36 protein-coding genes are annotated in these 47384 nt (G+C 61.9%); 21 read left to right on the forward strand and 15 right to left on the reverse strand.

Translation table 11 applies throughout. From position 1 onward, the window contains the following. Positions 1-146: 146 nt before the first annotated feature. Positions 147-593, reverse strand: coding sequence for a hypothetical protein (locus ABD819_RS19010; protein ID WP_345126944.1), 447 nt, complete (start codon positions 591-593; stop codon positions 147-149). A gap of 113 nt (positions 594-706) precedes the next feature. Further along, positions 707-1405 carry a uracil phosphoribosyltransferase gene (upp, locus tag ABD819_RS19015; protein WP_345126946.1) on the reverse strand — a complete coding sequence of 233 codons (699 nt, stop codon included), beginning with the start codon at positions 1403-1405 and terminating at the stop codon, positions 707-709. A 275-nt stretch (positions 1406-1680) separates the two neighbouring features. Between upp and ABD819_RS19020 the strand changes: the two genes are divergently transcribed. The 10 genes from ABD819_RS19020 to ABD819_RS19065 all read left to right on the forward strand — a co-directional run bounded on the left by ABD819_RS19020 (position 1681) and on the right by ABD819_RS19065 (position 10905). After that, positions 1681-3552 carry a capsule assembly Wzi family protein gene (locus ABD819_RS19020; protein ID WP_345126948.1) on the forward strand — a complete coding sequence of 624 codons (1872 nt, stop codon included), beginning with the start codon at positions 1681-1683 and terminating at the stop codon, positions 3550-3552. 42 nt (positions 3553-3594) lie between these two features. Further along, positions 3595-3966, forward strand: a complete 372-nt coding sequence (locus tag ABD819_RS19025; RefSeq protein ID WP_345126950.1) for a four helix bundle protein — start codon at positions 3595-3597, stop codon at positions 3964-3966. A 57-nt stretch (positions 3967-4023) separates the two neighbouring features. Further along, entirely contained in the window at positions 4024-5868 is a 1845-nt protein-coding gene (locus tag ABD819_RS19030) for an ABC transporter ATP-binding protein (protein WP_345126953.1), read from the forward strand. Between the two features lie 33 nt (positions 5869-5901). Beyond that, a complete protein-coding gene (locus tag ABD819_RS19035; protein WP_345126955.1) occupies positions 5902-6159 on the forward strand; it encodes a hypothetical protein in 258 nt (85 codons plus the stop codon). 90 nt (positions 6160-6249) lie between these two features. Then, positions 6250-6720: a hypothetical protein gene (locus tag ABD819_RS19040; RefSeq protein WP_345126958.1), complete on the forward strand. Its 471-nt coding sequence runs from the start codon at positions 6250-6252 to the stop codon at positions 6718-6720. Positions 6721-6858: 138 nt separating this feature from the next. Further along, a complete protein-coding gene (lpcA, locus tag ABD819_RS19045; RefSeq protein ID WP_345126961.1) occupies positions 6859-7449 on the forward strand; it encodes a D-sedoheptulose 7-phosphate isomerase in 591 nt (196 codons plus the stop codon). A gap of 202 nt (positions 7450-7651) precedes the next feature. Beyond that, positions 7652-9187: a YifB family Mg chelatase-like AAA ATPase gene (locus ABD819_RS19050; protein WP_345126964.1), complete on the forward strand. Its 1536-nt coding sequence runs from the start codon at positions 7652-7654 to the stop codon at positions 9185-9187. 18 nt (positions 9188-9205) lie between these two features. Continuing rightward, positions 9206-9514 carry a nucleotidyltransferase family protein gene (locus tag ABD819_RS19055; RefSeq protein ID WP_345126967.1) on the forward strand — a complete coding sequence of 103 codons (309 nt, stop codon included), beginning with the start codon at positions 9206-9208 and terminating at the stop codon, positions 9512-9514. Continuing rightward, complete coding sequence (locus ABD819_RS19060; RefSeq protein WP_345126970.1) at positions 9498-9875, forward strand: HepT-like ribonuclease domain-containing protein; 378 nt, start codon at positions 9498-9500, stop codon at positions 9873-9875. Before ABD819_RS19055 ends, ABD819_RS19060 begins: the two co-directional genes overlap by 17 nt. Beyond that, on the forward strand, positions 9868-10905 hold the full coding sequence (locus ABD819_RS19065) for a quinone-dependent dihydroorotate dehydrogenase (RefSeq protein ID WP_345126972.1): 1038 nt from the start codon (positions 9868-9870) through the stop codon (positions 10903-10905). Before ABD819_RS19060 ends, ABD819_RS19065 begins: the two co-directional genes overlap by 8 nt. Before the next feature lie 17 nt (positions 10906-10922). Here the strand turns inward: ABD819_RS19065 and ABD819_RS19070 are convergent, their stop codons facing one another. Next, a complete protein-coding gene (locus tag ABD819_RS19070) occupies positions 10923-11567 on the reverse strand; it encodes a DUF2306 domain-containing protein (RefSeq protein ID WP_345126975.1) in 645 nt (214 codons plus the stop codon). A gap of 140 nt (positions 11568-11707) precedes the next feature. Beyond that, a complete protein-coding gene (locus ABD819_RS19075) occupies positions 11708-12754 on the reverse strand; it encodes an acyloxyacyl hydrolase (RefSeq protein ID WP_345126977.1) in 1047 nt (348 codons plus the stop codon). Between the two features lie 317 nt (positions 12755-13071). On the opposite strand from ABD819_RS19075, the gene ABD819_RS19080 reads away from it, so the two are divergent. The 3 genes from ABD819_RS19080 to ABD819_RS19090 all read left to right on the forward strand — a co-directional run bounded on the left by ABD819_RS19080 (position 13072) and on the right by ABD819_RS19090 (position 15156). Beyond that, complete coding sequence (locus ABD819_RS19080; RefSeq protein WP_345126980.1) at positions 13072-13668, forward strand: porin family protein; 597 nt, start codon at positions 13072-13074, stop codon at positions 13666-13668. 167 nt (positions 13669-13835) lie between these two features. Then, entirely contained in the window at positions 13836-14417 is a 582-nt protein-coding gene (locus tag ABD819_RS19085; protein WP_345126983.1) for a porin family protein, read from the forward strand. A gap of 127 nt (positions 14418-14544) precedes the next feature. Beyond that, a complete protein-coding gene (locus ABD819_RS19090) occupies positions 14545-15156 on the forward strand; it encodes a porin family protein (RefSeq protein ID WP_345126986.1) in 612 nt (203 codons plus the stop codon). An 84-nt stretch (positions 15157-15240) separates the two neighbouring features. On the opposite strand, the gene ABD819_RS19095 is transcribed toward ABD819_RS19090, so the two are convergent. From ABD819_RS19095 to ABD819_RS19110, 4 genes are all read right to left on the reverse strand, one after another. Beyond that, positions 15241-16605, reverse strand: a complete 1365-nt coding sequence (locus ABD819_RS19095; RefSeq protein WP_345126989.1) for a dipeptidase — start codon at positions 16603-16605, stop codon at positions 15241-15243. Positions 16606-16719: 114 nt separating this feature from the next. Continuing rightward, on the reverse strand, positions 16720-17286 hold the full coding sequence (locus ABD819_RS19100; protein WP_345126991.1) for a hypothetical protein: 567 nt from the start codon (positions 17284-17286) through the stop codon (positions 16720-16722). A 24-nt stretch (positions 17287-17310) separates the two neighbouring features. Further along, the gene (gene plsY, locus ABD819_RS19105; RefSeq protein WP_345126993.1) at positions 17311-17949 is read right to left on the reverse strand and encodes a glycerol-3-phosphate 1-O-acyltransferase PlsY; all 639 of its coding nucleotides are present in this window, start codon (positions 17947-17949) and stop codon (positions 17311-17313) included. Positions 17950-18159: 210 nt separating this feature from the next. Further along, entirely contained in the window at positions 18160-23691 is a 5532-nt protein-coding gene (locus tag ABD819_RS19110; RefSeq protein WP_345126995.1) for a hypothetical protein, read from the reverse strand. Between the two features lie 420 nt (positions 23692-24111). Here ABD819_RS19110 and ABD819_RS19115 point away from each other — a divergent pair, with 420 nt between their 5' ends. Continuing rightward, positions 24112-25143, forward strand: a complete 1032-nt coding sequence (locus ABD819_RS19115; protein WP_345126997.1) for a Gfo/Idh/MocA family protein — start codon at positions 24112-24114, stop codon at positions 25141-25143. 242 nt (positions 25144-25385) lie between these two features. Here the strand turns inward: ABD819_RS19115 and ABD819_RS19120 are convergent, their stop codons facing one another. The 7 genes from ABD819_RS19120 to uvrA all read right to left on the reverse strand — a co-directional run bounded on the left by ABD819_RS19120 (position 25386) and on the right by uvrA (position 37073). After that, a complete protein-coding gene (locus tag ABD819_RS19120) occupies positions 25386-27908 on the reverse strand; it encodes a TonB-dependent receptor plug domain-containing protein (RefSeq protein ID WP_345126999.1) in 2523 nt (840 codons plus the stop codon). A 192-nt stretch (positions 27909-28100) separates the two neighbouring features. Next, the gene (gene prmA, locus ABD819_RS19125; protein ID WP_345127001.1) at positions 28101-28931 is read right to left on the reverse strand and encodes a 50S ribosomal protein L11 methyltransferase; all 831 of its coding nucleotides are present in this window, start codon (positions 28929-28931) and stop codon (positions 28101-28103) included. 270 nt (positions 28932-29201) lie between these two features. Continuing rightward, positions 29202-29552 carry a 7(1) septoil knot domain-containing protein gene (locus tag ABD819_RS19130; RefSeq protein ID WP_345127003.1) on the reverse strand — a complete coding sequence of 117 codons (351 nt, stop codon included), beginning with the start codon at positions 29550-29552 and terminating at the stop codon, positions 29202-29204. A gap of 102 nt (positions 29553-29654) precedes the next feature. Next, on the reverse strand, positions 29655-30422 hold the full coding sequence (tpiA, locus tag ABD819_RS19135; RefSeq protein WP_345127005.1) for a triose-phosphate isomerase: 768 nt from the start codon (positions 30420-30422) through the stop codon (positions 29655-29657). An 80-nt stretch (positions 30423-30502) separates the two neighbouring features. Next, the gene (locus tag ABD819_RS19140) at positions 30503-33046 is read right to left on the reverse strand and encodes an erythromycin esterase family protein (protein WP_345127007.1); all 2544 of its coding nucleotides are present in this window, start codon (positions 33044-33046) and stop codon (positions 30503-30505) included. A gap of 103 nt (positions 33047-33149) precedes the next feature. Further along, positions 33150-34028, reverse strand: a complete 879-nt coding sequence (locus ABD819_RS19145) for a hypothetical protein (RefSeq protein WP_345127009.1) — start codon at positions 34026-34028, stop codon at positions 33150-33152. A 153-nt stretch (positions 34029-34181) separates the two neighbouring features. Further along, the gene (gene uvrA / locus ABD819_RS19150) at positions 34182-37073 is read right to left on the reverse strand and encodes an excinuclease ABC subunit UvrA (RefSeq protein WP_345127011.1); all 2892 of its coding nucleotides are present in this window, start codon (positions 37071-37073) and stop codon (positions 34182-34184) included. Between the two features lie 150 nt (positions 37074-37223). On the opposite strand from uvrA, the gene ABD819_RS19155 reads away from it, so the two are divergent. The 7 genes from ABD819_RS19155 (at position 37224) to ABD819_RS19185 (ending at position 47247) form a co-directional block, all read left to right on the forward strand. Then, complete coding sequence (locus tag ABD819_RS19155; RefSeq protein WP_345127013.1) at positions 37224-38216, forward strand: hypothetical protein; 993 nt, start codon at positions 37224-37226, stop codon at positions 38214-38216. A 57-nt stretch (positions 38217-38273) separates the two neighbouring features. Continuing rightward, positions 38274-39680 carry an alpha/beta fold hydrolase gene (locus ABD819_RS19160; RefSeq protein WP_345127015.1) on the forward strand — a complete coding sequence of 469 codons (1407 nt, stop codon included), beginning with the start codon at positions 38274-38276 and terminating at the stop codon, positions 39678-39680. Positions 39681-39838: 158 nt separating this feature from the next. Beyond that, positions 39839-41317 carry an alpha/beta hydrolase gene (locus ABD819_RS19165; RefSeq protein WP_345127018.1) on the forward strand — a complete coding sequence of 493 codons (1479 nt, stop codon included), beginning with the start codon at positions 39839-39841 and terminating at the stop codon, positions 41315-41317. Positions 41318-41584: 267 nt separating this feature from the next. After that, the gene (locus ABD819_RS19170) at positions 41585-42637 is read left to right on the forward strand and encodes a helix-hairpin-helix domain-containing protein (RefSeq protein ID WP_345127020.1); all 1053 of its coding nucleotides are present in this window, start codon (positions 41585-41587) and stop codon (positions 42635-42637) included. A 327-nt stretch (positions 42638-42964) separates the two neighbouring features. Next, entirely contained in the window at positions 42965-43606 is a 642-nt protein-coding gene (locus ABD819_RS19175) for a (2Fe-2S)-binding protein (protein WP_345127022.1), read from the forward strand. A gap of 144 nt (positions 43607-43750) precedes the next feature. Further along, positions 43751-44734 (forward strand): FAD binding domain-containing protein, encoded by a 984-nt coding sequence (locus ABD819_RS19180; protein ID WP_345127024.1) that lies wholly within the window; start codon positions 43751-43753, stop codon positions 44732-44734. A gap of 179 nt (positions 44735-44913) precedes the next feature. Further along, positions 44914-47247, forward strand: coding sequence for a xanthine dehydrogenase family protein molybdopterin-binding subunit (locus ABD819_RS19185; RefSeq protein WP_345127026.1), 2334 nt, complete (start codon positions 44914-44916; stop codon positions 47245-47247). Positions 47248-47384 lie beyond the last annotated feature (137 nt).

Consider the following 47384-nt stretch of genomic DNA (forward strand, 5'->3'; position numbering starts at 1 on the left):
AAGAACGTCATGCCTATCTGGCGTCCGCGCAGTCGAAGCATCTCTACCGCTTCAGCAGGGCCGTTCAGCGAAGCGGTAGAGATGCTTCGACGGGCTCAGCATGACGTGCTGATAAATCAAACTAATTTCCACGACCTACTTATCTGCTAATGCTTCAGCATATGCCCGAAATGCATGCTGGCGAATGTGAGGGTTACTCCCCAAAAAAGCGCGCTCCAAAGCATGTGCAGCATGATGCGCTGCTGCGGCACGCCCAGCAGCGTGGCGATGACCGTGCCGCCAATAGGTGATAGCAGGATGGGCGTGAGAAAGGCAATGCCGCCCATCCCAAACTTGCGGAACACCTTGATAATGTTGCGCGAGCGTTTCGTGAAGATGGGCTCGCGGCGCAGGCGGCGCTGCTTTTGGCGGTGCTGCATCCAAGCCCGGCCCACTCCTGAGAAGATGAATACGCTGGTCATCATGCCGCCCACGGTGAGGGCCAGGGTGGTCCAGAAATGCAGGCCCATGGAAGTGCCGGCCAACGGGCCACCCAAAAACTTGACCGTGCTCAGGAGGAACACGGACGCGTATTTAAGGGCGGGATGGAGCACAGCGGGGTAAAAAGGCAAGCGGAGAATAATGGCAACCCACGCCGAATGGCGCACCGCAAAGATACCCCGTTTAGCGAGGCAGGGTTCCATTACCGTCACCCATAAATGGGGTACTACAGCTTGCTGCCGTAGGAGAGGTCGCCGGCATCGCCCAGGCCGGGGATGATGTAGGCGTGCTCGTTGAGCTTTTCATCGATAGCAGCTACCCAGAGGTTGGCTTCGGGGATTTCGCGGGCCACGTAAGCCAGGCCCTCGGGCGAGGCGATGACGGCGGCAATGTGCACCTGGCGCGGCGTGCCGAAGCGCAGCATGGCCCGGTAAGTCTGCACGAGGCTTTTGCCGGAGGCCAGCATGGGGTCGGCCAGAATCAGGACCCGCTCATCGAGGCTGGGGGCCGAGAGGTAATCGACCTGCACCTGCACCTGGGCCGTACCCTCGATGCGGTAAGCGGCCACAAAGGCGCTGGGCGACTGGTCGAAATAATTGAGAAAGCCCTGATGAAACGGCAGCCCGGCGCGCAGCACGGTGGCCAGGATGGGGAAGTCGTGGAGCAGCTTGCCGGTGGTTTCGGCCAGCGGCGTTTGGATGACCTTATCGGTGTAGCTGAGGTGCGAGCTGATGCGGTAGGCGATGATTTCGCCCAGGCGCTGGAGGTTGCGGCGGAAGCGCAGGCTGTCTTTCTGCACTTCTTTGTCGCGCAGCTCGGCCAGGAAATGGTTGGCGATGCTGGGCTCGGCGCATACCACGTGGACGTGGGCCAGGGCATCGGCCAGGGCAGCCGCCGCGGCAGAGGAAATAGGTGGGGTGGCCATGCAAAAAGGGGGAATGGAGTTGGGGCCGGGCAACAGGCCCGGCTGGGGCCCCGAAGTTGGCACAAAAACCGGGGGCGGGCAAGCTATGCGGCGCGAATTCGTGTTGGCTCGACCCGGCCCGGCCGCTAGTCAGAACGGCCCGGCCGGCCGAGTGCCCGGACGCAGCAACTTATCCCCGCCAACGGCTTGCTGCGTAGGTTTGTTAAGAAATTGCCACTCTTAGCTTTTACTCAGTCCGGCTATTCCGATTTTTTATGGCTGCCTATCGAGTTTTTATGAATAAAATTCTGCCCCTGTCCTCTTTACTACTGCTGGCAGGCCCGCTGGCCGCTCAAACGGTACCCGCGCCCGCCGCGGCAACCGCGGAAAAATCGCCGTGGCTGGTGTTCGACCAGCCGCTGGACAGCACGCTGACTGTCCCCGTCGAAGCTCCCAAAACCACGCAGGGCGCTACCTACGTGCCCTACGACTCCGACACGTACCGGCTTATCGACCGCTACGCCATCAAGTTTGGGCCCGACGCCCAGCACGACCCGCACACCAGCGTGCGGCCCTACACCCGCGCCGGCGTGGCCCACCTCGGCGAGCGCATGCTCTCGGCCGACAGTGCCCGGGCCTACACCGGCAGCCTCTCCCGCGCCGACCGATTCAATGCCCAATACCTGCTGAAGGACAACTGGGCCAACTCGCCACAAGGCGAAAAGCTGAACCAGAGCGCCCGGCCATTCCTGAATTATTTCTACCGCGACCAGACCGACTTATACCACGTCAACATCAAGGATTTCACGCTGCGCGTGAACCCAGTGCTGCTGCTGCAAGCCGGCAAAGACAGCAAGACCAGCGACGGCCTGCGCTACGTGAACACGCGCGGCGTGCAAGTGGAAGGCACCATTGATGAGCGGCTGGGCTTCTACACGTTTCTGGCCGACAACCAGCAGGCCGTGCCGCAGTACGTGCAGGACCGGATTCAGCGCGACCAGATAGTGCCGCACGAGGGCTACTGGAAGTATTTTAAGACGGTGGGCGGCAGCCAGTACGACTTCTTCACGGCGCGCGGCGGCATTACCTATGCCGCCGGCAAGCACGTGAACCTGCAGCTGGCGCACGACCGCAACTTCATCGGCAACGGCTACCGCTCGCTCATTCTGTCGGATTACAGCGCGCCGTATTTTTTCCTGAAGGTGAACACCCGCATCTGGAAATTCAACTACCAGAACCTGTTTGCCGAGCTCACGGCCCAGCGCGAAAACGAGGACCAGGTGTACCCCAAAAAGTACATGGCTATGCACCACCTTAGCTTCGATGTGACCCCGAATTTCAACATCGGCGTGTTCGAAAGCGCTATTATGGGCAGTGGCGGCGTCGATTCGGTCACGTCCAATAGAAAAATCACCGTTCAGCAACGGCGTCGTTTCGAGCTGCAATACCTGAACCCGGTGATTTTCTACCGGGCAATCGAGCAAAACGTGGGCTCGGCTGATAATGCCATTCTGGGCCTTGATTTCAAGTGGAATATCCTGCACACCGCGCAGGTTTACGGGCAAGTGGTGCTGGACGAGTTCAAAATCAGCGAGGTGCGGGCCGGCAACGGCTGGTGGGGCAATAAGCAAGCCTTCCAACTGGGCGGCAAGTACATCGACGTGGCGGGCCTGCGCAACCTCGATTTGCAAGTTGAATTCAACTACATCCGGCCCTATACTTACCAGCACGAGGACATTTACACCAACTACCAGCACTACCAGCAGCCCCTGGCCCACCCCATGGGGGCCAACGTGGCCGAGATTCTGGGCGTGCTCAGCTACCAGCCCCTGCCCCGCCTGATGCTGGTGGGCAAGGCTTTCTACTCAGAACAGGGCCTCGACGCTACCCGGCAGGATATCCAGGGCCAGAACAACGGCGGCAACATTCTCAAATCGTATAATACCCGCCCCAATGAATACGGCAACCGCGTGGGCCAGGGCAACAAGAGCCGCCTGCTGCACGGCGACTTCACAGCCACTTACCAGCCGCGCCTCAACCTGTTTGTGGACGCGAAGGTGATTGCGCGCAACCAGACATATTCCCTCACGCCCGCGCTCGATGGCAATGAGGTGTATGCTTCGCTGGCCCTGCGCTGGAACATCGCCCAGCGCCTCCACGAATTTTAAGTCATTTAACAATTATCATTTAACATTTAACAGCTGTTCTGGATGATTGGGGGCAAGGCTAATGTGCTTTACGAAAAGTCTTATGCCTTTGCGGTGCGGGTGGTGAAAGCGTATCAATTTCTTTCGGCAGAAAAGCGCGAGTATGTTTTATCGAAACAATTGTTGCGCTGTGGCACCAGCATCGGAGCCAACGTGACGGAGGCGAATGGTGCGATTTCAGATGCCGACTTTTCCGCCAAAATATCTATTGCTTACAAAGAATGTCTGGAGACTAAATATTGGCTCAATCTCCTCCACGATACTGATTTTATTACACCAAAAATGTTTGAAAGCATGTTTGCTGATGCCGACGAATTAGGCAAAATGCTTTTCACTACCCTTCGCTCTACCCGCCAGCTACGCAATGCCATTTAATCATTTACATCGCTGAAACGACTGTTAAATGATAAATGATAATTGTTAAATGAAAGCATGAAGACCTATCTCCGCATTCTGCAATACGCCCGGCCCTGGGCGCTATTCCTGCCGCAATACCTGCTGTACACGGTGCTGACCATCGTGTTCAGCATCGCCAATTTTACGCTCATCATCCCAATGCTGAGCGTGCTGTTCGACAAGGCCGATAAGGTGAAGGTGCAGGCTCCGGACCATGTGAACGCCTTCCGGCCCACCCTGACCTGGATTACCGATACGTTCCAATACTTCTTTGCCCAGGTGCTGGAGGGCCGGGGCAAGCTGGGGGCGCTGGCCTTCGTGTGCGGCGTGGTGGTGCTCTCAGTGCTGCTTAGCAACGTATTTCGGTACCTGAGTTTGCGGCTGCTGGCCAAGGTGCGCGCCCGCGTCATCCGCAACCTGCGGCGCGATTTGTACCACCGCATCATTGACTTGCAGCTGGGCTTTTTCGCGGGCGAGCGCAAGGGCGATTTGATGTCGCGCTTCACTTCGGACGTGCAGGAGGTGGAGACTTCGGTGGTGAATACGATGACGGCCGTTATCAAGGAGCCGCTCACCATTGTAGCGTATTTTCTGGTGCTGTTTCACATGTCGGTGCCGCTCACGCTGTTTACGCTGGTGCTGCTGCCGATTTCGGGCGGCATCATTGCCACCATTGCCAAGCGGCTGCGCACCCAGGCCAAGCAGAGTCAGAAAACGCTGGGCTCCATGCTTTCGGTGATTGACGAGACGCTGGGCGGCATCCGGGTTATCAAGGCGTTTAATGCGCAGACGTACATCAAGGGCAAGTTTGAGGAGCAGAACGACCAGTATGCCCGCACCTCGCGCACCATTGATAACACCCGCGATTTGGCCTCGCCTTTCTCCGAGTTTGCGGGCGTGACGGTGGTGGCGGGCCTGCTCTATTTCGGCGGCTCACTGATTCTGGGCGGGCAGTCGGACCTGAACGGCGAGACGTTTATCGGCTACGTCATTCTATTTTCCCAGGTGCTCACGCCGGCTAAGGCCCTGTCAAGCTCCTTCGGCAATATCCAGCGCGGGCTGGTAGCCGGCGAGCGGGTGCTGAGCATCATCGACACTGAGCCGGCCATTCGCGACCGGCCCGATGCCACGGTGCTGCCGCCGTTTGAGCGGGAGATTGAATTCCATAACCTCAGCTTCAGCTACGGCGAAACGCCCGTGCTGCACGACATCAACCTGACCATCAAAAAGGGCCAGACGGTGGCGCTGGTGGGCGGCAGCGGCGGCGGCAAAAGCACCCTGGCCGACCTGCTGCCCCGCTTCTACGACCCCAGCGCCGGCCAGATTCTCATCGACGGCCACGACCTGCGCGCCTGCACCCTGCACTCGGCGCGCGACCAGATGGGCATCGTGACCCAGGAAAGCATCCTGTTCAACGATACGATTTTCAACAACATCCGCTTCAATACCCAGGCCACCGAGGCCGAGGTGATGGAAGCCGCCCGCATCGCCAACGCCCACGAGTTCATCGTGGCCAGCCCCGAGGGCTACCAGACGGTGATTGGCGACCGGGGCTCGCGCCTTTCGGGCGGACAGCGGCAGCGCCTGAGCATCGCGCGCGCCATCCTGCGCAACCCGCCCATTCTCATTCTCGACGAAGCCACCTCGGCCCTCGATACGGAGAGCGAAAAGCTGGTGCAGGAAGCCCTGCAACGCCTCATGCAGAACCGCACTTCGCTCGTCATCGCCCACCGCCTGAGCACCGTGCAGCACGCCGACGAAATAGTGGTGCTGCAGCACGGCCGCATCGTGGAGCGCGGCACCCACGATGAGCTGCTGCGGCGCGAGGGCGGCGTGTACCAGCGCCTCAGCTCGATGCAAACCAACGCCGCGCTGGTGTAGTTGTCGCGCCAGGCTGCCCTATTGTGCTGCCCGATGCTTTTTTACTTTTGGTTTGAATTTATGCTTGGCAAGAACCCCTTTCGCACCTTTCTCTACATCGTCGTTTCGATAGTTTTGGCGAAGCTGTGCTATAATCTGGGCTATCGAATAGTCAACAGAAAGTTCGAGTCCGCAACAGAAGCAGCTCGGCCGAAAACCAGGACCAATCGTGAGGCGGCCGGGCTCCGGGGCCTGACCATCGACCCCGCCGACTCGGCGGAAGCTGCTCAGACGGCCACACCGGTCAAATAGCTCGTTTAAATAAGCCCTACTTTGCGGCCGTTTTTTCGGCGCAGCCGTTTCTAGCAGCGGCTGTTGCTTTTCACCTTATTTCTCCCCGTCATGCTCGCCCTCAAACGCATTGTCACCGTCGCCGTAATGATTTACCTGTTGCTGGCGCTGCTGTTCATTCTCGCGCCGGCCGTGCGCTCCACGGTCATGGGCATGGGCTCGGGCCTGTCGGTAATTGAGCAGGAACGGCAGTTTTTCTACACCATGTTCGTGATTGGAGCCGTGATTCTGACCCTGCACCTGCTCACCGAAAACCTCGATAGCGTGATGCTGCGCCGCGCCGTGAGCCAGAATGAGGGCAAAATCAACGAGCTCAAAGCCAGGCTCTACGACACCCAGCAGCGGACCACCGCCCCGACCATCCCCGGCGCTCGCACCATCGATGGTCGCCTCACGGACCCCACGTTCCACCCCAACGCAACCGGCAACCAGACGGCTGAGCAGCCGCCCCGCCCCACTTTCCCGCAAAGCGACCCCAGCCTCAGCAATACCCCGCCGGCCGACCGGCCCCCGCTGGCCTAACGTCTGTCATCCTGAGCCTGCGAAGGACCTTATCCTGCTCGCGCCAAGTGGAAACTGCTGCGTGTCGTTCGAGCTTTATAAGGTCCTTCGCAGGCTCAGGATGACAGACGCTTTATTACGACCGAATACCCACCTGAAGTGCCCAACGACCTGCTTCCCGACTTAATTCGTGCTGAGCTGACCGAAGCCCGCGCCGTGCTCGACCGGTTTCTGGCCGACCCGGCCCACGTAGCCAGCATCGCCGCCGCCGCCGAGCTCATCGCCGCCAGCCTGAAAAAAGGCGGCAAAGTCCTCACCTGCGGCAACGGCGGCAGCCTCTGCGATGCCCAGCATTTCGCCGAGGAGCTCTCCGGCCGCTACCGCCAAAACCGCCGCGCCCTGGCCGCCATCGCCCTCACCGAAGCCTCGCACATGACCTGCGTGGCCAACGATTTCGGTTTCGAGTTCGTGTTCAGCCGCTTCGTGGAAGCCATCGGCCGGCCCGGCGATGTGCTACTGGCCATCAGCACCAGCGGCAACTCGCCCAACATCCTCCGCGCCGCCGAGGCCGCCCGGGAGCTGGGGATGCAAGTCGTGTCGCTCACCGGCAAAGACGGCGGGCAATTGGCGGGCTTCAGCGACGTGGAGATTCGCGCCCCGCATTCGGGGTATGCCGATAGGATTCAGGAAATCCATATCAAGGCCATTCATATTATGATTCTGCTGATTGAAAAGCTGGTTATCGGCTGAAAATCGTCTTAGTGTTTTTTCGCGCAGTGTCCCGCAGGGTTAAAATCGCAGGGTTTCGCAGGGTTTCGCAGGGTAGAACAACACCCCCGAAACCCCGCGGCTTTAACCCTGCGGGACACTGCACGAAAGGCTGTTGAGTTTGCGGTTCTTAGCTTTACAGTTCGTCTGTTTTCGTCCGTATTTCTTTTCACTACCACACATCATGCTCACCAAAACCTTCGGCTCGGCCGTGCAGGGCGTCAATGCCTACACCATCACAATTGAGGTAGTGGTGGGAGCCGGGACGAACTTCTTCGTGGTCGGCCTGCCCGATAACGCCATCAAGGAGAGTCAGCAGCGGATTGAGGCGGCGCTGAAGTTTCGGGGGTACCGCATGCCGCGCACCAAAGTGGTGGTGAACATGGCCCCGGCCGACATCCGCAAGGAGGGCGCGGCCTACGATTTGCCCATTGCGCTGGGCATTCTGCACGCCTCGCAGCAGCTGAACACCGAGCTTTTGTCGGACTACATCATCATGGGTGAGCTGTCGCTCGATGGCGATTTGCGGCCGATAAAGGGCGTGCTGCCCATTGCCATTCAGGCGCGCAAGGAAGGCTTCAAGGGCATCATCCTGCCCAGGGAAAACGCCGAGGAGGCGGCCATCGTGAACAACCTCGACGTGATTGCCGTGGGCAGCATGCAGGAGGCCATTGACTTCTTTGAGGGCCGACTGGAAATCACGCCCACCAAAGTGGATACCCGCGACCTGTTTCAGCACGCGGTGAACAAGTACACGGCTGACTTCGCCGATGTGCAGGGCCAGGAGAACATCAAGCGGGCGCTGGAAATCGCAGCGGCCGGCGGCCACAACGTCATCATGATTGGGCCACCCGGCGCGGGCAAAACCATGCTGGCCAAGCGCCTGCCCAGCATTTTGCCGCCGCTGAGCATGCAGGAGGCCTTGGAAACGACCAAAATTCACTCCGTAGCTGGCAAGCTGGCGGGCGGCGGCTTGCTGAGCAGCCGGCCCTTCCGCGCCCCGCACCACACCATTTCGGACGTGGCGCTGGTGGGTGGCGGCAGCAACCCGCAGCCCGGCGAAATCTCGCTGGCCCACAACGGCGTGCTGTTTCTCGATGAGTTGCCCGAGTTCAAGCGCACGGTGCTGGAGGTGATGCGCCAGCCGCTGGAGGAACGGCGCGTGACCATTGCGCGGGCCAAGCTTAGCATTGAGTTTCCGGCCAACTTCATGCTCATTGCCAGCATGAACCCCTGCCCCTGCGGCTACTACAACCACCCCGAAAAGGAGTGCGTGTGCGGCCCCGGCGTGGTGCAGAAGTACCTGAACAAAGTATCGGGCCCGCTGCTCGACCGCATTGATTTGCACGTTGAAGTCACACCCGTAACCTTCGACCAGATGACGGAAACCCGCAAGGCCGAAACCAGCGCCGAGATTCAGCCCCGCGTCGATAAGGCCCGCCAGGTGCAGGAAACGCGGTTCACCGACTACGCCGATATCCATTCCAACGCCATGATGCCGCCGCAGATGGTGAAGGACCTTTGCCAAATCAGCGAAGCCGGCCGCACGCTGCTGAAAACCGCCATGGAGCGCCTCGGCCTGAGCGCCCGCGCCTACGACCGGATTCTGAAAGTGGCCCGCACCATCGCCGACCTGGCCGACAGCGAAGAAATCCAGAATCAACACCTGGCCGAAGCCATTCAGTACCGCAGCCTCGACAGGGAGGGCTGGGCGGGCTGAATTTCCGTACTTTGTGTTATGCAACAGCTCCCGCTTTCGCTCGATTACATTCGGCAGGTCCTGGCCGAGTATTTTGCTGATAAACCGGTGCGGCGGGTCGAAATATTTGGCTCGTATGCGCGGGGTGAGGCCACGGCCGAATCGGATTTGGACGTGTTGCTGAGCCGGACGCCAGACCAACGGCTCACGCTGTTTGACCTGGTTGATTTTCAAGAGGATTTGGAGCGTCGCCTGGGGCTGCACGTAGACTTAGGCACTACGCTTTCCCCTTTTGCCCGCCCTCACATCGAGCCCGACTTATTGACAGTGTATGAGCAAGCAGCTTGATTCGACCCGGCTACAGCACCTGCAATACGCGGCCGAGCGTTTGCTCAAGCGACTGAGCAATAGCACGCTGGTCGAATTCCTGAGCGACGAAGACTTACAGGACATTGCGCTGCGGCAATTTACCGTGATGGGCGAAGCCGCCGCCCATGTGTCCGATGCGCTCAAGCGGCAACACCCCCAAATAGACTGGCGCCGAGCCGCTGGCTTCCGCAATTTTGTAGTACACGAGTATTTCCGGGTTGATTTTACGCTGGTGTGGGACACTGTTGTCAGCGTGTTGCCGCCGCTCGTGGTGGAATTGCCACCCCTCTTGCAGCAAGTAATTGCTGATGAAAAAGCGAAAGCCCAAGGCAATGTATAATTCCCTCGTCAAGCCCCTGCTCTTCAACCTCGACGCCGAGCGCGCCCACCACCTGGTTTTCGATAACCTGCGCCGGGCGGCGCGGGTGCCGGGCACCAAGGCGCTACTGCGGGCGCTCTACGATTATCAGCATCCCAGCCTCGAACGCGAGGTTTTCGGGCTGAAATTTCCGAACCCGGTGGGGCTGGCGGCGGGATTTGATAAGAATGCCGCCCTGACGGATGAGCTGGCCACGCTGGGCTTCGGCTTCGTGGAGATTGGAACGGTGACGCCCCGGCCGCAGCCCGGCAACCCACAGCCGCGCCTGTTTCGGCTGCCGCAAGACGAGGCGCTGGTGAACCGCATGGGTTTCAACAACGACGGGGCGGCCGTGGTGGCGGCCCGGCTGGCCCGGCGGCGCAACCGCCAACTCATCATCGGCGGCAACATCGGCAAGAACAAGGACACGCCCAACGAGCAGGCCGCCGCCGACTACGTGGCCAGCTTCGAGGCCCTGGCCGAGGTGGTCGACTATTTCGTGGTAAATGTGAGCTCGCCCAACACCCCCAACCTACGCCAGCTCCAGGAAAAAAAGCCGCTCATCGACCTGTTGCAGCAGGTGCAGCAGCGTAACCTCAGCCGCGCCCAGCCACGCCCGCTGCTCCTGAAAATCGCGCCCGACCTGACCGACTCGCAGCTCGACGATATTCTGGAAATAGCCCGCGAAACTCAGCTCAGCGGCCTCGTAGCCACCAATACCACCATCAGCCGCGCCGGGCTGAGCACCGACCCGGAGTACGTGGCCAGCCTGGGCGCGGGCGGCCTCAGCGGGCGGCCCCTGCGGGAGCGGGCCACGGAGGTAATCCGCTACCTGCACCGAAAATCCGACGGCGCACTGCCCATCATCGGCTCGGGCGGCATCCATTCGCCGGCCGATGCCCGGGAAAAGATGGATGCGGGGGCTTCGCTCATTCAGCTCTACACCGGCTTTATTTATGAAGGGCCGGGGCTGGTGAAGAGAATCAATGAGCAGTTAGCGGTGAACAGTTAGCAGATTTGTTCTGGTTGCTAACTGTTCACTGCCAGGCGATTGCCCCGCACCCGGCGGTACCACCACACAATAACGGGCACGCCCAGCGCCGTGGGCCACAGGAAATTGTAGGGAAACGGAATGAAGTGCAGGCTGGTGGCCGAAAACGCCGATACGGCCGCGATGTACGAAGCCATAAATCCCGAAATGTGGTTGAGCAGCCATTGGGTTTTGGTCCAGTGGCCGGCGTTGGCGTAGCCGCGCAGCTGGCGGGCGGCCGTCATTGCACCCAGCGCTCCGAACACGCCCACCGGCACATTCCCGGCCTTGAACGCGTAGCCCACCGTTCCCAGAAATACGACCAGCCCCACGCCGGCCACGGTCCAGTCGAAGACCGCCACGCGGGCATCCCAGGCCAGGTGCTTTAAGAAAAGAGAGCGGTAGCCGAAGCCCGCCATGTAGAGGCTGAATACCGCTGTGAGCAGCAAAAACAGGCTATGAATGCGTTGGGCGCCCACCAGCGCCGTGGTGCCGGCCACTACCATGGCCCAGAAAAATACCCGGCCCCAGCGGCGGTGCGCGTCCCCGCCTTTGCGAACGGCCAGCGCCACGGGGGCAACGAAAAAGCCCGTGAAGCCGGCGGCAATGTGTATCCAGCGGTTGATTTCGAAGAACGTTTCCATGCGACGGACGGTGATTGATGACTACCGCCGAAAGATGGCAAATAGTGCTCTTTCACTATCATTTATTCCCCCGAACCGTAGCGAGGGCCCGCCGAAACCGCGAGTTGTGGTTATGAGCGGGGTGCCCGTAACAACGCAAACTAACGCGGCGCGTGGGCGGGCAGTTTGGCCCCAAGCTTAAACTCAATGACATCGGCCGCGCCGCGGTGGATTTTCAGGTCTACGGCCCCGAACAGCAGGTCGGTGAAATGATATTTCAGGCCCAGCCGCTCGTAGTAGACCGTGCTCGATTTGTAGGGCGCGTACACGTAGAAGCCCAGGTGCGACACGAAGGCCAGCCGTCCGAACAGCAGCTCGTGGCCCACGAACACGCCCGCCTTCTTCACGTCGGGCTGCTGGCCGCCGGCGCGGGTGGTGTCCTCCAGTGTGGCCTTCAGGCTGCGGTCGTGGAAGCCTTCGAGGCCCACCAGCAGGTTCGATTTGCGGTTTACGCGCCGGCCCACGGCCAGCGTCACCGAGTTCACGAGATACTTCTGCTTGTCGCCCTCGGTGCGCTGCTTGAAGCCGAGACTGGTGCTGGCATTGATGAAGTTGCGGCCGATATCGGCCGGCAGCCCCCTGTCGGCGTGAAAGGTGGGTGCCGGGCGCAGCTGGTGGTAGTTCAGGCCCAGCACCACTGAGGGCAGGTTCACGCCGAAATTGGGCTTGGTGGTGGCCCCGTTGGAGAAGTGGTTCAGCCCCAGGCCGGCCAGCAGGCCCAGGTGTGGCGTGAGGGCGTAATCGTACTCGAACCGAAACTGCAAGGTCGCATTCAGGGCCGAGCTGGCGATGGTGTTTTTGTGGTTGGTATCCTGGTTGTAGGGCTTGGTGAGGTAGGCCAGGCCCGCGCCCAGCCGGAAGCTGAAATCGTGCTTCGGCCCGCGCGAAAACGTCTTGCTGATGTAGGGACTGGCCGCAAATACGTAGCCCAGCGTCGGATTATGAAAATCGTAGTACGTGAGGGCCACCCCCACTTTCGGAAACTTATACCACGCGTGCCAGGGAGCCGCGCCGGTCGTCTGGCGCTGCAAATTGACCTCGAAACCCGTGGGGTGCGAGGCCACCAGGTGCCGGATGGCGGCGGTGTGCCCCATAATGATGCTGCCCTGCGCGTAGGCGCCCACAATGAGTGGAGCCGGAGAAGCCACTCTGCCCCCCGAAGTATCGACTGCCGGGACTGTGGGGGCTTGGCCATGAGCCGCCAAAGCCAGTCCCCAACCCACCACCAATAAACCCATTCTTAATGAGGAATTAACCCACATACAATACGCACTATATTAACTTATCCGCCGGATGAATCTCAAAATTACCACCCGCCACTCGTTATCGATTACGAAGAAGTTTTAAAGGAAAAATACTTGCTGTTTTATGTAACCCGGCGTGCTTGCCAAGGAGTATAAGCCTTGATTCTGGAGCTCACCACAATAGATTTCTTCAGAATTACCCTTCTTTATTTTTCTCAATCATGAAAAAAACAATCCTATCCCTGGCGCTGCTCGCCGGCCTGACTAGCGTCGCTCACGCACAAAGCGGTGTAAAATTTGGTATCCGTGGCGGCATTTCTGCAAATACACTTAGCGGCGACGACGACAAGTTTGGCAACAAGATTGACAGCTATTCCTACGGACTCGGTGGCTTGGGCGGCGTAACGGCCAACTTTGGCCTTTCCGACCTCATTTCGATTCAGCCCGAACTGCTCTACAACCTCAAGGGCACGCAAGTCAACGACAGCAAGGACCGACTCGACCTGCACTACATCGACCTGCCCATTCTCGTGAAGGTGAATGCCGATGGTCCCTACTTCGAGGCCGGCCCGCAGGTGGGTTACCTGATTTCGGCCAAGCGGGGCGGCGACGACAAGACCCGCATCGAGACCAAAGACCTGCAAGGGCTTTCGCTGGGCTACGTAGCCGGGGTGGGCTACCAGCTCACGAGCGGCCTGAGCCTGGGTGTGCGCTTCAATGGCGGCATCAGCAGCGTGGGCAAAGACGATGACCGGTACGACCAACAGCGTAACCAGTCGTTCAACTTCGTGGTTGGCTACGAGTTCGGCGGCAAATAAGCGACTGCTTGTTTCGCAGAAAAAGGCCCCATTTCCGAACGGAAGTGGGGCCTTTTTCTGCGCCGGTTGATTTCGATGGAGTGCCGCATAATTCCGGGAGCAACCTGGGATTTTCCTTTTAGCTTTGCAGCAAATTTACTCCCTCTCCTTTTTCTCTTTTTCTTGCCATGAAAAAAGTTCTCCTCTCCCTCGGTCTGTTGGTTGGCGTAGCCAGCGCAGCCAATGCTCAAGAAGCCCGCTTCGGTATCAAAGCTGGCGTAAACCTGGCCAACGTTACTAATACTGATGTTGAGGCCAAGAAAAACCTGATTGGTTTTGCTGCCGGCGTGATGGCAGACTTCAGCTTCAGCGACCTTATTTCGCTGCACCCTGAAGTATTATTCTCGCAGAAAGGCGTAAAATTCGAAGACGGTAAAAACACGGCTCAGATTCGCACCAATTATATTGATGTGCCCGTGCTGTTGCGCGTGAAGGCCGATGGCTTGTTTTTCGAGGCCGGCCCACAGGTGGGATTTTTGGCTTCGCAAAAGTTCGAAGCAAATGGCACCACCATTACCACCAGCACTGACGGCACCCGCAAGGTGGACGTGGGCTACATTGCCGGTGTGGGCTACCAGCTGCCGCAGGGCCTGGAGCTGGGCGTGCGCTACAATGGTGGCATCTCCGACCTGAGCGACCCGTCGGCAGGCGAAAAAACCCGTAACTCGGTGTTCCAGTTTCAGGTGGGCTACCTGTTCGGCGGCAAGTAATTGCCCCGCGCTCCTCAGCAAGGCCCGGCTTCCAATGCGGAAGCCGGGCCTTTTTGATTGTTTGGGCTAGCCCGTGCCGCGTGTGTAGCTTTATGAAATTTTAGTTTCTACCCAATTTTAATTTCCCGTGAAAAGAATTCTTCTCTCGTTTTTCGTGCTCATCGGTGGCTTTTGCACGGCCCACGCCCAGTCGGCCCGCTTCGGTATCAAAGCTGGTGGTTCGCTCACCTCAGTTGTAGGCAAAGACGTGAAAGCCACCGCCGCCAGCAAACTTGGCTTCCATGGGGGCGTAGTGGCAAACCTGGGGCTCACAGACCGTTTTTCCGTTCAGCCGGAGCTACTATACTCGATGAAGGGCCTCAGGGATGAGCTCTCATCCGCGACGGGCTACCAAACCCTGCATTACGTGGACGTGCCGGTGCTGCTCAAGGCCAGCTTCAACGCATTCTTCCTTGAAGCCGGGCCACAGCTCGGCGTGCTGATGAGCGCCACGCAATCGATAGAAAGCGGCTCGATGAGTAATAGCGTTTCCAGCAAGGCGGCCTTCAAGGATATTGATTTCGGCTATGCCCTCGGCCTGGGCGTGCAAGCTACGACGGGCCTGATGGCCGGCCTGCGCTACAATGGCGGCCTGAGCAACATTGCCAAGCCGGTGACCCTGGGCGGTCAGACCATTCAGCCGGAAGCACGCAACAGTGCGCTCCAGATTTATGTAGGCTACCTGTTCGGCGTTAAGTAAAGCAGCCAAAAAACAGGGTTTTCTGACACCAAAAAAAAGCCCGGCCTCCTTCGCGGAAGCCGGGCTTTTTACTTTTATAAATCCCTACTGGGCCGCCGCGTAGTTGCGGTAGAAGTGCGGGATGGTTTCGATGCCTTTCAGGAAGTTGAACACCCCGAAATGCTCGTTGGGCGAGTGGATGGCGTCCGAATCGAGCCCGAAGCCGAGCAGTACGGTATCCAGGCCCAGCTCCGACTTGAACATGGCCACGATGGGGATGGAGCCGCCGCCGCGCGTGGGCACCGGGCGCTTGCCGAAAGTGGTTTCCATGGCATCGGCGGCGGCTTTGTAGGCCACCGAGTCGGTGGGTGTCACCACGGGCTCGCCGCCGTGGTGGGGACGTACTTCGACGGTGACGCCGGCCGGGGCGATGCTGGCAAAGTGCTGCTGGAACAGGGCCGTGATTTCGGCCGAAGTCTGGTGCGGCACCAGGCGCATGGAGATTTTGGCGTGGGCCTGCGAGGCGATGACCGTTTTGGCCCCCTCGCCGGTGTAGCCGCCCCAGATGCCGTTCACGTCGAGCGTGGGGCGGATGCTGGTGCGCTCCATGCTGGAGTAGCCTTTTTCGCCGTACGAATCGGGCAGGCCGATGCTCTTTTTGAACTCGTCTTCGGAGAACGGGGCTTTGGCCATTTCGGCGCGCTCGTCGGCGCTCAGCTCGTCCACGTTGTCGTAGAAACCGGGGATGGTGATGTGGCCGTTGGCATCGTGCAGGCTGGCAATCATCTCGCACAGGGCGTTGATGGGGTTTTGCACCGCGCCGCCGTAGAGGCCGGAGTGCAGGTCGCGGTTGGGGCCGGTCACGGTCACTTCGTGGTAGCTCAGGCCGCGCAGGCCCACCTCGATGCTGGGCGCGTCGTTGGCCAGCATGCCGGTGTCGGAGATGAGAATCACGTCGGCCTTCAGCTTCTCCTTGTTCGCTTTCACGAAGATTTCGAGGTTGTTGGAGCCGATTTCCTCCTCGCCTTCGAACATGAATTTGATGTTGCAGGGCACGCCGCCCTGGCCGTCGCGCATCATCATCTCGAAGGCCTTGACGTGCATATACACCTGGCCTTTGTCGTCGCAGGCCCCGCGGGCGTAGATGTTGCCGTCCTTAATCACCGGCTCGAAGGGCGGTGAGGTCCACAGCTCGTAGGGGTCGGCGGGCTGCACGTCGTAGTGGCCGTACACCAGCACGGTGGGCTGGGTGGGGTCGGTGAGGTAGTCGCCGTACACGATGGGATTGCCGGCCGTGGGGCAGATTTCGAGGTTCTGCACGCCGGCTTCGGCGAGGCGGGTTTTCAGGTAATCGGCGGCCTTCAGGATATCGGCGTGAAACTTGGGGTCGGCCGACACGGACGGGATGCGGAGCCAGTCGAGGAGCTCATCGAGGAAGCGGGTTTGGTTATCGGCGAGGTAATTGGCCATGCGAGTTGGAGTGGGAGTTTGGAGCGGTAAAAGTAGCGGATTCTGGGCGGGAAGTTACCGCTGAGTTTCGCAGAGCGGGCGCTGAGGTACGCCGAGCGCGAGCGGCGCTGGCGGTTACTGCCGGGCATCCAGCACCAGCTCGCGCAGCATCACCTCGCCCAGCTTCCAGGCTTCGGCCCAGTCTTTTTCGGGGCTTTCGAAGGTGAGCAGGTAGAGCGTATCGGTTTTGGCGTTGGCCAGGGCCAGCTGATACACCACGCGGGCATCGGCCTCGGGTGGGGCCTCGCGGTAGCGCACCGTCCGCTTGTAGAATGGGCCTTCCACGGATGCTGCTTTTTCCAGCTGCTGCTGGCCGGGCCCGAAGCCGGTGCGCAGCAGCAGCAGCTCGGCGTATTCCGGGGCCGGGCGGCCGGTGCGGGCCTTTGCCTTGCGCACCACTTGCAGCGAGAGCCCCGTTTGGTATTCGCCGCTTTCGCCAATGGCCTCCTGAGTGAGGTAGTAGGTAGGGCTGCCTTTTTCGCCTTCGGCCCGGTACTGCCAGCCTTCGGGCAGCAGCATGGCGGCGCGGCTTTCAGGCAGCGGCTGCCAGGTGTAGCCGGCGGGCGGGGTGGCGAGGGGAACATTGTATTTCTGAGCGGCGACGGGCAGCGTGAAGAGCAACAGCAATAAGAATCGAAGCATAAAATAGCAGGGGGAATGCATCAGTTACTTCCGCCCAAACAGCGGCACCCTACTCTCGGTCCCGCTCCGCAGCCGGCCAATATTGGCCCTGTGCGTGTAGATGAGCAGCGCCGCCAGCACGAAGCCCACGTACACCATGAACGGCTGCGCCGGCCGGAACTGGGGCAGCAATTGCAGCAGCGCGAAGGTGACGCCCGCCGTCATGCTGGCCAGGCTCACGTAGCGGAACAGCAGCAGCATCCCGATAAAGACCAGCAGGCACACGCCCACCGTGGCCGGGGCCACGCCCAGCATCATGCCCAGCACAGTGGCCACGCCCTTGCCGCCCCGAAACTGCGCGAATACCGGGTAGATATGGCCCACGATGGCCAGCACGCCGCAACCCAGCTTGTAGTAGAGCTCATGCTCGGGGGCAATGGCCCCTTGCGCCACCAGCCACGCGGGCAGGCAGTAGGCGGCCACGAAACCCTTCAGCGCATCGATGAGCAGCACGGCCGAGCCGGCCCGGGGGCCCAGCACGCGAAAGGTGTTGGTAGCGCCGGCATTGCCGGAGCCGTGCTCGCGGATATCGGCCAGGCCGAAGAAGCGGCGGCCCACCCACAGCGCCGTGGGAATGGAACCGAGCAGGTAGGCGGCGAGGAGCGCGAGGGTGATGTAGAGCATGGAGTAAAATGAATGAGGAGGCGAACATAACTCCCCTCCTTGCAAAGGAGGGGATATTTTGCTGAAAGCAAAATTGGGGTGGTAAACTCGTTGCACGATGGGCGAACGAAGCTAACGCGAGTCGTTCGGGTGTCGTGCAACGAGTTTACCACCCCCGTTTTCGCTACGCGAAAACTCCCCTCCTTTGCAAGGAGGGGAGTTTCGTTCAGTCTAGCTGTCGCCGAAGGGGTCGTTGGCGGCTTTCTTTTTCTTCTTCTCTTCTTCCTTCTTCTTTTTCTCCTCCTCCTTTTTCAGCTTTTCGGCTTCCCTGGCCTGGCGGTCGGCTTCTTTTTTGGCCAGGGCGGGGTCGGGAGTGTCGGCAGCGGGCGGGGTGTCGGCAGCTTTCTCCTTCACCGTTTCCTTTTTAGCGGGCTCGGTGGCCGGGGCCTCGGTTGGGGCGGGGGTGTCGGCGGCGGTTGCCTTGGCTTTTTCCTTTTTGGCGGGGGCCGGAGCCGGGGCGGGCTCGTCGAGCACGCCATCGCCGAAGGGGTCGTTGGCCTTGGCCTTTTTCTTCTTCCTGGCGGGTTCGGGGGCGGGCTCGGCATCGGCGGTGCCGGGGTCGGCGCTGGGGTCGGTACCGAAGGCGTCATCGGCCTTGCCCTTTTTCTTCTTTTTGCTGCCGGCGTCCTCGGCGGGCTCGGCCGGGGCGGCGGGGGCCACGGTGCGGGTAATCTGCTTGCCGGTTTTGCCCAGGTAGTCCTTCTGGAAATGCACGCGGAAGGCATCCACGTCGGCCAGCGCACCCAGAAACACGCTGTAGGTGGTGGCCGTTTCGTAGTCGTATTTAGCCTTGCTGCTGATTTCGTAGTTAAAGTTGTCGCTGGACGAAGTCGTGAGCATCAGGTTTTTGGCGTACTTGAAGTAGTACCAGCTCTGCGGCTCGGCTTCGAGGTAAATCTCGACCACTTCGGCCCCGTCTTCGCGGCGAATTTCGATGCTGCCCGTCACCAGGGCATTGAGCGACTGCTTGCCCACGCCGGCCAGGCCAATCGGGCCCACCGAGTACCAGGCGTGCCGCTTCTCGTTCCACCGCAGGTTTACCTGGCTCAGCAGCAGGGTGTGGCCCGCCAGCTTGGGCGAGAGCTGCGCGATTGACCCGGCGGCCCCGTTGCGGGCGGCGTAGCTCTGCGTGGCCTTGTCGCCGATGAACTGGGCCAGCTTGTAGAGCTCGTTGGTCGAGCCATTCAGGGCCTCGGGGCCGTTCTTGGTGATTTTGGCCAGCTCGCTGCCCATCACGTCCACGGCCTTGGGGGGCATGGTGAAATCGATGCCCAGCAAGGCATCCACGGCGTAGCGGGCGCTGTCGGGGTTGGCCGTGCCCACGCCGCTGGCAATCATCTTGTAGTCTTTGCCGGGGGCGATGAAGGACAGCGGCCCGCGAAAGGTGATGCGGTTGGTGGAGTCGATGTAACTGAGGGCCGCGCCCTCGTAGGCGTTTATGTCGCTGGGGTCGCTGCGCGAGATGGTATAAATGGCCCTTTTGGCGTCGTAGCGCAGGTCGCCGTCCACCTTGAGCATGGTCAGGTCTTCGGGGGGGGGCGCGAGAGCCCCGTAGAGTGGGTAGAGCTTGCCGCTCTGCTCGGCCCGAAACAGGCCGATAACGAGCGGAGTATTGTCGGGGGCCTTGAGGTCGCGGAGATTGATGCGGACGTTTTTCGGGTCGATGGAGTCCTTCAGCGCCACCCAGGAGGAGTTGGCGTAGCTCTTGCCAAACTGCAGCTGCGCTTCGCCGGTGAAGGCGAAGCCGCGCCGCCGGGAGTTCAGCTGCACGTTGCCCCGGTAGCCGATGCGGTGCAGCAGCTGCACCTTGTTGCTCACGTTCACGGCGGCCGTGGCCACGGTGGCGGGGCCCTGCGCGGTGCCCTCGAAGGCCCCGTCGTTGGTTTTGGCGCGGCGGAAGGGGTTGATGCCGCCGCCGCTCACGTCGGCGCTGGCCAGCAGGAAGGCCGGGTCGGGCTCGAAGTTGTTGAAGCGCAGCGACACCGAGTCGTTGGCGGTTTTGACCACGTAGTCGGCGCTGCCGGTAAAGGCCGCCTTCGACACCACTTCGATGCTGCCCTTGGTGAGGCGGTGGAGCTTGGCCAGCGAGTCGAGCAGCACGACGGAGTTTTTGAGGCGCTGGATTTTGCCGTTCACCCCAATGTTCACGCGGCCCGAGTCGGGCACAATCCAGGCATCGGCGGCGGCAATGTGGGGCACGCCGCTCACCCGCATCTGGTACTTGGCCAGGTCGTAGAGGCCGCTGGTGGCCTTAAACTTCAGGCCGAACTGCACGGGGTTGGTCGAGTAGAAGAACGACTTGGTGGAGTCGGCCCCCTGGGCCATGCGCAGCTGCACCTGCTTCTTCTTGAAGTCCCAGTGCCCTTTGCTGAGCGTGGTGCCGAACGTGGAGTACGGCAGCTCGACGCTGGCCTTGCTGTCCTTCTCGCGGGTAAAGTCGGCCGTGCCCTTCTTCAGGTCATACTCGAAGGCCACGTCGTTGGCGGTGAGGGCGGGCTTGTTGGCTTCGGCCGATTTCACGCTCAGGGTGGCGTGCTTACCGGAGTAGTGGTCGGAATTGAAGGTAAAGTCGTGCGACTTGATGAGCGACTGCGGGCCGTCGAGGCGGCCGTCGCCGCCGGTGCCTTTGGGCGTGAGCAGCGTCGTGCCCGAGAAGTTGTAGCTGGCCACGGTTTTAGCCTTGCGGTCGGCGCTGGCGTAGAGGCGGGCCGTGCCGCCGCCGGCCGGCGTGGCCAGGAACATCGAGTCCTGCTTCACGTTCCAGTGCATGAGGTAGTTGGGCGGCATGCTGATGCGCGGAATATCGACGGCGCCCTCGGTGCGGGCCGCGATAACGCCCGTGCGGCCCACGGCCAGCACCGAGTCGCGGTAGAACACGAAGGCATCGGAGGTAAAAGTGCCTGACTGGTACGTGATGCTGCCATCGGCCTGCAGGCCCCGGCCGTTCACCTTCACCTTGTTGAACACCCGGCCCTTGCCCTTATAGAGCGGGAAACCGTCCTTCGGCACATCATAAACGAAGCCCAGCGAGCCGTCTTCCTGCACCGTGAGCTTGGTTTTGAGGTCGGGCAAAATGCCGCCGCTCCGGAACGTGCCCTCGAAGCCCGAGCTCGATTTGCCGATGCCGTTGAGCGAATCGAGCTTAAAAGGCGGAATATCGAACACCAGCGTCGAGTCGTAGACCCCGCCGAGCACGTCCTGCTTGCCGAAATACACGTTGGCCCCGCTCTGGGAGTCGAAGGCCGGGTACTGGGCTTTTCTCTTGCGGCCCGACTTGTTTTTGGGGTCGTTGAGGAAGAGGCGGCCGGTCGAGACGTTGCCTTTATTGGTGAGGGCAAAGTCGGCGTGCTTGCCGGTGGGCTTGCCCTTGGCATCCTTGGCTTCACTGCGAATCACAATGGAGTCAATCTTGGCCATGTCAATGTAGAAGCCGTCGTAGTTGAAGTTGAATTCGCGGCCCTTGAAGCGCATGGCCGAAGCCACCACCGCGCCGCGAAACTTGATGTCGCGGTTTTTCTGAATGCGGATAATGGCGCTGTCCGGCTTCACGTACACCGTGGCCGAGTCGTCGGAGAAGTTGAAGCGCTCCACGCCGCGCACCAGCAGCTCGTTGGTGTTCAGGTTGAGGGTGGCGTTGCGGCCCGTGCCCGAGAGCGACTTAATGGCGATGTGGTCGTAGTCTTTGCGGTCGCGGGCGGCGGCCACGTAGTGCGCGCCCTTGGGCAGAATGGTCACGTCGCCGGTCTGGGGGTTCCAGGCCACGTAGCCGTCGCGGGCCAGGCCAGCCATATCGGAGCGCATATTGAGCACCGACGTTTTCAGGTCGGTGGCCAGGTTGCTCACGTTCACGGTTTTCACGTTTTCGTGGGCCTGGGCGTAGCCCACCAGCATTTGCAGCGGATGCAGCCGGTTGATGCTTTTGAGCTGCTGGTAGCGGTTGTTGGTAAAAAACTCTTTGCTTTCGAAATCAGCCGACTGCTGGTTTTTCGACGACAGTACCGCGAAGTCGATAGTGGGCTGGCGCAGGTTCCAGGTCAGGGCCTGGGTCCGGATTTCGAGCTGGTGATAAGAGTCGCTGTACGGCGTGTTTTTATACAGGCCTTCTTCCCGCGAAAGCTTGAGCTGCTGCTTGGCTTTCGAATACTTGAGCTGCGTGCCAGGGTGCGTCACCGAGTCCTTGGTTCCCTGGTAGATGGTGATGGCCGCCCGGCTGGCGGTAATGAGCGAGTCGCCGAGCACGTAGGCCCGCGAGGCCGCCTTAAACTTGGGCTTGCCATCGAGGCTCACCGTGAGGTTGGAGAGCGAGCCGTCGAGGGCGGCGCTGAGGATTTTGCCGCCGCTCATCGACAAGCCACCCCGGTACTGGAGGTTGTCGCCGAGGTTTTTGATGCGGGCATCGTTGGTGAGGGAGATGAAGCGCGGGTAGCCGGTATCGGGCGCGCCGGGCTTGCGCCGCACGCTCTTGTAGCTGAGCGCGCCCTTGACGGGCGCTTCCAGCACGGCCGGGTAGGTCAGGGTCACGGGCTGGGCCGTGAACTCGGGCTTGGTCATGTCGAAGTCGAAGCCCGCCATCTCGGCCGTCACCAGGTTGGTTTTCACCGACCACACCAGCTGCCCGCTGGTGGCCAGAAACCGCCCGGTATTGGGCACGGCCGTGCCGCTCACTTTCTTCAGAAACACCGAGTCGCCGGCCGTGGCGATAAACAGGTCGGCGTCCTTCACCACGATGACCGCACCCCGGGCGGGCGGGGCCAGGTACTCATCGTAGGGCAGCGCCGAGGGCGCGAACGAGGCCGTGGGCGCATCAAAATCCGACGACTTGACCGGCGCAGCTTCTTTCGCAGCGGCGGCCGGCGTGGTCCTGGCGGCCGTTTTGGCTACCGGCTTTTTGGCCGGGGCCTTCTTTTTCGCGGGTGCGCCCCAGCCGTCGTCATCGCCCCAGCCGCCGCCGGAGGGCGACGACCACATATCGGCGCTGTCCCAGCCGCTGCTGCTGGCTTTTTTCTTAGCCGCGGGCTTAGCTGGCGCGGCCTTCACCGGGGCTTTGGCCACGGCCGGCTTTTTGGGGGCAGCGGGCAGCGGTTCCTCCTTCTTAGCAGGCTCGGGCGCGCCAAATTCCAGGTTGGAAACCGGCGCGGCAATGGGCGAATAGGCAAACGACACCGTGCCGCCCACGGCCCGCAGCGTGTTGTAGCCCGAGCGGTAGAGGTAGCCACCGGTGAAAAACCGGTTGGTACTGGTGATGAATTTCTCGGTTTCCTGGGGGGCTTCTTTCTCCAGGGTCTGGCCCAGCACGTCGAGGTACTGGTCCATCTGCTGGTCCTTGAGCTTGGCCAGCATCACGCCGTTTGCAATGGCGCTGAACAGGTTTTCGAAGTGCGGACGGGGCCGGAATTTCTTCGCCAGCATGGTTTGCGACAAGGCCACGATGCGGGCCTGCTGCGAGCTGGTGAGGCGGTTGGAAGCCCACAATTCCTTGAGGCGGGCGGCCACCACGCGGGCCCCGGCGTTGTTGGTGCTCGCCATCATGCCCTGCACGTCCACAATATATTGGGCCGGGTCGGTCGAGAGCTTGCCTACCTGATAGCGCGGGGCGGGCGCGGCGGCTCCGGTGGCCGTTGGCGGTTTGGTCTGGGCCCGCGCCGGCCGATAACCGCCCAGTACCAAGCCCAGCAACGCGATAAGAACACCTATTTGCTTCATAGTAGAGTAATGAATCTGAAATACTGGCTTGTCAGGCAAGCCCAGGGCTACCGCCCTGGCAAACCCATTGCTGAGGCAGTCACCCTTTTGCCCCGCGCCGGCATCGACGCGGCCAGGATTTGGGAGGCTGCTTGATTACCGCAAACGCCCAGCCTGGAGGATAGTGCCAGCAGTTGCGCTAAAAAACCCGGTACAAGTTAGTCAGAATCAAAAAAGCAACTACGCAACCACCAGAACGAATGCGCAATACCCTTTGATTATCAATAACTTTCCGGCTAACGTCCTTTTTCAGGTTCCTTTTATTATCCCACTTCCACGCGTGCAATCCGCAGGCCCGGCAATCGGCTCGCCACCACCTACGCTGCCAGGTTCCGGTTGCTGAGCGGTTCATTTGTGCCACGCTTCCTCGCTTTCTCCTCTATGCCCACCGCTCCCATTCGCACCGCCCTGCTGGCCTATGGTATGTCGGGCAAGCTTTTTCAGGCCCCGTTTCTGGCCGCGCACCCGGGGTTCGACCTGCTGGCGGTGGTGGAGCGCACCGAGCGCCGGATGCACCTCGACTACCCCACCATCCGCAGCTATCCGGCTGTGGAGCAGCTGCTGGCCGACCCAACGCTGGAGCTGGTGGTAGTGAACACGCCCAACGACACGCACTTCGACCTCGCCTGCCGGGCCCTGCGCGCCGGCAAGCACGTACTGCTGGAGAAACCGGTAGCCACATCGGTAGCGCAGCTGGAGGAGCTGCTGGCCCTGGCGCGGCAAATGGGCCGCCACCTGCTGGCTTACCAGAACCGGCGTTGGGACAGTGATTTCGGCGCCGTGGCCCGCGTGGTGCAAAGCGGCCAGCTCGGCCAGCTCATCGAAGCCCACCTGCGCTTCGACCGCTACAAGCTTGGCCTGAACGTGAAGAAATTCAAGGAGGAACCCCGGCCCGGCAGTGGCCTGCTCTACGACTTAGGGCCGCACCTCATTGACCAGGCCATCAGCCTGTTTGGGCAGCCGTTGAACGCTCACAAAACGGTGGGCAAGTATCGCCCCGGCACGCAGGTCGACGACTTTTTCTCGCTGCACCTGCGCTACCCGGCCGGCCTGAACGTGTGGGTGAGCAGCAGCCTGCTCGTGGCCGCCCCCGGCCCCGCCTACGTGCTGCACGGCACGCGAGGCAGCTACCAAAAAGCCCGCACCGATAACCAGGAGGCCCAATTACTGCAAGGACTCTCGCCGCTGGCTCCCGGCTACGGCCACGAAAACCTTGGCCAAGAAGGCCGCTTAACGCTGGTTTCCGCCGACGGCAGCCTTGTTACCATTGCTGCCGACCCCGCTGCCCCCGGCAACTACCTGGGCTTGTTCGACGCGGTGTTTCAAACCATTCGTCACAACGCCCCCTACCCCATCAGTGCCAATGAGCTGCGCTGGCAAAACGCGCTGCTGGAGCAGGCTGCTGACGCCTGATGAGCACCGCAGCAAAGAGGCCGGGATAACCTTGTCCTTACCCAAATTTGGGTCGTTGAGCCGGTCTGACCGCTCTAGGCGGTCTGACCGGTCGTCGTGAGGTCGAAATCGTATCAACGACAACCGGTCAGACCGCCTAAGGCGGTCAGACCGGAGCAACGGCCCCAGATTTGGGTAAGCGACAAGAATAACCCGGCCTTTTTGCATCTGAAGCCGCTTGGCAAGCTGTCTATCTGTACGCTCTACTTGCCGCGCACGACCATGGTGCCGCTGCCCTGAGCGGGCTGGCCGCTCAGGCTCACGCCCTCGGCCACGGCCTGGAAAGTGCCACTGCCATCGGCCGTGAAGAAGTGCAGCTCGGCCTGACCCTGGGCATTGGTGCGCACGCTGGGGTTCCAGTAGAGGGTGCTGGTACGCGGGTCGGCGGGCGGATTGGTGAGCAGGGCATTGTAGCGCGGCTGGTAAAACTCGCGGGCCGCGTAGTAGCCCGGCAGCTTTACCGTAGCAATGCCCGGCGCGGCGGGCAGGTCGGCCCCTTTGTAATTGGGGTCGGCCCGCTTCGTATAAATAGCAATTGCGCCCCCCGCAGCCCCAAAAATAGCCGCTTCGGGCCCTTTGAATATCTCGACCGATTCCACGTCGGAAGCAACCAGGGTGCTCACGAAGTCAATGTCGACTTTCTGACCATCCACAATTATCTGCGGCGTGCCCTGCCCCCGAATCTGCACCGTCATATTGGGCGGGTTGCCGGTCACGGTCAGGCCCGCTACGCGCCCTTGCAGCACCTGCAGCACCGACATGCCGGATTGGGCCACGGGGTTGTTGGCGAAGTCAACGACGGTACTGCCGGTGGCCCCATACAGGCGGCGCGGGTCGTCGCGCGGCACGGCCACCCGCTTGGCCGTGACGGCCACATTGCTCAGGATGATGTTGCGAATGGCTTTTTCGGGGTGCAGCTCCAGGTCGGCGGCCTGGGCCTGACGGCTGCGGCGCACGTAGGCCGCCACGCCGGGCGGGGCGGCGGCTACGGGCGGCAGCACGGGCAATACTCCCCGGACTGGTACTGGCCCATTATCGGGCCGGATAATGACGTTGGAACCGCCCTGCGAGCGCCGCGCCTGCAGCGTGATAACCGCCGTGTCGCGCACCGGAAAGCCCGCGAAAGTGAACCGGCCATCGGCGGTGGTGGTGGCGGTGGTCACGTTGCGCGCCGGACTGGTTTGCAGAAAAGTGAGCTGGCTGCCGGGCACCGGCCGGTTGCCGTGCTCGCTCACCACTTGGCCGGTCAGCACGATGTCCTGCTCCGGGGTGAAGGGCGCGGGCGGGGCCTCGCCGGCCAGCACGGCCTTCCACACAAAGCGCCGCCAGCCCTGCGTCAGCAGCAGGTCGTCGAGGGCCTGGGCCGTGGCCGCCGACTGCTCGCGGAAGTAATAACCGGGGTTTTCGACGTAGCCCGCCAGGTCCGAAGTCAGCAGCAGGTTCGAGGCGATGGTTTCGGCGTTGGGGTCGAGGGCGGTGAGCCCGGCGTCGCTCACGGCCAGCGAGAAGTTGGTGGCCACGGGTTGGCCTTCCGAATCGGTCACGCGCACGGTCAGCTGCACCGGCGCGTGGGGGCCGTAGCTGGCCTGGTCGGGCGTCACGCTGATGCGGAGCGCGGCCGGGCCGTTCTGCACGAAAGCCAGCCGCTCGCACTGCGGCCCGCCCTGCGCATCAAATAACGTGAAGTGCACGATGCCGTTGGGATAGTTCTTTTTGGGCATGCGCCAGGCGGCCGGCACGTCGCCCGTGAGCGGACGCGGGCCGGGGTAGGCGGCCGCGCCGCGCACCTGGCTCATCAGCTGCACGGGGCCGGGGGCAGCCGTGCCACTGGCACCACGGTAGCGCGCTTCCACCAAAAAGCTCTCGCTGGTTTCGACGATGCGCAGGGTGTAGCCCGTGGGCTGGGCCACCGGCAGGGGGTAGTCGGCGGTGCTGCCATCGGGCAGCGTGAGGTGGGCGTGGTAGCGCTGGCTGGTACCGGGCACAAAGGCAAAGCGCCCCATGCCCGCATGCCGGCTGCTGAAAGCGGCGACCACCACGGCATTCTGGGCATTCCGAATCTGGCCCCGTACCGCAATACTCCGGCCATTAACGTCGATGGCTTTGCAGGCCACCACGGCGGGCAGGCCCTCCACGAGGGTGCCGCCTTCCGGGAAAAACTGCACGTCGGGCCGGCTGGCCGTGGCCCCGCCCGGGCCGCGCTGCTTGCGGGCTGCCAGGGCCGCCGCCTCAGGGCTTAGCTCCTGCGGGCCGATGGGCGACGCCGGCCAGATGCTCAGGCGGCGGCTATACACGAACCCGTCGCCCGCGTTGCGCATCCAGTTGGTGTAGGCGCGCAGCACGTAGGTGCCGGCCGAAAGCGAGTCGGCAATGTCAAGGTCACCGCTGGCCCGGCCGCCCTGCAGGCGCAGGGTACGGCGCGCCACTACTTTTTGCTGAGCCGAAAGCAAGTCGACGTGCAGCACCTGGCTGAGCGAGTCGAGCTGATGCTGGCCGGCATCCACCACGTAGGCGCTGAACCAGATGGTTTCGCCCGTGGCATACACCGGCCGGTCGAGGTGCAGGTAGGCCTTTTCGCCCCGGGCCACCGCGTAGTATTCCGTCATCTGCCGCGCGATGCGCTGCAAGGGAGTTTCCTCAGCGGGCTGCTGGCGAAAGGCCATTAAGCCAAGCCCACTGGCCAGCACGACGGCCGCTAGTGCTTTCTGCACGCGCACAATTCTCATGGTTGCACTCTGGTCAAAACAGTCGGTTTGATGGAAAACCAACCGCGAGGTTACGCGACCAACATGGCAAGGCCATGAAGCCGAATGGCTGCGGCGGTAACTGAACATGTACCCCGAAGTTTTACTTCGGGCCGGGCGAACATCAATCGGTCAACGACCGAAGTGAAACTTCGGGGTACCCGTTCCGGGCCTTTATTCTTTTTCGAAGATGGCCGACACCCAGCTGCGCAGCGTGCGATGGCGCTGGTAGCGCAGACCGTGCTTGCTTGCCTCGGCGGTGATTTTGGGGAGGTCTTCCTCGTAGAAACCGCTGAACAGGATGGGCCGGCCGCTGGGCAGCAGGCGGGCATATTCGTGCATATCTTCGAGCAGCACGTTGCGGTTGATGTTGGCCAGAATCAGGTCGAAAGGCTCCTCGTCGGCCAGCGTCTCCACCCCGCCCAGGCGGCACTCGATGGTGTGGCACTGGTTTTCGGCGGCATTGTCGCGGGCGTTTTCCACGGTCCAGGGCTCGGTGTCCACGGCCAGCACCTGGCGGGCTCCCAGCATTTCGGCCATGATGGCCAGGATGCCGGTGCCGGTGCCCATGTCGAGCACACGCAGTCCTCTGTGGCTCACGTCGAGCTGGTTTTCAATCATCAGCGCCGTGGTTTCGTGGTGGCCCGTGCCGAACGACATGCGCGGCATAATCACGATGTCGTAGTCCACGCCCGCCGGCTGTGGGTGGAACGGCGCGCGCACCGAAACCCGCTCGGCAATGATGAGGGGCTGGAAATTCTTCTCCCACTCGGCGTTCCAGTTCTGACGGGTAATCACGCGGTGCGAGTGGCTCAGCTCGCCCTGGCCCTCGTAGCGGCTCATGATTTCGGCCACCGCGTCGGGGTTGAACACCTCTTCGGTGGTGTAGGCGCAAAAGCCCGCGTCGGTGTCCTCAAAAGTGTCGAAGCCTACTTCGGCCAGCTCGGCCACCAGAATATCGGCCAGCTCGCGCGGGGCTTCAACGGTCAGTTCAATAAAATCCACTTGGTTGAATTATGAGTTAAGAGTCAAGAATTGTGAGTTATGAGTTATAAATTGAAGCCGTATGGAAACTTCGTTCGCGACTCATAATTCACAACTCATAAGTAGGTCGGGTAAATTACTTTGCAATAAAAAAGAACGTCATGCTGAGCGCAGTCGAAGCATCTCTACCGCTTCAGCAGGGCCGTTCAGCGAAGCGGTAGAGATGCTTCGACGGGCTCAGCATGACGTGCTGATAAATCAAACTAATTTCCACGACCTACTTAATTTTCTTTAATTGGTCTTGCAGCCGGCGAACGAGCGCACCGTCGTGTAGTGAATCGAGAAGTCGGCCTTGCTGCGGTCGGGGGTCACAAACAGCACGTAGTCGGCAAAATCGCGGGCGGGAGCATCGGCCCACAAACCTACTTTATCAGCAAATAGCTTATTAGTTTCCTTGAAAACAATGAGGTCGGCGAAAGCCTCCTGGGGCTCCACATACACCGTACCGAAGCAGTAGGACCGGCGGGCCGGGTCGGTTTCGAGATACACCGAGCCGTAGATTTTGCAGGGCTCCAGCGAAACGGCGGCCGGGGCTTTGGCGGGCATCAGGGCCAGCAGGAGCGTGAGCAGGAAGGAGAGCATTCGGGGGAAGGGGTAAGTTTTGAGGGCTGAGGGTTGAATGCAGAATGCAAAAGGTGGGGTTGTCGTTCAACGCAACATTCAACCCTCAAAACTCAACCCTGCTTAAAACGACTGAATAATCGTCGTGAAGTCGGCTGCCTTCAGCGAAGCGCCGCCGATGAGGCCGCCGTCCACGTCGGGCTGCGAGAACAGCTCCCGCGCATTCTGCGCGTTGGCCGAGCCGCCGTAGAGAATGGTGGTGTCGAGGGCGGCCTGCGCGTCGTAGGCCCGGGCCACCCGCTCGCGGATGAAGGCGTGGACTTCCTGCGCCTGGGCGCTGGTAGCGGTGCGGCCCGTGCCAATGGCCCAGATGGGCTCGTAGGCAATGGTAACCTGCGCAAATTCCTCGTTGCTGAGGTGAAACAGGCCATCGGTGAGCTGCTTGCCGATGTAGGCAAACGTCTCGTCGGCTTCGCGGGTGTCCAGCGACTCGCCCACGCAGAAGATGGGCTTGAGACCGGCAGCCAGCGCGGCTTTCAGCTTCTGGCTGAGCAGCGCATCGTCTTCGCCAAAATACTGGCGGCGCTCCGAGTGGCCCAGAATCACGTACTCGCAGCCCACCGAAGCCAGCATGGCGGCCGATACTTCGCCGGTGAAGGCCCCGCTTTCTTTCTGGTGGCAGTTCTGCGCGCCCAGGTGGAAATTCGACGACTGGGGCAGCTGCTGCCCCACGCCGTGCAGCAATGGGAAAGGCGGGCAGATAACGACTTGCGGGGCATTGGCGGCCGGGGCGGCCTCGCCGGCCAGGCGGGTTATTTCGGCTACCAGGGCCAGGGCCTCGGGGTAGGTCAGGTTCATTTTCCAGTTGCCGGCAACGAGGTTTTGGCGCATGTGCTAAGGAGGCTAAAGCGAGAAACTATTTACACCGCAAAGCTAACGGCAAACGCCCCCAACGCAGACTACTGCCAGAATCACTGCTTGCTGGCCTTGAGCTGGTCGGCCCCCACCACTGCGGAAGGCCGCTGGTGCGTGCGCCAGAATTCCTCGTGCAAGGGCTTATCCTTCAGCAGCATGCTGGCTACGGGCGGGCGCTCGGGCAACACCGCTACGCCAGCGGTGCGAATGTTGGTGAATTGCAGGCTCAGCACCGACAGTTTCTCCATGTGCTGGCCCGTGGCCAGGTTTTTATGCTTCTCAATCCACTCCTGAGCCGTGGTATTCACGAAGTAATGCCCGTCGGGCTGCTGCTGGTAGGTTATGGTCTGGCGAATGCGGTAATCCCGGTGGATGCTATGCCAGCTCGTGGCAGCAGCACCACTGCGAGCGAAATACTTGCGGGTAAGCTGATTGAGCCGCACCGTGTCGCGGGCCCATTCCACCTCGCAGCGGGTCACGGCGTAGTCGGCGTGGTTGATGTAGAGCTTGCCGGTGTAGCCCTGGTCAAAATAGTCGCCCGTCGTGCGGCGGGTTTTCTTCCGGGCTACAAACTCGACAACCAGGGTTTCGCGCCCTTCATACTCGATGATGGGGCCGAGCGAATACGTGTACTTACCCAGCGTGCGGGCCTGAAACAGCGGATTTTCATCGACCAAATCGGCAAAATGCGCGAAATACCCACTGTGGCCGTAGTGGTAATCTTCCCACCCGGTGCCTTTGGCGGGCAGCTGGTTCCACTTTACTTCTTCGAGCCGCGAGGCGGCGGCGCCCACCGAGCGGTAGCCCTGCGCATCGTAGTACGTGCTGAAATACTCTACGTCGTAGAGCAGCGAATCGTAGTTGGTCGAGGAGGCGCGGGCGTACACATCGGCGTTATAATCCTGCTGGAGGTAGTTTTTGGGCAGGTTTTTAATAACCCGCTCCATTATTTTGCGCGGGTTCAGGCTTTCGCCGCTCACCTGCACCCCGGCCAGCGCGTAGGCCTGGGGCGGCAGCAGCAGCGTGAGTCCGGTGGCCGTTTGGGACCCCACCGACACCGCCCGCGCCCCGAAGCCCAGGCAGGTGGCTACCAGCGTATCGGCCGCAGCCGGGCGCGGCAGCTCAAACTCCCCCTTGATGTTGGTGACCAGCCCCAAGCCCTGCTTTTTGAGGTACACGCTGGCAAAAGGCACGGCCGCCCGGGTTTTCTCATTAAGCACCCGGCCGGATAGCCCAACGGCACCTGCGGCCCCACCAGCCCGCACCGTGACGCGGCGCTTGGCCGCCGCCGGCGGGCCGCCGCTGGTTTTGCTCAGCCGCACCGAGTCGCGCAGCGTGAGCGGAGCCTCGGTCGTGGCTTCGGTGGGCGGGTGCACGGTTTTCAGAAACAGTAGCCCATCGACCACCGCCGTCCAGTTGCCGGCCACGGGCGTGTATTCGAACAGGCTGGCCGTGGTGGCGGCCAAGGCGGGCTGCTGCATGCGCACGAACAGGTACTCCGGCCCCAGCGCATCGAGCTGGCTTTCGAGGCTGCCGGGGGCGGGGGCGGGCACGGGCTTGCGCGGGCCATACACGTTGCCATACACGCCGTGGGCCGTGGCGGTGCCCAGCACGTACACCTGGCCCGGCAGGGCGGCTTTTAGCAAGAAGCCCATGGGCCGGTAGGCTTGCAGTTCGGCACTTTGCAGGCCGGCCAGGCTGCCGGCAAAGTGCGGGGTAGCGCCCCAGCAGATAACTTTTTCGGCCGGATGCTGGCGCAGGTACCAGAGCAGGTTTTCGGCCATCAGCCGGTCGCGCACGTTGCTGTCCTTCGCTTTGAAACCGGTTTCGCCCTTGGCCCCCGGGTCGTTGTGCGCATAGTCGCGGGCCAGGGTATTCACACTGCCCAGGCACTGAAGCCAGAATTCGGCCCTGGCTTTGCGGGCGGGGCTGGTAGCGGCCACGCGCTGCAACAGCTTGGTGGCCTTGCCAATGCCCAGGTTGAACAAGCTGTACTCGTGCGCCGGCGAAAACGTGTAATGTTGCCCCATCACGGCCATCACCTCCTCCAGGTAGTCATAGGGCACGGCATCGGCCCCCTTCTCCGGGCGCAGAAACGCCTGCAGGTCTTCCACCAGTTCTTCGCCGTATTCCCCGCTGAACTGGGGGTCGAACCCGGCCACTTTCAGCTTGCCCGGCCCCACCAGCCCGGCCATGGGTTGAAACTCCTGGCTGCGGCTCCAGATGGGGAACAGGCTTTTTTCGAAGCAGGCCGCCGGGGCTTTGCCGGCCTCCAGGTCCTGCTGCGCCCGGCTCAATTCGTAGAAGCCGCTTTCGAAGGCTACCGTGGTAAAGCCCAGCTGCCGCAGGTACCGCACGAGACGGATTTTGGCCCCGAACACATTGCCCTCGCCGTGCGTGGGCTCGCCCAGCAGCACGACGCGGGCCGCCCCAAACTCGGCTTTCAGAAAAGTCAGGTCCGTGAAATCAGGGTCTTGTGGGTCGATGGTCCGAATGGCCTGGTAGGCCAAGGCGGGCGCGGGCTGGGTCGACTGGGCCAGGGCCGCTACCCCCGCCGTCAGCAGAACGAGGAGGGCCGAAAATCCTTTGGTGATGAACATGCAGGTTGGTGCAGAAGATAACGCCGGGCATCGGAGTCGGGCCATGAAATGCCGCGCTTCGACCCCGCATCAAATCTCCGCAGAGAAAACTGACTTTACCCGACTAGCCCAACCGGCCCGCGTTCCGGGCGGCAATCTCTGCTTCGGCGGCGGCGGCGGCTTCGTCGCGCAGCTGCCAGGGCGTTTTGCGGCCGCCCATCCGCGAAAACACGAAGCCGGCTACGATGCTCACGGTAGCCCCGACCAGCGCGGCCCAGCCCAGCTCGGGCACTTCGCGCAGCCGCGCCACCCACAGCCACGCCAGCGCCCAGGCCACCACCAGCGGGAATACCAGGTCGCGAAACACGCGGCTCATCAGCAGCCCCAAGGCGACCACTACGAAAATCAGGCCCAGCGTGAGCGTTACCGACAAGCCCACGGCGGGCCGCCAGCCGAGCTGCTGCAAGCCGATGGTGATGTTGATGACGGAAGCCACCGAAATCCACCCGAGGAACAATGAAAAAGGAACGCCGACCAACGCGGGCGCGGCATCGGCGAAAATGCGCCGCCGGGCCCGGCCGTAAGTCACGATAAGGCAACCCAGAATGAGCAGCATCACGCCCACGCTGGGCAAAATCAGCTCGTAGGCAAAGAGCACCACCCAGCCCGCGGTAGCCACGTTGGCCAGGGTGAGGGGCTTGGCCAGCGCATCGGGCAACGACAGCTTTTTCTGCCCGGGCAGCAGCTGCCACACGGCGTATATCGCCAGGCTCAGAAAAATCAGCCCCCAGATACTGAACGCATAGCCGGCCGGCGTGAGCAACGTGGGGTATTTGGCCGACACCTCGCCCATGGTTTGCCCGGCAAACGGGTGGGTGTTGGAGTAGTAATTGAGAAAAATGTTGCCAAAAATGGCAATAGCGGCCAGCCAGCGCCACGCCCGGCCCGTAGCCGTGCGGTCGGGGGTAGCGTAGTGGTCGGGAGCAGAAGCGGTGAGCGGCATGATGACGCGATGGGTGGGTGCCTACGGAGCAACAAATGAATCGGATTAAGTGCCGGGGACACTCAAGGCGACGCATGGGAGCGCGGGCGGCAGGGGTAAGAACAGACCCCGAACCTGCGCAATTAATCATCCGGCAGGTTCAGTGCCGCAACGTTACACTTTATCCGCTAAAAAACGCGCGGTATGGTTCGAATCTTTCAGCTTCACCAGCTCCTCGGGGGTGCCTTCGAACAGCAGGTGGCCGCCGTTGAGGCCGCCTTCGGGGCCGAGGTCGATGAGCCAATCGGCGCACTTGATGATGTCGACGTTGTGCTCAATGATGAGCACGGAATTACCTTGCTCAATCAGCGCATTGAGGGCCCCGAGCAGCTTGGCGATGTCGTGAAAGTGCAGGCCGGTGCTGGGCTCGTCGAAGATGAACAGGATTTTATCCTGCTGAAGGGTAGCGCCTTTGGTGAGAAAAGAGGCGAGCTTCACGCGCTGGGCCTCGCCGCCCGAAAGCGTGTTGGCCGACTGCCCGAGGCGGATGTAGCCCAGGCCCACGTCCTCCAGCGGCTTGAGGCGCTCGGCTACTTTGGGCTGGCTTTTGAAGAACTGAACTGCGTCGGTCACGGTCAATTCGAGCACCTCGTCGATGCCTTTTTCCTGGTATTTGATGTCCAGAATATCCTGCTTGAATTTTCGGCCGCCGCAGCCTTCGCAGGTCAGATAGATATCGGCCATGAACTGCATCTCGATTTTCACTTGGCCTTCGCCCTGGCACACTTCGCAGCGCCCGCCGTCCACGTTGAAGGAGAAGTGCGAGGGCTTGAGGCCCCGGGCCTTGGCCAGCGGCAGCTCCGAAAACAGCGTCCGGATGGCGTCGTAGGCCTTCACATAAGTTACCGGGTTCGAGCGCGACGACTTGCCGATGGGATTCTGGTCCACGAACTCGACGTGCGACACCTGCCCGTTCACGCCGGTGAGGCGGTCGAACTTGCCGGTGCTTTCGCCCGCGCCGCCGCCCAGCATTTTCATCAGGGCCGGGGCCAGAATGCGCTTGATAAGCGTGGACTTGCCCGAGCCCGACACGCCCGTCACCACCGTCATCACACCGAGCGGAATCTTCACGCTCACGTTTTTGAGGTTGTTTTCGCGGGCCCCGGTTAGTTCCAGGGCGTTGCGCCAGGGGCGGCGCACCTTGGGTACGGCCACCTCCATGCGGCCGCTCAGGTACTGGCCGGTGTAGGTGCTGGTGTCCTGCAGCAGCTCGGCCATGGTGCCCTGGAACATGAGGTTGCCGCCGCCGCTGCCGGCTTCGGGGCCGATGTCGATAATCTGGTCGGCGGCCTCCATCATCTTCTCCTCGTGCTCCACCACCACCACGGTATTACCGAGCTGCTGCAACGAGCGCAGCACGCCAATGAGCTGCTCGGCATCCTTGGGGTGCAGGCCAATGCTGGGCTCGTCGAGCACGTACATCGAACCCACCAGCGCCGAGCCCAGGGACGTAGCCAGCGAAATACGCTGGCTCTCACCGCCGCTCAGCGTGTTGCTCAAGCGGTTCAAAGTCAGATACCCCAGGCCCACGCGGTTGAGGTAGCCGAGGCGGTTGGTGATTTCCGTTACGAGGCGCTCGGCCACTTTGGCGTCGTGCTCGCTCAGGCTCATGTTCTGGAAGAACGTCAGGGCATCCGAAATGGGCAGCAGCACGATATCGGCAATGCTGCGACCGGCGAGGCGCACGTACTGCGCGTCTTTGCGCAGGCGGGTACCGCGGCAGTCGGGGCACACGGTGCGGCCCCGGTAGCGGCTTTGCAGCACGCGGTACTGGATTTTGTGGGTCTGCTCACTCACCCATTTGAAGTACTTGTCCAGGCCTTCGAAGTGCTTGTTACCGGTCCAGAGCAGGCGCTGCTCGGCTTCGCTCAGGTCGTTGTAGGGCCGGTGAATGGGAAAGTCGAAGCGGATGCCGTTTTTCAGCAGCGGCTTCAGCCACTCGCCCTGCTTCTCGGTGCGCCAGGGCGCGATGGCACCCTCGTACACGGTCAGGCTTTTGTCCGGAATCACCAGGTCCTCATCAATGCCCAGCACCGAGCCAAAGCCCTCGCAGGTCTGGCAGGCGCCGTAAGGGTTGTTGAAGGAGAAGAAGTTGACGCTGGGCTCCTCGAACACGATGTCGTCGAGCTCAAACTTGTCGGAGAAGGTTCTATTCGTTGTTAGTTGTTGGTTGTCAGTTGTCAGGCCAGCGCCGTTTTCACTGGCAACTGACAACTGATAACTAACAACTAATGTCCCGTGGCCCTCGAAAAACCCCGTTTGCACCGAGTCCGCGAGGCGGAAGAGCAGGTCCTCGTCATCGGGGCGCAGCACGGCGCGGTCAATCATGATGGATACTTCGCCCTGCACCTCGGGCTGGCCCTCCCCTATCAGGTCCTCAATCTGGGAAGTCACGCCGTCGACCACCACGCGGCTGTAGCCTTTTTGCAGCAGCAAATCCAGCTCCTTACTAATGGTGCGGGTGTGGTCGGCGCGGTGCAGCGGGGCCAGAATCATGGCCTTGGTCCCCTCAGGCTGGGCCGCCAGAAAATCGACCACGTCGGCCACGTTATCCTTGCGCACCTGCTCACCGCTCACGGGTGAAAACGTGCGGCCCACCCGCGCAAACAGCAGCTTGAGGTAATCGTAAATCTCCGTACTCGTGCCCACCGTCGAACGGTTGTTCTTGATGCTGACCTTCTGCTCGATGGCAATGGCCGGCGAAATACCCCGGATATAGTCCACGTCGGGCTTGTCCATGCGGCCCAGAAACTGGCGGGCGTAGCTGCTCAGGCTTTCCACGTACATACGCTGGCCTTCAGCGTACAAGGTATCGAAAGCCAGACTGGATTTGCCCGAACCCGAGAGGCCCGTGACGACAATAAACTGGTTGCGCGGCAGAGCTACGCTGAGGTTTTTAAGGTTGTGAACCCGGGCGTTTTTGATGAGGATGAATTCGCGCGGGTCGAGGTTGTCAATGGCGTTATCGGCGGGGGCCGAAACTTGCAACGAGTCTTTTTTGGGCATAAACGAACTAACAATGGGAGGGGGCCGGAAGGTTTCGGCCAGGGTCCATTTGCTTGGGGCCACGAAGGTACGGCCGGCAGGAAGGCAACATAAACATCTTAATCCGGACCAAGTGCCTAACATTGTAGTACACTTCGTTCCCAACTATTAATGTTTCCTTCCAGTCCGATTGCTACTATCTACCAAGTGTTGCAGCACGTACAAGCCGCCGCGCAAGCCAATGCTGCCATTTTTCGCAAAAACGAGGCCGCTACCCGAGCGGCCTTGATTGACCCTGTGTTGCGGGCACTGGGCTGGGATACTGCCAATGTGCAGGTGGTAGAGCCCGAAAAAACGCTCAGCAACGAGCTGCGAATCGACTATTTGCTGAATGACCCCGCCGGCCAGCCATGGGTCGTTGTCGAAGCCAAATGCCTCGATAGCAGCCTCGATAAATACGGCTACGTCGGTAAAATTCTGGGGTATGCCCTGACGCTGAACGTCCATACCGTTTGCATCACCGATGGCATTACCTGGCATCTGCACACGCATTTGCGGCACGGCAAGTCTGAACCCGTGGTATTTTCCCTGGTGGAAAACGACTTACTACGGGCAGCCAACGAGCTTATTCGCGGGCTTGACGCGGCACAGGCCGGCCACGGTATTCTGCTGCCCAATGCTGGCCGCACAGCGGCCTTATCTCCTATAAATCCGCTGCCCCCCTCCGCCAAGCCAATCTCGCCAGTAACAAAGCAGCCTGCGAAGCCTAAGAAGCAGCCCGCTACCACACCGGACTTCACTGAGCTCGCGCAACTGCATTTGTTGGCTTTACAGCCAGGCCAGAAGCCTAAGCAGCTACGCTTACCCAACGGCACCGTCAAGCCAATTGCCATCTGGAAGGATATTTTGCTGGAGGTGTGCTACCTGGTGCTATCGACCAATGGCAACTTAGTCCTTCCCTTTCCCGACAAAGCGGGCAAAAAACGCTCCCTCTTTTCATATACAAAGCCAGAAGGTGGTTCGAGCACGCTTACTTCCTACAAAGGCAACCCCGTTTTCATACTTACCCACTACAGCGCCGCCGACTGTATTGCCAACGCCCTCTACGCCGCGAAGCAACTCCTCCCCAGCCAGCGGAAAGCTAGTCTGGCCGTGAGTTTCTAGAAGCACGCCAAGCTGCCAGCCCAGCGCAACCGCAACCTACCTTTCCAATCCTTCCCCATGCGCACGCTTACTCGCTTTCTGCTTGGTACCTGCTTCGCCCTCACTACCGCCAGCGCCCACGCCCAAACCACCCGCCCCAGCCTCACCGGCACCTGGGCGGGCACGCTGATGGGCACCCTGGATTTCACCGCCCACCTCACCGACCCGGCCGGTGGGCCGCGCACCGCCACGCTGGATATTCCGGCGCAGCAGGCGAAAGGATTGGTCATGCAGCTCCGCACGCCCGGCGACAGCGTGTACCTGAGCATGCGCCAGCCCGTAGCCGCGCAGTTTGCGGGCCGGCGCTCGGCCGATGGGCACCAGCTGGTGGGCGAATGGCAGCAGGGGCTGCGCTCGTTCCCGCTCACGCTCAGCCGCGAGGGCAGCACCGGAAAAGTATCGGGGCCCAACCGTCCCCAGACGCCGCTGCCACCCTTCCCCTACCAGTCGGCCGATATCACCTTTAAAAATGAGAAAGCCGGCGTGACCCTGGCCGGCACCTACACCGTGCCCGCCGACATGGGCCCGTTCCCGGCCGTGGTGCTGCTCACCGGCTCCGGGCCGGAGGACCGCAACTCCACCATTATGGGCCACCAGCCCTTCGCCGTGCTCGCCGACTACCTCACCCGCCAGGGCATCGCCGTGCTGCGGTTTGATGACCGGGGCGTGGGCCAATCCGGCGGCACGCTGGCCGGCACCACCAGCGCCGACTACACCGCCGATGCCCAGGCCGCCCTGGCCTGGCTGCGCGCCCAACCGGGCATCCGCAAAAACCAGGTGGGCCTGGTGGGCCACAGCCAGGGCGGCACGGCCGCGATTGGAGCTGCCATACTACCCGCCGGGCCCGACTTTTTGGTGCTGCTGGCCGCGCCGGGCATTCCGGGCGATGAGCTGATTGTGCAGCAGTCGCTGGCCGGGGCGCGCCTGCAAACCACCGATGCGGCGCAGCTGACGACGACCGAAAAGGCGCAGCGGGCCATGACTCAGATTGTGCAGAAAACCCCCGACAATGCCCAGGCCAAGGCCCAGCTTATGGCCTACTACACCGCCATCGACCCGCAGCTGGCCGCCCTGCTGGAGCCGCAACTGGCAATGCTAACCACGCCCGACTACCGCAGCATCCTGGCCGACCGGCCGGCCAAAACACTGGCCAAAGTGCGCTGCCCGGTACTGGCCATTGGGGGCAGCAAGGACGTGCAGGTGCCTGCTCCGGCCAACCTGGCCGGTATTGCGGCCGGCCTGAAAACGGCGGGCAACCGCGATGTGACGGTGAAGGAATTGCCCGGCCTCAACCACTTGTTCCAAACTGCCGGCACGGGCAGCCCGGCCGAATACGGTACCATCGAGGAAACTTTCGCGCCGGCGGCACTGCAGGTGGTGGGCGACTGGATTATGCGGCATACCCAAAAGCAGGGCACGCCATAGTCGTACAGGACGCTTTTCAGCTGGTCGGCCCGTGGGGCCGACCAGCTGCATTTTACTCCCTTGCGCAACGAGAAACTAAATCCATTGCCAAAAGAAAACATTTGTTGTACTTTTCAGCCCCAACACGCCAAAATACGCATCTATTATAGGCTGATTCCATGATTCGATTCCTACTCGCTGCCTTTCTTCTACTAAATACTCTGCCGCAGGCCGTTGCCGGTCCCCCTCCTGCCCCCGGCCCGCTCAATGGTCAATGGAAAGGCCCGCTGAAACTACTTGGCGGCGAAATAACCCTGATTATCACCATCGTGCCGCTCACCAACGGCACTTTTTATGCCGCTCTCGACGCCCCCCAGCAGCGCATCAGCCGCATGCCGGTGGAAGTAGAGCTCAAGGACGACAATCTCACCCTGCGCATCGAGCAGGCCGGCAGCAGCTTCGTGGGCAAAGTGCTCGATGACGGGGCCACCCTGCAAGGCACCTGGAAGCAGCCCGGCGTGACGGCCCCCATGGTGCTCACGCGGGCAGCAGCCTCTGTACAGGCCGTTACCAAGTTCAAAGCCACCCCGCCCTACCGCGAATCGGAGGTCAGCTTCGTGAACCCCGTCACCAAAGCCCATCTTGGTGGCACGCTCACTGTGCCGGCCGGTGAGGGCCCCTTCGCAGCCGTGGTACTGCTCTCCGACTCGGGCCCCCAAACCCGCGACGTGGACGTGAACGGCTACCGGATGTTTGGCCAGCTCGCCGATTATCTCACCCGCCACGGCATCGCCGTGCTGCGGTTTGATGACCGGGGCGTGGGCAAATCGACCGGCAATTATGCCACTGCTACCACCGCTGGCTTCGTCACCGATGCCCAGGCGGCGCTCACGTTTCTACGCTCGCGCCCCTTGGTGGCGGCGCACCGCGTGGGCTTACTCGGGCACGGCGAAGGGGCCAACGTGGCCCTGCTCACGGCCGCCGGGCCGGGCCGGGCGCCGGCCTTTGTGGTATCGCTGGCCGGCTACGGCCAGCCCGGCGATGAGGTGCTGCGGCGGCAGCAGGGCGAAATCATGCGCCTGATTGGGGCCGACCCGTCGCAGGTGAAAGCCGCGCAGGACGTGTACCAGCGCACGGTCGACGTTATCCGCCAAACGCCCGACAACACCATGGCCCGCAACAAAGTAGCCTCGCTGCTCACCGGAGCCAACATGGGCGTTGATGCCAGCATGGCCCGCGCCCGCGCCGCACAGCTCACCTCGCCCTGGTCGCGGTATTTCTTCGATTTCAACCCCCAGGCGCAGCTGGCTAAGGTGCAATGCGCGGTGCTGCTGCTCAATGGCACTTCCGATTTGCAGGTATCCGCCCGGCGCAATATGACGCCGCTCTACCGGGCCCTGCGCCGCGCCAGGCGCACGGCCACAGCCCACAAGCTCGAAGGCATCAACCACCTGTTTCAGCCCGCGCCGGCCCAGTGGCCGATGATAAACGGCGTGCAGCAAGCCGTTTTTTCGCCCGATGGCCTCAAGCTCATCCACGCCTGGGTGGCTCAGGAAACCCGCCTGCCCGGTGGCCCGCTCCCGGTCACGGTGAAGCGGCCGCCCTCGTCGACCCGCAAGGCTAACCGCACGCCCAGCACCACGAAATCGCGCAGCTGATTCCGACGGATTGGACCAAGAGGCTATCCGAATAGGCCGTCATGCCGAGCGCAGCCGAGGCATCTCGCCCGCTTTGTTGAGGTGGCGGCTGATTACTGCTGCACGCGAGATGCCCCGGCTGCGCTCGGCATAACCGTTCTTCTCTTGCCTTTTCGGATAGCCTCTAAGCAGCCTTACGGGCATTTTGCCTATACTTGCAGCTACTCCCGGCGCTGTCCCGGCCCACACCGGGCAGTTCCGTCACCTTCACCCTTCCTTTCTACCGCGATGCCGCCCTCGCCCCCACCGCGTCCCCGCCGGTTTTGGGATGCTATTAGTCCCACGCGCTGGCTGCGGCGCTACTTCGGCTACTCGCGCGGCGAGGCCCGGGGGGTAGTTGGGGTGCTGTTGCTCATGCTGGCCTTCATCGTGGCTCCCATGCTGCTGCGCCCGGAGCTGCCCCGGTATCTGCCGGCTGCCGACCAACGGGGATTGAACGGGCTGGCCGCGCAGCTGAAAGAACACCGCACGATGGAACAGGGGTTTGCGAGCCGCTACCCCCGGCGCGACTACAAAAAGTTTGCGCGCGGCGGCTCACGCTACCCCAAAGTAGCTCAGGTGCGCCTCGCGTCTTTCGACCCCAATACCTTGACCGCTGAAGGCTGGGAAGCCCGGGGGGTGCCGCACTTCGTAGCGGCCCGCATCGTGAAATACGGCGCGGCCGCCGGTGGCTTCAAGGCCAAAGCGCAGGTGAAGAAAATGTACGGCCTGGAAGATTCCGTGTACCAGCGGCTGGCTCCCTTCATGCAATTGCCCGACGAAGCCCCCAGGCGCGAGTACGCCGCCAACCGGCCGGGACCGGACGGCAAGTTCCCGCCCTTCGCCAGCACCGACGCAGTGCCCGGCAAGTTTCCGCGCAAGCCCCGCAATCTCCAGCCCTTCGACCTGAACACGGCCGACACCACGCAGCTAATGCAGATTCGGGGCATCGGCGCGGGACGCGCCAAGTGGGTGGTGCGCTTCCGCAACCAGCTCGGCGGCTATTTGCGGGAAGACCAGCTCGATGAGGTATTTGTGCTGCGCGACGCGCCCGACCTGCGCGACAGCCTCAAGAAGTACACCTTCGTAACGGCCGGCTACGCTCCTAAAACCCTGAATGTAAACGCCTCCACTTTTGATGAGCTGTACCTGCACCCCTACATTGGCAAGCCCCGGGCGCGGCTCATCGTGGCCTTTCGGCAGCAGCACGGTCCTTTCAAAACGGTGGAGGATTTGAAGCAGATTCCGATTCTGAAGCCGGCCGATTGGGAAAAGATGCGGCCCTACGTGCGCTGCGAGTAGAGTGTGAGAGGCTATCCGAATAAAAAAAAGAACAGTCATGCTGAGCGAAGCCGAAGCATCTCTACCGCGTAACTAGCTTAATCTACTGGATTACTATTGCGGTAGAGATGCTTCGACAAGCTCAGCATGACCGCCTATTCGGATAGGCTCTAAGTAGGCTGCAAGCCAGAGGCACAATATTCGGCACAAAGGCAACCTTAGGGGATAAGCGAACCGTACTAAACGGTTAACTTTAGGAAAAGCAAGCGCCCGCCCGCGGGCTGCTCTCAACCATCTGCCTTTGCCAGCGGTTGGCTACCTACCTTCTGTTCCGACTTCCCCCTCGCCATGACTGACAACTCCACGCCCGACCCGGCCGCGCAACCCGACGAGCTGATTCCGCAGGAAGGCCGCCGCTCATTTATTAAGCAAGCCTCCGGCTTTCTGGGGCTGGCCCTGGCGCCGCCGCTCATCAGCCAGGCCGAGCGTCTCACGGCCATCTCAAAAAAGGTGGAGGGCGTGAGCGAAATGCGCCTGAAGGTGAACGGCACCGTGCGCACCATTCAGGCCGAGCCGCGGGTGTCGCTGCTCGACGCGCTGCGCGAACAGCTGGACCTTACCGGCTCCAAAAAAGGCTGCGACCACGGCCAGTGCGGGGCCTGCACCGTACTGGTAGACGGCCGCCCCGTAAACAGTTGCCTCACCCTGGCCGTGATGGCGCAGGGCAAGGAAATAACCACCGTGGAGGGCCTGGCCAAGGGCGAAGAATTGCACCCGCTGCAACAGGCGTTCATCGACCACGACGGCTTTCAGTGCGGCTACTGCACGCCCGGCCAGCTCATGTCAGGCGTGGCCTGCCTGAAAGAAGGCCACGCCAAAACCGACGCCGACATCCGCGAGTGGATGAGCGGCAACCTCTGCCGTTGCGGGGCTTATCCCAACATTGTGGCGGCCATTCGGGAAGTGGAGAAAAGCGGTTTCAAAGGGTGATAAATGAGCTATGTGCTCAAGGAACGTCATGCTGAGCGAAGTCGAAGCATCTCTACCGCAGCACTAATTCAATTACCCAGACGAAGCGGTAGAGATGCTTCACTACGTTCAGCATGACGTTCTTTTAGGATAACCAAACCGAGCATGAACAACTTCAGCTACATCCAGGCCAATTCGGCCAAAGAGGCCACCGGCATCCGGCAGGCCACGCCCCAGGCGGCCTATATCGCCGGCGGCACCACGCTGCTCGACCTGATGAAGGCCCACCTGGAGGAGCATCCCCAGCTGGTCGACATCAACCTGCTGCCCTTCAAAGGCATTGAACAGACCAGCGACGGGCTGCGCATCGGCGCCATGGAGCGCATGAGCGACGTGGGCGAGCACCCGCTGGTGCTGCAGCAGTACCCGGCCGTGTCGGAGTCGCTGCTGCTGGCGGCCTCGCCCCAGCTGCGCAACATGGCCAGCATTGGGGGCAATATTCTGCAGCGCACCCGTTGCGGCTACTTCCGCGACGCGGCTTTTCCGTGCAACAAGCGGGTACCCGGCTCGGGCTGCCCGGCTATTGAAGGCGACAACCACAACCTCGCCATTCTGGGCACGAGTGAGGCCTGCATTGCCACTGCCTACCCCGGCGACTTATCAGTAGCCCTGGCCGCGCTGGACGCGGTGCTGACCCTGGAAAACGCCAAAGGCAAGCAGCGCCGCGTGCCCGTGACAGAGTTCTACGTACTGCCCGGCAAAACGCCCCAGCGCGAAACCGTATTGGAGCCCGGCGAGCTGATTGTGGCCGTGACCATTCCGGCTGCGGTCCACGCCCGCCGCTCTACCTACCTCAAGGTGCGCGAGCGCGCCAGCTATGCCTACGCGCTGGCTTCGGCCGCCGTGGGATTGGATGTGCAGGGCGGCACCATCCGCTCGGCCCGGGTGGCGCTGGGCGGCGTGGGCACCAAGCCCTGGCGCAGCCCCGAAGCGGAAAAGGTGCTGACCGGCGCGCCCGCCACCGAAGCGACTTTCCGAGCCGCCGCCGCCGCCGCCCTGCGCGGGGCCCAGCCGCGTGATGACAACCGCTTCAAGGTGGAGCTGGCGCAGAATACGCTGGTGCAGGCCCTGCTGAAAGTGGCGGGGTAATCGGCAACGTAATGCCGCGAGAACGTCATGCTCATCTAGCGTCCGCGCAGTCGAAGCGTCTCGCGTGGGTTAGTAACCCAATCGTTGGCACGTCATTGATTAGTGACTGCACGCGAAATGCTTCGGCTTCGCTCAGCATGACGTTCGTTTTGTAACTCGCTACGCGCCAAAATATTCCTATGGATACCGAACCGAAATTCTTCGAAACCAACCCCACCGCCGGCGTGGTGGGGCAGCCGCTGAACCGCGTGGACGGCCGGGACAAGGTGATGGGCCGGGCCAAATATTCGGCCGAGTTCAACAACCTGCCGGGTCTGGTGCACGCCGTGCTCAAAACCAGCGACGTGGCCAAGGGCCGCATCACGGGTTTCGACACCACGGCCGCCCTGAAGCAGCCGGGCGTGCTGGCCATCATCACCCACCTGAACATCCCCAAGCTGGCCAAAACGCCCAACGATGCCGAGGGCAAAAAGGCCATTGGTGCGCCCATGGGCTACCTGCCCCTCACCGACGACCGGATTCACTACGCCGGCCAGCCGGTGGCCGTAATCGTGGCCGACACCTTGGAGCGCGCCCAGTACGCCGCCGCGCTGCTACGCGTGCAGGTGGCTGCCGAAAAGCCCCTGGCTTCCTATGAAGACCCGAAGGCTCAGCTATTCGACCCCACGAAGATTCAGGACGGCAAGGCCCAGGCCCACGTCGTGCGCGGCAACGCGCAGGCAGCTTTCGCGGCGGCCCCTATCCAGCTCACCCACAAGTACACCCACGCCATCAACCACCACAACCCGATGGAGCCCGGCGCGACCACCGCCCATTGGGAAGCGCCCGACCGCCTCACGGTGTATGAGTCGACCCAGGGCGTGACGCGCACGCAAAAGTCGCTGAGCACCATGCTGGGCCTCTCGGCCGAGCAGGTGCGGGTGGTGACGAAGTACCTCGGTGGCGGCTTCGGATGCAAGGGCTCGTGCTGGCCGCACACCGTGCTCACGGTGCAGGCCGCCAAATTCGTGGGCCGCCCGGTGAAGCTGGCCCTCACCCGCCCCCAGATGTTCACGAGCATGGGCCACCGCGAAGACCAGACCCAGACCCTGCGCCTGGGCGCTACGAAGGACGGCAAACTCACGGCGCTTATTCACGAGAAAACTTCCACCACCTCGCCTTGGGACAACTACGCTGAGTCGAATAGCAAAATCGTCAACATGCTCTACGAGTGCCCCAACTTCGAGGCCTCGTACCAATTGGCCCGGGCCAATGTGATGACGTCGACTTTCACCCGCGCTCCCGGCGAAGCCCCGGGCTCGTTTGCGCTTGAGAGTTCGATGGATGATTTGGCCTATCAGCTGGGCATCGACCCCATCGAAATCCGCCTGCGCAACTACGCTGAAAAAGATTCCAGCACCGGCCAGCCCTGGAGCAGCAAGAGCCTGAAGCAGTGCTACGCCCGCGGGGCCGAGCTCTTTGGCTGGAGCAAGCGCAACCCCAAGGCCGGGGCCACCCGCAACGGCCGCCTGCTGGTGGGCTGGGGCATGGCCACGGCCAGCTACCCGGTCCACAACTCGCAGGGCACGGCCCGCGCCCGCCTCTACGCCGACGGCCACGCCGTGGTGCAGTCCGGCGCCACCGACCTCGGCACCGGCACCTACACCGTGATGACCCAGGTAGCGGCCGAGGCCCTGGGCCTGCCGGTAGAGAAAGTCCGCTTCGAGCTGGGCGATACCAAGCTGCCCACGGCCCCCAACTCGGGCGGCTCGGTGGCGGCGGGCACGGTGTCGTCGTCGGTGTATATGGCCGTACAGGATTTGTGGCAGAAGCTCATCAAGGTGGCCGTGCTCGATAAAAAATCGCCCCTCTACCGCGCCAAAATTGCCGATGTGGAAGCCAAAGCCGGCCGCCTGCAGCTGAAAGCCGACCCGAAAAAAGGCGAAGGCTTCGCCGACCTCATGAAACGCGCCGACATGGCCGACGTGGAGGGCAACGGCCAGGGCCGCTACGGCAGCGGCTACGAAGATGCCCAGGCCGCCGCCAACGCCGACCCCGCCAAGAAGGACGAGGCCGCCCACCACTCCATGCACTCCTTCGGGGCGCATTTCTGCGAAGTGCAGGTCGACCCCGACCTCGGCACCGTGCGGGTTACGCGCTGGGTGAGCGTGCACGGAGCCGGCCGCATTCTGAACGCCAAAACCGCCCGCAGCCAGATTATCGGCGGCAGCATTTTCGGCATCGGTGCGGCGCTCATGGAGGGCACCGTGCGCGACCAGAACTTCGCCCGCTACACTAACTCCTCGTTGGCCGACTACCACATTCCGGTGAACGCCGACATTCCGGACATGACCGTGGAGTTCGTGGAGGAACACGACCCCTACATCAACGCCATGGGCGTGAAGGGCATCGGGGAGATTTCGATGGTAGGCGTGTCGGCCGCCGTAGCCAATGCCGTATTCCACGCCACCGGCAAGCGCGTACGCGAGCTGCCCATTACGCCGGATAAGATTTTGGGCACCAAATCGGTGTAATGACGGAACATACTTAACCCAAGTTGCGGAGTAGTTGGAGAGCACAAAAAAAGTCTGCTCGGCAGAGCAGAAGTAGGTTTGAGGTCTCTAACCGCCTCATTCCTACTTTCCCCATGCGCGAACAGACCGTTGCAATG

This window comes from Hymenobacter antarcticus (assembly GCF_039539545.1).
GTDB classification, from domain to species: Bacteria; Bacteroidota; Bacteroidia; order Cytophagales; family Hymenobacteraceae; genus Hymenobacter; species Hymenobacter antarcticus.

Excerpts from the sequence above, each read along its gene's own strand:
- upp (WP_345126946.1), bottom strand. The coding sequence starts at position 1,405 with ATGGCCACCCCACCTATTTCCTCTGCCGCGGCGGCTGCCCTGGCCGAT.
- ABD819_RS19020 (WP_345126948.1), top strand. The coding sequence starts at position 1,681 with ATGAATAAAATTCTGCCCCTGTCCTCTTTACTACTGCTGGCAGGCCCG.
- ABD819_RS19025 (WP_345126950.1), top strand. The coding sequence starts at position 3,595 with ATGATTGGGGGCAAGGCTAATGTGCTTTACGAAAAGTCTTATGCCTTT.
- ABD819_RS19030 (WP_345126953.1), top strand. The coding sequence starts at position 4,024 with ATGAAGACCTATCTCCGCATTCTGCAATACGCCCGGCCCTGGGCGCTA.
- ABD819_RS19035 (WP_345126955.1), top strand. The coding sequence starts at position 5,902 with ATGCTTTTTTACTTTTGGTTTGAATTTATGCTTGGCAAGAACCCCTTT.
- ABD819_RS19040 (WP_345126958.1), top strand. The coding sequence starts at position 6,250 with ATGCTCGCCCTCAAACGCATTGTCACCGTCGCCGTAATGATTTACCTG.
- ABD819_RS19050 (WP_345126964.1), top strand. The coding sequence starts at position 7,652 with ATGCTCACCAAAACCTTCGGCTCGGCCGTGCAGGGCGTCAATGCCTAC.
- ABD819_RS19055 (WP_345126967.1), top strand. The coding sequence starts at position 9,206 with ATGCAACAGCTCCCGCTTTCGCTCGATTACATTCGGCAGGTCCTGGCC.
- ABD819_RS19060 (WP_345126970.1), top strand. The coding sequence starts at position 9,498 with ATGAGCAAGCAGCTTGATTCGACCCGGCTACAGCACCTGCAATACGCG.
- ABD819_RS19065 (WP_345126972.1), top strand. The coding sequence starts at position 9,868 with ATGTATAATTCCCTCGTCAAGCCCCTGCTCTTCAACCTCGACGCCGAG.
- ABD819_RS19070 (WP_345126975.1), bottom strand. The coding sequence starts at position 11,567 with ATGGAAACGTTCTTCGAAATCAACCGCTGGATACACATTGCCGCCGGC.
- ABD819_RS19080 (WP_345126980.1), top strand. The coding sequence starts at position 13,072 with ATGAAAAAAACAATCCTATCCCTGGCGCTGCTCGCCGGCCTGACTAGC.
- ABD819_RS19085 (WP_345126983.1), top strand. The coding sequence starts at position 13,836 with ATGAAAAAAGTTCTCCTCTCCCTCGGTCTGTTGGTTGGCGTAGCCAGC.
- ABD819_RS19095 (WP_345126989.1), bottom strand. The coding sequence starts at position 16,605 with ATGGCCAATTACCTCGCCGATAACCAAACCCGCTTCCTCGATGAGCTC.
- ABD819_RS19100 (WP_345126991.1), bottom strand. The coding sequence starts at position 17,286 with ATGCTTCGATTCTTATTGCTGTTGCTCTTCACGCTGCCCGTCGCCGCT.
- plsY (WP_345126993.1), bottom strand. The coding sequence starts at position 17,949 with ATGCTCTACATCACCCTCGCGCTCCTCGCCGCCTACCTGCTCGGTTCC.
- ABD819_RS19110 (WP_345126995.1), bottom strand. The coding sequence starts at position 23,691 with ATGAAGCAAATAGGTGTTCTTATCGCGTTGCTGGGCTTGGTACTGGGC.
- ABD819_RS19115 (WP_345126997.1), top strand. The coding sequence starts at position 24,112 with ATGCCCACCGCTCCCATTCGCACCGCCCTGCTGGCCTATGGTATGTCG.
- ABD819_RS19120 (WP_345126999.1), bottom strand. The coding sequence starts at position 27,908 with ATGAGAATTGTGCGCGTGCAGAAAGCACTAGCGGCCGTCGTGCTGGCC.
- ABD819_RS19130 (WP_345127003.1), bottom strand. The coding sequence starts at position 29,552 with ATGCTCTCCTTCCTGCTCACGCTCCTGCTGGCCCTGATGCCCGCCAAA.
- tpiA (WP_345127005.1), bottom strand. The coding sequence starts at position 30,422 with ATGCGCCAAAACCTCGTTGCCGGCAACTGGAAAATGAACCTGACCTAC.
- ABD819_RS19140 (WP_345127007.1), bottom strand. The coding sequence starts at position 33,046 with ATGTTCATCACCAAAGGATTTTCGGCCCTCCTCGTTCTGCTGACGGCG.
- ABD819_RS19145 (WP_345127009.1), bottom strand. The coding sequence starts at position 34,028 with ATGCCGCTCACCGCTTCTGCTCCCGACCACTACGCTACCCCCGACCGC.
- uvrA (WP_345127011.1), bottom strand. The coding sequence starts at position 37,073 with ATGCCCAAAAAAGACTCGTTGCAAGTTTCGGCCCCCGCCGATAACGCC.
- ABD819_RS19155 (WP_345127013.1), top strand. The coding sequence starts at position 37,224 with ATGTTTCCTTCCAGTCCGATTGCTACTATCTACCAAGTGTTGCAGCAC.
- ABD819_RS19160 (WP_345127015.1), top strand. The coding sequence starts at position 38,274 with ATGCGCACGCTTACTCGCTTTCTGCTTGGTACCTGCTTCGCCCTCACT.
- ABD819_RS19165 (WP_345127018.1), top strand. The coding sequence starts at position 39,839 with ATGATTCGATTCCTACTCGCTGCCTTTCTTCTACTAAATACTCTGCCG.
- ABD819_RS19170 (WP_345127020.1), top strand. The coding sequence starts at position 41,585 with ATGCCGCCCTCGCCCCCACCGCGTCCCCGCCGGTTTTGGGATGCTATT.
- ABD819_RS19175 (WP_345127022.1), top strand. The coding sequence starts at position 42,965 with ATGACTGACAACTCCACGCCCGACCCGGCCGCGCAACCCGACGAGCTG.
- ABD819_RS19180 (WP_345127024.1), top strand. The coding sequence starts at position 43,751 with ATGAACAACTTCAGCTACATCCAGGCCAATTCGGCCAAAGAGGCCACC.
- ABD819_RS19185 (WP_345127026.1), top strand. The coding sequence starts at position 44,914 with ATGGATACCGAACCGAAATTCTTCGAAACCAACCCCACCGCCGGCGTG.